Source organism: Antrihabitans auranticaus (assembly GCF_016481275.1).
In the GTDB taxonomy this organism is placed as follows: Bacteria; Actinomycetota; Actinomycetes; order Mycobacteriales; family Mycobacteriaceae; genus Antrihabitans.
Window position 1 is genome coordinate 805,679 of the sequence record NZ_JAEMNW010000001.1, and the last position, 57,215, is coordinate 862,893.

The following is a 57,215-nucleotide window of genomic DNA, read 5'->3' on the forward strand; positions in this document are numbered from 1 at the left end:
CGACGTGGTTCGAATGGTTTCTGTCGGCGCACGCAGTTCCCGGTGTCGAGAGCTGGGCCGACGGGACCTACACGCGCAGCCTCCGGCTACCGCACGGCCACGCCACAGCTTCGATTCGATTGCTGCCGGGGTTCGCGCGTGCCGAACTGTCGCTGAGCGACATGCGCGACCTCGCACCTGCGGTCGCCCGGCTGCGACACCTGCTCGATCTCGACGCGGACCCAGCCGCCGTCGACGAGGCGCTCGCTGCCGACAGTCGACTTGCCGAAGCCGTCTCGAAGACCGCGGGTATTCGCGTTCCCGGCAACGTCGACGGCGCAGAATTGCTGCTGCGCACGATGATCGGCCAGCAGATCTCCCTGGCCGCAGCGTCGACCCATACCGCACGACTCGTGGATGCGCTCGGCGAACCGATCGACCAGTCGACGGTCACGCGCTTGTTCCCGACCGCGGAGGCGATCGCCGTGCGCGGACGTGAGGTCCTCACCGGACCCGCCCGCCGGATCGATTCGATCGTCGGCGCTGCCGAAGCGCTTGCGTCGGGCAGGCTCGACTTGCATTGCGGGAGAGCCGCGCACGAGGTTCGCGCCGACCTGCTCGCTCTTCCCGGTATCGGACCGTGGACCGCCGATTACGTGACGATGCGGCTACTCGCCGATCCCGACATCTTGTTGTCGAAGGACCTCGTCGTGCGCCAGGGCGCTGCGGTCCTCGGTATCGACCTCGCCGAATCCGACCGCTGGAAGCCCTGGCGGTCCTACCTCTCGATGCACCTATGGCGCGTTGCTCTCAACAGAAGGAAAGCAAGATGACGTACTACGCAACACAAGACACACCGATCGGACCCTTCACCACGATCGCGACGGCAGCGGCAACAGTACTCGCCTCCGGCTGGACGGCGGACCCCGAAGACCTGCGGCACCTGATTCATCCGACACTGCGGCCTGCCGACCTCACTGCCCGGAAGGAACTCGGCGAGTTGACCCGCGTTGTCGACGCCTATCACGAGGGCGATCTGAGTGCGATCGATTCCGTTGTAGTCGAACAACATTCGGGCGAGTTCTTGACCCACGCGTGGAAGGTTCTGCGAGCGGTCCCCGCGGGCGAGCCTGTCACCTACACGGGTCTCGCCGAACTCGCGGGTAGGCCGGCAGCAACTCGCGCAGCGGCCAGCGCGTGCGCACGAAATGCCGCGGCCCTCTTCGTGCCGTGTCATCGGGTCGTCCGAATCGGCGGCGCGCTCGGCGGATTCCGCTGGGGGCTACCGGTGAAGCAGTGGCTGCTCGACCACGAAGCCGCGCGTCAGGCGGGCGGCGGAGTCGGCTGAGTCACCGGACGCGGCTGCTTCATCGGCGGGTCGACTATGCCGATCATCGTGCGAGCCGTGCCGAGAGCTTCCATCGGCGACCCCGTCGCGATCGTCTGCGCCTGGGTCGTCGTCGCGGAATTCGCCAAAGCCGCTGTCCCTGCGGCCTGTTGCAGGAGTCGCTTGTCGATCTGACTCGACATCCACTTCGACCCACCAGTGCCGACGAGCACCGCGCCGCAAATCGTACTCATCGTCAGTGCGTAGTCACCGGAGTCCGACACGGATGCACTCGCGACCGGTCCGTACAGGCCCCATGCCAACCACGCACCGACCGCGCCGGTGACTATCAAGCCCACCCAGCCCGGGCGATAGACCGTGCCGGTAGCGCCCACCGCGCGCGTCGGCAGGAGGTAATCCTTGTCCTCCGACAACAGCGCGGCGACCGCACCCCCGAGGCCTCCCGCGCCCAGAACGATCAACGTCATAACCCAGATAGCCACGTTGCGATCGTAGGGCGATTCGCGCCGTTAGGCTGGTATTCGTGACCGACCGAAGCGGGACGACGGACGAGAGTGCACGCGATCGTGGCCAGGTGATCGGCCACGGGGTCCTCTGGCTTGCCAAGTGGTCGCTGTGCATCGTCGCGATTGCAGCCGGCGCCTGGGTGATCGGCTATCTCACCGCCAAGCTGTGGGTGGTCGTGTTGCCGATCCTGCTGGCGATTGTCATCGCAACCGTGCTGTGGCCACCGACGCGCGCGATGACGAAGCGCGGCCTCAAACCGGGCCTGGCCGCAACGATCAGCTTGCTCACCTTTGTAGGGATCGTCGCGGGCATCATCGCGCTGATCGTCCCCTCCGTCGTCGATCAGTCACCGAAACTCGCCGATCAGGCAACCGAAGGTGTCAACAAGGTTCGGGAATGGCTACACGGGCCGCCACTGAACGTCCGTGACGAGCAACTCGATTCAGCAGTTCAAGCAATCGTCGGCCGCCTGCAGTCCAGCGCGGATCAGATCGCGTCCGGCGTCTTCACCGGTGTCAGCGCCGCGACATCGGCGATCGTGACGTTCGTGCTCGTGCTGTTCCTCGCGTTCTTCTTCGTGAAGGACGGCCCACGCTTTCTGCCCTGGCTCCATACGGTTTCGGGGCCACGATCTGGCAGGCACTTCGAGCAGATCCTCGTTCGCATCTGGACCACGCTGGGCGGATTCATCCGAACGCAAGCACTGGTCAGCATGATCGACGCTGTGCTGATCGGACTCGGTCTGATCATTCTCGGCGTCCCGCTTGCTCTTGTGCTGACCGTGATCACCTTCATCGGTGGCTTCATCCCGATTGTCGGCGCGCTGGTGGCCGGCACGCTCGCGGTCCTCGTTGCCCTGGTCGGCAACGGGCTCACCACGGCAATCATCGTGCTGATCATCATCCTCGTGGTCCAGCAGCTCGAAGGAAATGTGCTGCAACCGATTCTGCAGAGCCGCAGCATGAACCTCCATCCCGTGCTGGTTCTGCTCGCTGTCACGGCCGGTGGTTCGCTCTACGGCATCATCGGCGCATTCCTCGCGGTCCCGGCCGCCGCCGTCATGGCCGTCACCATCCGCTACGTCGGCGAGCAAATCGACGCTGCAACCACGGAGCCGTCGAAAGCCGAGGTAAAAGAAGCGGTCGAGGAAGCTACCCCGCCAACTTCACCTCCAGACGAGAGCCCGTCCGCTCCCGAATAACGTGCAGCCGGTTCGGTATTCGCTGCCGGATGTCTTCGACATGGCTTACGATCCCCACGACCCGGCCACCGGCCCGAAGCTCGTCCAGAACGCCCATCACGGAGTCGAGCGTGTCGTTGTCCAGGCCGCCGAAACCTTCGTCGATGAACATGGTGTCGAGCACGAGCCCACCCGATTCCGCGGCGACGACGTCTGCCAATCCGAGGGCAAGAGCCAATGAAGCAGTGAAGGACTCGCCACCCGAGAGAGTTTTTGCGGGCCTGATCGACCCGGTGTAATCGTCACGGATCTCGAGCCCGAGACCACCACGTCTCCCGCGTGGTCCCGATGCATCGCTGTGCACGAATTCGTAACGACCGCCCGACATCCGGCGCAGTTGGCGCGACGCGGCGACGGCGACTTCTTCGAGCCGGGCCGCCAATACGTAGGAGCGCAAAGACATTCGGCGCGAATTCTGTCCGCGCCCGGCGACGATGTCGGCGATGCGGTCCAGCTCCATGTGCGCCGCCTCGGCGGGGGCCAGGCGATCGGTCGCCGCCCACAGCTGGGCGGTGAGGTCCTCGAGTTGTTCCGCGCGGTCCACGGCTTTGGTGTGTCGCGCGATCGCGGTTGCGAGTTCCCGCGCGGTGCTCGCACGCGCACTTTCCAGGGCTGGGAGGTCGACGGGATCGAGGCCGTCGATTGCGCTGATGTCCGGGTCGGCGAGAACAGCGTTCGCGTGCGCCCAGCGTTCACGAGCGGTTGCCAGCTGTAGCTCGATCTGCGTTTTCCTCGCGCGCGGCCGTACTACGGCAAGTCCGTCCGCCACCGTATCGAAACCCGCATCGAGGGAAAGGCTTTCGAGCTTGGTCCTCCTCGCGGAAACCGCTGTCGTTGCCGCCCTGACCGTTGCCCCGGCATCCCGTAATCGCGCGCCGAGGCCGACCAGTTTCTCGATACGAGCGCGGCGCGACTCCACCGAGCGATCGGCACCGATTGCCGTTCGAATCCGCGCCCGCAATTCGTCGGCACGGGCGGTTGTCGCGGCGATTCGCTCGTCGAGGACCGCCCGGGCATGTGCGTTCGTGCGGGAAGATTCGTCGATCACACGCTGTTGCTCGGTCACCGAACCCAGCTGCGCAACCAGTGTTGCGACGCGGTCGGCGGACGTACTCGCGTCGTCGAGTTCCTTCTGTGCCGCTTCGAGATTCGCCGCCAGGACCGCCGGATCGCCGGCACCGCCACGATGGGTCAGGCCCAGGAGATCGGCTTCGAGTACCTTGACCTGCTGGTCTGCACCGTCTCGCAACGAGGCCGACCGTTTCTCGTCCGCCTGTGCGACAGCTTCGTCGGCTTTGGTGACCGCGGAACCTTCGAACTCTGCAGGCGCTGGATGCTCGACGGCGCCGCAAACCTTGCACGGCTCACCGTCGGCGAGTGCGGTCGCCAGTTCGGCCGCCATGCCGGCGAGCCTGCGTTCGCGCAGGTCGAGCACGCGGTCTCGCGCATCCTGATGTTCGTCCCGACGCTGCGCAAGCACCGCCCGCGCCGTCACCAACTCGCGCGTCCTAGCCTGCAAATCCACCGCGGCGGCATACGAATCCGCGGCGGCATCACGCGCGAGAACGAGTGTGGGTAGCCTCGCGGCACTCCGCTCGGCAACGCGCAGGTCCTCCTCGCAGGTTCGGCGGACGGCGGGTAGGTGCGCGACATCACGGGCGAACATAGCTGCTGCACTTGCCAGTTCGTCGCGTTCGTCCGTCATTTGCCGCAGGGAGAGGTCCAGTGTGGCGACCATGTCTGCCGCTGCGGCGAGGTCGCGCATCCGGCCGAGTTCTTCGTTCGATTCCCGCATGGAGGAATCGATCGCGTCCGGGTCCGCGTGCTCGTAGGGCCAATGTTCACGGAGTGCCTCGAATGCAGAAGTCGCGCGGTTCGCCGTCGCTTCTGCCTCGCTCAGTTCTGCACGGGCGGCAGCAAGCGGCTCGGCGCGCGCGGCGTCCGCCAGTTCACGGGTCAGTTCGGCGCGCGCATCGGCGTCTGCGCTGTAATCGGCGAACTGCTTGGCAGCGATAGCCTTTCGGCGCTGCAGGTCCGCGACCCGGCGCCCCTCGGCGAGGTCGCTCGCCGCCTGATCCGCACGCGTCTGCCGTTCCTCGAGTTCCACCGTCGCGGCTGCCTTCGCCGTTCGCGCGTCGGCGAGCAATTCCTGCGCCCATTCCAGCCGGCCCTCGGTGGGGTCGACCGCTCCCGACGCTGTACACACCTGAGCTGCCAATCGGTCGATCGCGTGCCGGTGCCGCTCGAGTTTGCCGGCGCTGCTTCGGCGCCGATCGGCGAGCCATTGCTCGGCAGTGCCGAAGCGATGGGTGTCGAACAGTCTCTCCAGCAAGGCTTCTCGATCTTCGTTTGCCGCGCACAAGAAGCGCGCGAACTCGCCCTGCGGCAGGAGGACCACCTGAAAGAACTGGTCCGCCGACATGCCGAGCAACCGATTGACCTCGTCGCCGATGTCAGTAAGGCGTGTCAGGTGTTGTCCCCGGCCGTCGAGCCAGGTCAGCGTCGCCCGCGGTTGCTCGGTGCGAACACCAGGTCCGCGCCGCTTGGGCCGTTCGTGCTCGGGACTACGCGACAGCCGCAACCTACGGCCCGCGATTGTCGCCTCCAATACGACCTGCGGCGCAATGTCGGCGGCCGCGTGGTCCGAGTGCAGCCGCTTACACTCCCGGCGGGGACCCGGAACGGTGCCGTACAGCGCGAACGCGATCGCGTCGAGCACCGTCGTCTTTCCGGCACCGGTATCGCCGTGCAGGAGAAACAACCCGTCCGTCGCGAGACCGTCGAAGTCCACGACAGCGGTCTGGGCGAACGGCCCGAACGCGGTCAGCTCCAACCGATGCAGCCTCATGCGGGCAACTCCCAAAGTTCTTCCGGCACCGCTGCGTCGCCCTGTTCGTCGCGCGACGCTGCGGCCAGAGCCTTTTCCACCCAGGCAACTTCGCGGTCGGTCGGCTCGGCCGCGACGTCGGCAAGGAACCGCCGGGCAATGTCGGAATCCGTGCGGCCGTGCACCCGCTCGCGATACCGAAGCTCCGGATTACCGCCCGGCCGTTGCCATTCCACGTGAATCGCGTGCGGAAAGCGCGTCTGGATCCGGCGCATCGCATCGACAGGGCGCCCGGCGTCGGTCAGGATTGCCGATACGTAATGCTGCTCGGCAGCGCAATAGCGTGGCTCGGTCAGCAATTCGTCGACCGTCCCGGTGAGTTGGCTCAGCCCGCGGACGACAGGCAGATCCCGGCGCTCGACACGCTCGAGCCCGTTCGCTCCGATATCGACCAGCCACACTGCCTTTCGGTGCGAACTCTCCCCGAACGAATACGGCAGTGGCGAGCCCGAATATCGCACCCCTTCGGCCAGCGTCTGCGGCGAATGCAGATGCCCGAGCGCCACGTAGTCGACGCCGCCGAATGCACTCAGCGAGACCGTCTCGACTCCGCCTACCGCGATCGAACGTTCCGAACCGGTCGCGGTTCCACCCACGACGAACGCGTGCGCCAGCACCACACTTCGCGTATCGGCGCGCGCCGACCGGTCCGCATCGATGCGTGCCATCGCGGCGTGCAGGACATCGGAGTGCGAACGTGCCTGCGGAACACCGAGTTCGGCTCGCGTGGTCTCGGGTTCGAGGTAGGGAATCCCGTAGAAAGCGACGGAACCGTGCTCGTCCGGCAGTACTACCGGGCGGTCGACCGCCGCGACGCTCGTGAACAGGTGCAACCCACCGGCGGCCGCGAAACTGGCTGCGGCGCCCAGGCGAGCGGGTGAGTCGTGGTTCCCCGACGTTGCCACGATGACCGCGCCCGCAGCCCGGATCGCCTCGAAGCCCCTGTTGCACACGACGATGGCGTCGGCACTCGGAATGGAACGGTCGTACACATCCCCCGGTACGACGACGACGTCGACAGCGCACTCGGCCACGAGGTCCGCGATCGCGCCGAGCGCACGCGCCTGATCGGCGAGTAGGTCGACACCGTGAAAGGTGCGGCCTATGTGCCAATCCGACGTGTGCAACAACCTCATGCCGTGACCGTATGGGACGGCACCGACAGAGTCATCGATCGAAGCTGGCGCGTCGTCGATCGATTGGTGCCGGTCGATTGTTGCTGTCGATTGTTGTCGGTCCCTTCGTGCACTATCTGCGCCATGACCGCATTCACGTTCCTCGGGATCACGGCAGCGTTTGCGATCGGCGCTGCGCTGGGCTGGTTGCTGCACGCCGCTCGCTCGTCGGACCGGGCGGCGCGTGCCGAGGCGAGCTTGGCGGCCATGCGCGCCAACGAACAGTTGCTGCGCCAGTCGCTCACTGCTGTCAGCGAGGATTCGGCACGGCGGCACTCGGGTGCGATCGGCGACCAGGTGACGGCGATCGTCGGACCACTCCGCGAAGCGGTCGGTGCACTGAACGAACACGTTGCACATATCGAGAGCACACGGGCACAGGCCTACGCCGGGCTGCGGGAACAGGTGGCGGGAATGCACCGCGCGTCGCAGTTGCTGACGACGCAGACGGGCCAGCTGGTGACGGCGCTGCGCGCTCCCCAGATTCGCGGGCGGTGGGGCGAGATCCAGCTCGAGCGAGTCGTCGAGCTTGCGGGAATGGTTCGGCACTGCGATTTCGATACCCAGGTCACGCGTGCGGGAGCTCGGCCTGACCTGCTGGTGCGCCTGGCGGGCGGCAAACAGATCGTCGTCGACGCCAAGGTTCCGTTTGCCGCCTACCTCGATGCCGCGCAGGAAGAAGACCCGCGGCAACGCGATGCCTACCTCACGAGGCACGCACGCCAGTTGCGGACCCACATCGATCAGCTCGCGGACAAGGCCTACTGGGAACTGTTCGACCCCACTCCGGAGTTCGTCGTTCTGTTTCTCCCGGGCGATCCTTTTCTCGACGCCGCGCTCACCACGGACTCCGATCTGCTCGAGTATGCGTTTTCTCGCAATGTGATCCTTGCAACGCCGACGACCCTTGTTGCGCTGCTGCGGACGATTGCGCACACCTGGCGGCAGGAGGCGCTGTCACGCGATGCAGCAACCATCCAGCAGCTCGGCCGGGAACTGTACGGACGCATCGGCGTGGCAGGCGCGCACCTCGATCGTCTTGGCCGCCAACTCGGTAAGGCGGTCGAGTCGTTCAATCAGACCGTCGCATCGATGGAGACTCGCGTGCTGGTGACGGCCCGCAAACTCAACGATCTCGAGCACTACGAGGGCGAAGTGCCCGAGGTTGCGCAGGTCGACACCTGGCCACGAGCTGTCGGCATGTCCAACATCTCGGCAGTATCCGGACATGCCAACGATGGATTTTGACATCGAGCAGTTAATGTCGTTGTGTGCCTGCTACTCCACGCGCTCGATCCTCTGTGCCCCTTGCACTGCGATCGGCGATCCCGACGGTCCCCGGCGTGTCCGCCGCGGCGGCCGTTTTGATCGGAGTGGGCGGAACGTTCCTCGGTTTCCTGATCGACTCGGCACGTGGCGACGAACTGACTCGCGCGTTTTCGGCGTTCTACCTGCTCAGCTGTCTCGCAGCTGTGGTCTTCGTTCGCCACAAAGGCCTCTTCACGGCAGTTGTACAGCCCCCGCTGATCCTGTTCATCGCCGTGCCCGCTGCGTACTACTCGTTGAAGGACGGTGGTACGACGCTCAAGGACATCGTCCTGAATGCCGCGTTGCCACTCGTCGACCGGTTCCCGTTGATGGCAACCACCGCGGTGCTGGTTCTCCTGATCGGAATGGTCCGGGTGTATCTGGCCCACCAAACCCGCCACGCGCCGAGAGCTCCCCGTGCCCGCAGCCGCACGGCCAAGCCGCGCACCCAGGCACAGCGCACCCCGACGGCCAGGCGCTCACGTCACGGCGAATCCAGTTCCGATACAGGCACACAGCGCCGCGTCCGCGATATGCCCGGTCGCGACATGCCCCGTCGAGATATTCCGAGTCGAGATATTCCCCGTCGTGATATGCCGAGTCGCGACGTACCCCGTCGTGACATGCCGAGTCGCGACGTACCCCGCCGCGACATGCCGCCGCGCGACATTCCGCCGACCACGCTTCCCCCGACCGGCATGCCGCGCTCGTCCAGGAGTCGCACACCGCGCACCAACGGGACGCCGTCGTCACGGCTGATTCCGCCGTACACCGTCGACGACGAGTACACGCCGACACCGAGCACCCGTCGCGTCGCTTCCGAGCGTCGATACCGATCGGACCTGCCGTCCCAGCCGATACCGCAGGTTCGGTACCGGACCCGCGACGAGCGCTAGCGCTTCGCGCGCAATTCGCGTGGTAGCGAGAACACGAGGGTCTCGTTCGCGGTGGTAACCGGTTGCACGTCACCGAAACCGTGTTCGGCGAGTAGCTCGATTACACCCCTGACCAGCACCTCGGGCACCGAGGCGCCGGATGTGAGGCCCACGGTCTCCACGCCCTCGAGCCACTCGGGCTGCACTTCACGGGCATAGTCGACCAGGTACGACGCTCTGGCGCCGGCACCGAGGGCGACCTCGACGAGGCGAACCGAGTTGGACGAGTTCTTCGAGCCGACCACGATCACCAGATCGCATTCGGGAGCCATCGCCTTGACCGCGACCTGGCGGTTCTGTGTCGCGTAGCAAATGTCGTCGCTGGGCGGGTCCTGCAGCGTCGGAAACTTCTCGCGCAGCCGCTTCACGGTCTCCATCGTCTCGTCGACGCTCAGCGTCGTCTGCGACAGCCAGATCACCTTCGACTGATCACGGACCGTCACCGTGTCCACAGCGTCCGGACCGTCGACAAGCTGGACATGATCGGGTGCTTCGCCGGCCGTTCCCTCGACCTCTTCGTGGCCTTCGTGACCGATCAGCAGGATGTCGTAGTCGTCGCGAGCGAACCGCTTGGCTTCCTGGTGCACTTTCGTCACCAGTGGGCAGGTCGCGTCGATGGTGCGCAATTCGCGTTCGGCGGCGGAGGCATGGACCGCCGGCGAGACACCGTGCGCGGAGAAGACGAGCAGCGCGCCGGCCGGCACCTCGTCGGTCTCGTTGACAAAAACCGCGCCGCGTTCCTTGAGGGTCTCCACCACATGCACGTTGTGCACGATCTCTTTGCGCACGTAGACAGGTGCGCCGTGCTTTTCGAGGGCTTTCTCGACCGTCTCGACAGCACGGTCGACGCCTGCGCAGTAACCACGTGGCTCAGCGAGGAGAACCCGCTTGCCACTGGCACCGCCAGCAGGCGATCGCGTTATCCCGAGATTGAGTGGTACACCGGAAGACATGGCTTCAAGGATACGGGCAGCACGCGCCCGGACCGTTCCCGCGACAGGTATCACGCCCCCCAACTACCGGATTATCGACTCGTCAGGCACGCTATGCGTATGATTCGTCCTCCTTACCTGGCCCGCGTTGCCGTCGGGGCCGCGGTCTACGTCCTCGAGGAAACTCGAAAACTCCCGTCGACCGCAGTCACGCTGCCCATGACGGCCTTCAGTCAGATGCTTCAGAACGCGATGCATTTCCAGCAGTTCCTGACCAGTCTTGCCATCAAGGGCGACCGAGTTCTCGGATCGCTCTACGGCGACGTCGAGGAGCAGCCGGAGTGGGCAACGTTCGACGAGGACTCGCTCGAGACCGCCGCCCTCGATACAACCGACCGCCCGACCTCCGCCGGTCGCTTCGCGCTGTACTCGATGCCGCAGGCCGAGACGGCGCCGATCAAGCCGGCTGTGGCCGCCACCCCGGCGAAGCCGCGGCGCAACGGTGCCCCCAAGAAGGTCGCCGAGCCCGAAATTGCGGCATACCTCGACTACGGATCGCTGACACTGGCTCAGCTGCGTGCACGGCTGCGTTCGTTGTCGGTCGAGGAGTTGTCGACGCTGCTCGAGTACGAGGAGAAGACGCTGTCGCGAGCTCCCTTCCAGACAATGCTCGCCAATCGGATTGCTTCCGCGAAGGCAAAGTGACCGGAGCAGCCGAAGGCAAGCTGGAAGGCGTCAAACCGCGGTCATCGAATTCCGCGGAACATCCGTGGCCGGTCCGATCCGTTGCGACGAAGGTCGCGGGCTGGATCGACCGGCTCGGCAGCATTTGGGTCGAGGGGCAGATCACCCAGATCAACATGCGACCCGGGACGCGTACCGCATTCCTCGTGCTGCGCGATCCGGCGGCCGACATGTCGCTGTCGGTGACGTGTTCACCTGACGTGCTGCACGCCGCGCCGGTAGCGCTCACCGAAGGTAGCCGAGTCATCGTCTTCGGCAAGCTCACCTTCTTCGCCGGTCGCGGCACAATCTCGTTGCGAGTCACCGAGATTCGCGCGGTCGGGATCGGCGAGCTGCTGGCCCGCATCGAGCGCCTGCGTGCTCTGCTCGCCGCCGAGGGCCTGTTCGATCCGCGCCTGAAGCGACCGATTCCCTTTCTGCCCAAGACAATCGGGCTCGTCACGGGGCGTGCTAGCGCTGCCGAGCGTGACGTTCTCTCGGTTTCGCAAAGCCGTTGGCCCGCAGTGCAGTTCGAGGTCCGCAACGTGGCGGTGCAAGGACCGACCGCGGTTCCGCAGCTGCTGTCGGCGATCGCTGACCTCGACTCCGATCCCCACATCGACGTGATCATCCTGGCCCGCGGCGGCGGCAGCGTCGAAGATCTACTCCCCTTCTCGGACGAGACACTGTGCCGGGCGATCGTCAAAGCGACCACTCCGATCGTCAGCGCGATCGGGCACGAACCGGACAGCCCGCTCTGCGACCATGTTGCCGACCTCCGCGCCGCGACGCCGACCGATGCGGCCAAGCGCGTGGTCCCCGATGCCGTCGCGGAAGGAAATCTCGTCTCCGAGCTTCGCGAACGATCGGCAGCGGCGCTGCGCGGCTGGGTCCAGCGGGAGACGCGCGCACTCGAACAGATCCGCAGCCGCCCTGTTCTCGCGGACCCCCTTCGGGCCGTCGAGGAGCGCCACGTCGATGTCGAGCGACTGCGCAAAACCACCAATCGCGCGATCGATCAGACGGTCAGCGCAGAGTCCACAAAGAGTCAGCATCTTCGCGAACGACTCACCGCACTCGGCCCGGCCGCGACACTCGCCCGAGGATATGCCGTCGTCCAGCGCGTTTCCGCGGGCAGCGACAACCACGTGCTACGTTCTGTTGCCGATGCTCCGCCAGGTGCGCAGCTTCGAATTCGAGTCGCTGACGGAGCGGTCAGCGCAGCCTCCCTCGGCGCGGCCCTGCCCGCCTCGCGATAGTTCACGAAAGCGGTTTGTACATTGCCCGAGAATGACGACACCATGACCGATGTTTCGGAGTTGGGGTACGAGGCTGCTCGCGAAGAGCTGGTCGACGTTGTCAGGATCCTGGAACAGGGCGGCCTCGACCTCGACGCCTCCCTGGCGTTGTGGGAGCGTGGCGAAGCTCTCGCGAACCGCTGCGAAGAGCACCTCGCCGGCGCTCGCAGCCGAATCGAAGCCGCGCTCGCGGCTGCCGAGGCGCACACCCGCTGAGTGCGGGTGCGCCCGGTTCACGTCGTCGGCAACGGTTGCGCGACCAGTACGGCGTGCGCGAGGTCCGCGAACTCATCCTGCGGTCCCTTGCCGGTGATCATGATCCGCACCTTGCCGAGATCTGTCACCCACACGGTCTCGCCCTCTTCGCGGGCGTAGACGACCCACGTTCGCCCGTCGACTTGTTCGTCGGTCAGCTCGACGTCGTCACCGGGCTTGACGGAGACGAGTTGCTCCTCGGTCGCGTCCGACTGTGCGAGCTCGATGAACCGTGCGGACGGCGTGACGTACCCGACTTTGTTCACCATCGCAGAGCCGGCGCCGGGCACAGCCTCGACGATGCCCGAGTTCGGCCGCCAGTCCTCGGGCAGCTGCGGAAGCCGGATCGGAAAGCCGAGCCGTTTTGCGTCGCGCGGCAATTCCTTCGACGGATCGAAGGCCGGCGGATTGCCCGGTTTCGGCGCACCGGGACTGAAGCTGCACTGGCCCGCGATACCAGCGATCAGCAGACACAACACCACGAGTGGAATCAGCGACCACAGCATGTCGCGGGAGTTCTGCAGGATCCGGGGTTTGTCAGACACACGTCAAGTATCCCAGTGCCGCGGTCGGCACCCCGAACCGGCGGCGTGCACCAGGCCAGACGCCGACGACCGAACCGACTCTGAGAGAATTGCCGGAGAAAACGAGCTCGCGCCAACGCGACGACAGGAACCCAGGAGGCATCGCAAATGACGCCAGGTAGTGCAACCAGTCGACGCGAGAAGCCGGACCGCAACCTCGCCCTCGAATTGGTGCGAGTGACCGAGGCCGGCGCGATGGCGGCAGGACGCTGGGTCGGGCGCGGCGACAAAGAAGGCGGCGACGGCGCAGCTGTCGACGCGATGCGCCAGCTCGTCAGCACCGTGTCGATGCGGGGCGTCGTCGTGATCGGCGAAGGCGAAAAGGACGAAGCGCCGATGCTCTACAACGGCGAGCTCGTCGGCAACGGCGATGGTCCAGACTGCGACTTCGCCGTCGACCCCGTCGATGGCACCACCCTGATGTCGAAGGGCATGCCGAACGCGATCTCGGTTCTCGCCGTGTCCGAGCGCGGCTCGATGTTCGACCCGTCCGCGGTGTTCTACATGGAGAAGATCGCCGTCGGGCCCGATGCCGCGGATGCGATCGACATCTCCGCACCCGTCGCGGAGAACATCCGCCGGGTCGCCAAGGCGAAGAAGTCGACGGTCTCCGACATCACGGTGTGCATCCTCGATCGCCCCCGCCACTCGCAGCTCATCCAGGACGTCCGCGACACCGGAGCACGGATTCGGTTGATCTCCGACGGCGACGTCGCAGGTGCGATCGCGGCAGCCCGTCCGGAGTCCGGCACCGACATCCTCGTCGGCATCGGCGGCACGCCCGAGGGCATCATCGCCGCGGCGGCGATGCGCTGTATGGGCGGTGTGCTGCAGGGCAAGCTCGCACCCAAGGACGACGAGGAGCGCCAGAAGGCGATCGACGCCGGCCACGATCTGGACCGCATCCTCACCACCGAAGACCTCGTCTCCGGCGAGAACGTCTTCTTCTGCGCCACCGGTGTCACGGACGGCGATCTGCTGCGCGGTGTCCGCTACAGCGGCGGCGGCGCGACGACCCAGTCGATCGTGATGCGGTCGAAGTCGGGGACGGTCCGGATGATCGACGCCTACCACCGCCTCACCAAGCTGCGCGAATATTCGGCCGTGGATTTCCATGGCGACGACGATTCCTTCCCGCCGATGCCCTGATTCGAAGTTGATTCACCAGCCCTGAATCAACCTTCTTTCCCACCTTTAGGACGCACGATGCCCGAATTCGCCTTCACCGACCTCCTGCCCACCGGTCCGGACGAAACTCCGTACCGATTGGTGACCGCGGAGGGTGTCAGCACCGTCGAGGCCGCAGGCCGGACCTTCCTGAAGGTCGAACCGGAGGCTCTGCGCACTCTGGCGGCCGAGGCGATCCACGACATCTCGCACTATTTGCGCCCGGCGCACCTGGAGCAGTTGAAGCGGATCCTGGACGACCCGGAGGCGTCGGCGAACGACAAGTTCGTCGCGTTGGACCTCCTGAAGAACGCGAACATCGCAGCCGCGGGCGTGCTGCCGATGTGCCAGGACACCGGCACCGCGATCGTGATGGGCAAGCGCGGGCAGAACGTCCTCACCGAAGGCGGAGACGACGAGGCGCTGTCGCAGGGCGTCTTCGACGCTTACACCAAGCTGAACCTGCGCTATTCGCAGCTTGCCCCGATCACGATGTGGGAAGAGAAGAACACCGGCTCGAACCTGCCGGCGCAGATCGAGCTGTACGCGACGGACGGCGACGCCTACAAGTTTCTCTTCATGGCGAAGGGCGGCGGCTCGGCGAACAAGTCGTTCCTCTTCCAGAAGACGAAAGCGGTCCTCAACGAGAAAGCGATGCTGCGCTTCCTCGAGACGGAGATCCGTGGACTCGGTACGTCGGCCTGCCCGCCGTATCACCTCGCGATCGTCGTCGGCGGCACCAGCGCCGAGTTCGCTCTGAAGACGGCCAAGTACGCATCGGCGCACTACCTCGACGAGATGCCGACCGAAGGTTCGCCGACCGGGCACGGGTTCCGCGACCTCGAGTTGGAGACGAAAGTCTTCGAGTTGACGCAGAAGATCGGCATCGGCGCACAGTTCGGCGGAAAGTACTTCTGCCACGACGTCCGCGTCATCCGGCTGCCCCGCCACGGCGCATCCTGCCCGGTGGCGATTGCGGTGTCGTGTTCTGCGGATCGGCAGGCGCGCGCGAAGATCACCGCCGAGGGTGTCTTCCTCGAGCAACTCGAGAAGGATCCCGCGCGGTTCCTGCCCGAGACGACCGACGAGCACCTCGACGACAATGTCGTGCGGATCGACCTCAACCGCCCGATGGCCGAGATCCGCGGCGAGCTGACCAAATATCCCGTCAAGACGCGACTTTCGCTGACAGGCACGCTCGTCGTCGCGCGCGACATCGCACACGCGAAGATCAAGGACCTGCTCGATTCCGGGCAGGCGATGCCCGAGTACCTGCGCAATCACCCCGTCTACTACGCAGGTCCGGCGAAGACGCCCGAGGGTTACGCATCCGGTTCCTTCGGACCGACGACTGCGGGCCGCATGGATTCCTATGTCGACCAGTTCCAGGAGGCCGGTGGCTCGTTGATCATGCTGGCGAAGGGAAACCGATCGCAGCAGGTCACCGACGCGTGCGCGAAGTACGGCGGCTTCTACCTCGGCTCGATCGGCGGTCCCGCGGCGCGCTTGGCGCTGGACTGCATCCGGAAGGTCGAGGTTCTCGAATACCCCGAACTGGGTATGGAAGCCGTGTGGCGCATCGAGGTAGAGGACTTCCCGGCATTCATCGTCGTGGACGACAAGGGCAACGATTTCTTCGCGAACCCGAAGGAAGAGTCGGTCGTATTCCGCGGGATCCCGGTTCGGTCAGGCGGGTAACCCCCAATTCCGGCCGCCGGTTCACTACATTTCTTGTATGACCGATGACCAGCAGTACCGCATCGAACATGACACCATGGGCGAGGTCCGCGTGCCCATCGACGCGCTCTGGCGGGCGCAAACACAAAGAGCCGTAGAGAATTTCCCGATCAGCTTCCGGCCGCTCGAGCGCACACAGATTCGCGCGATGGGCCTGTTGAAAGCCGCGTGTGCCAAGGTCAACAGGGATCTGGGCCTACTCGACCCGCAGAAGGCCGATGCAATCGTCGCTGCGGCGACCGAGATTGCCGACGGCAAACACGACGACCAGTTCCCTATCGATGTGTTCCAGACCGGCTCCGGTACGAGTTCGAACATGAACACCAACGAGGTCATTGCCTCGATCGCGAAGGCGAACGGTGTCGATGTTCATCCCAACGACGACGTCAACATGTCGCAATCGTCGAACGACACCTTTCCGACCGCGACGCACCTCGCCGCGACCGAAGCCGCCGTCACGGACTTGATTCCCGCGCTGCAGCATTTGCACGACGCGCTCGCGACGAAGTCCGCCGAGTGGAGGACGGTCGTGAAGTCCGGACGTACGCACCTCATGGACGCTGTTCCGGTCACTCTCGGGCAGGAATTCGGCGGTTACGCACGGCAGATCGAGGCAGGGATCGAGCGCGTGCAGGCCACTCTCCCCCGGCTCGGTGAACTGCCGATCGGCGGCACAGCGGTCGGTACCGGACTGAACGCTCCGGACGGGTTCGGCGCCAAAGTCGTTGCGGAGCTGGTTGTCTCGACAGGCATCGATGCTCTCACGCCGGCGAAGAACAGCTTCGAAGCGCAGGCTGCCCGCGACGGTCTCGTCGAGGCGTCGGGTGCGCTGCGGACAATTGCGGTGTCGCTGACCAAGATTGCGAACGATATTCGCTGGATGGGCTCGGGCCCGCTGACCGGTCTCGGGGAGCTCCGGCTGCCCGACCTGCAGCCGGGCAGCTCGATCATGCCCGGCAAGGTGAATCCCGTTCTGCCCGAGGCAGTTACGCAGGTTGCCGCACAGGTCGTCGGCAACGACGCCGCAGTTGCATGGGGTGGAGCCGCGGGCGCTTTCGAGCTGAATGTGTACATCCCGATGATGGCGCGCAACCTCTTGGAGTCGTTCAAGCTGCTGGCAAACGTGTCCCGGCTCTTCGCCGACCGCTGCATCACCGGCCTCGTCGCCAACGCCGACCGCTTGAAGGAACTCGCCGAGTCGTCACCATCGATCGTGACCCCACTGAACTCCGCGATCGGCTACGAAGAGGCCGCGGCCGTCGCCAAGCAGGCGCTGAAGGAGAAGAAGACGATCCGCCAGACCGTCATCGATCGCGGTCTGATCGGCGACAAACTGTCGGAAGAAGAGCTCGACAAGCGCCTCGACGTCCTCGCGATGGCGAAGGTGAAGGACTAGCCGGCCTTGCGTGCCTTGCGCGCTGCGGCAGCGCAGCGCAGCAGGTACAGGGGCGTCGGGGGCACCCAGCCGAGTTGCATGGCCATGCCCATGTCGTCGCGATTGGCCCAATGCTCGATGACCTGACCGTCTTTCACCCGCAGCCAATGGGTCTGCGTGACCGCGAAGGTTTTGCCCGTCGGCGCGAATGCTCGTTCGACGGCACCTTCCTCGGTGTAGACGACGAACGGGCCGACGTGCCGACCGCTCATCGTCGCGTGGATCGCGACAAGATCGCCGTCTGCTGCGACGTCGTGAATTTCATGGTGCAGGTCGGCGTATGCCGTGCGCAGCCACAGCGCCGTTGCGTAGTACGCGTCCGGACCGGTGCCCCGCGCAGCGGGAGGTTCGACTTTGCCTTCCCGGTTGACTGCGTCCGGGTGCACGACCGCTTCGAACTCGGCGCGCGTGCCTGCGCCCATCATCTCGATGCAGCGCACTGCCAGCGACTTCACATCAGCCACAGAGATGGTCATTTCACCCTCCAGGTTTTTCGATACAGTACGACTGTATTTAAATAAGATTGTGAGACCAGCATTGAACGAAGTCAAGGGATCGCGGCGGTACGACAGCAGCGGGCGCCAGGAGCAGGCCAGGGCGCTACGCCGATCTGTCGTGGTTGCCGCACGAGATCTCTTCGAGGAGAAAGGCTTTCAATCGACGACGATCACCGCGGTCGCGAAGCACGCGGGTGTCTCCCCCGAATCGATCTACAAGGGTTTCGGAACCAAGGCCGCACTCGTGAAAGCAGTGTTCGACTTCGTCATCGCCGGCGACGACGAGCCGGTCCCGGTGGCGGCGCGCACAGAAGCGCAGGCCATCCAAGCCGAGCCGGACGTCCGCCGGAAGCTCATGATGTACGCCGCGGGGATGTCGGTGCGCCAGCAACGGTCGGCGAAGGTGCAGATCCTCATTCGCGACGGTGGCGCCAGCGACGCAACCCTTGCCGAACTCTGGGATCGAATGCTCACCGAACGGCTCACGGGAATGACGATGCTCGGCCGACATCTCCTCGAAACCGGACAACTCCGCGCAGGCATCGAACTAGACGAGGTAAGCGACGTCCTCTGGACCTACATAGCGGTCGAGCTGTACGAATTGCTGGTTCTCGGTCGCGGCTGGGCGCTGGATCGGTACGCGACCTGGATAGGCAAGGCGATTGCCGACGGGTTGACGTAGCAGCCGCTCGACGCACCGACTACGGTCGGCACCATGACCGAACTCAGCGACCTCCACCAGGACGCGATCACCACCGTGCGCGAGTTCTTTGCGGCGCTCGAAATCGACGCCGTCGACGAAGTGGTCGATCTCGTGACCGACGACATCGAGTGGATCAACGTTTCGCTCCCGGCAGTCCGCGGCAAGAAGAGATTCCGCGCCGCGCTCGAAATGGGCCCGAAATACCACGTCGGATTCGCCGCCCACATTCACCACATCGCCGGCGAAGGCGAGACAGTGCTGACCGAGCGCACAGATGTTCTGCGCTTCGGCCGCGTGCGGGTGGCGTTCTGGGTGTGCGGCACTTTCGAACTGCGCGACGGCAAAATCGCAGTCTGGCGCGATTACTTCAGCTACCTCGACATCCTTCGCGGCACGGTTGTCGGCGTGGTGCAGGCTGTTCTGCCGAGTCGGATGCTCGGTTCGCCGGACGCGTGACGGTGCCCGCGGTCAGCTGACGCGCAGCGCCGTCAACTCCTGTTGCGCCTGCTGGCCCTGCTCGCCGAGGTCCGTGCGATCGAAGATGTTCCAGTGCTCGAGGAGCGGAGCAAAAACGAGCTCCGCCTCTCGAGTCGGGTCGTAGATCCCGGCTGCGGCAAGTTCGGCCGTGCTGTCGCGGTTGTTCGGCAGCGGGATGAGCGGGATGCGGAAACCCTTCACTGCATCTGCAACTGCGCGGACGACCTGATCCGGCACAACTTCGAGCGCGGCGGTCAGGATGTTGGCGTAGAACGTGCGCTGCAACTCGTCATCGAGCGCGATGCGGTTGCAGATGCTCGCTGCCAACGGCTCGCCGACAACGCCGGCGGAGTTGCGGTGCCGGATGCTCGACGCCGTCTCGTCGAAAGCCGCGTTCGCGAGGACCTGAAGCAAGCCCATCGAGGGATAGCGGAAGTTCGCTGTCATATGTGCCATGCGGACCCGCTCGAGCTCGACGGGATCGACCGCGCGCGTCACGACCAGGTAGTTGCGCAACACGATCGCGTGCCGGTTCTCCTCGGCGGTCCAGCGGCCGACCCAGCGCCACCACGGACCGGTCCGCAGCTGGTAGGCGAGCTCCCGGTGAAAGGACGGCATGTTGTCGGCAGCGAGCAAGCTCACGCTCAGTGCGAGCTTGCCGACGTCGCTCAGTGTCGACTGTTCCGGCGACCAGTCGTCGCCACCCATGAACGCGTAGTTGCGGCCTTCGTCGAACGGCACGAAGTCATGGGGTTCCCACACCACTGATTCGGCGACGTGGCGGCGGAGGTTGTCGTCTACTACGGGAGCGAGCGCACTGAGCAGCGCACCGTCGTTCATCTCTTCTGGCACCACCCAACCCTAACGGGTGGCCTGCGGTGCCGTGAGTCAACTCCTGCAAACGCAGTGCGGCCGGACACTGATCGCCCGGCCACCCTGCGTTGACTCCCGCTCAGTTGTTGTGAATCTCGGTCTGTCCATCGAGCCAGGTGATGTACCCGTTCTGGAAGTCGCTCTGCTTGCCCCCGGGGATGTCCTTCTCGTCACTGGTCGGGTAGCCGAGCGAACCTTCGGGGCCGCCCGCGCCTTCCCAGGCCACACGGATATCGCCCCAGACGACGTTGGCGCCCGTCGCCTCGTTGAAGTAAATGATGCCGCCGTCGAACTCCTGATACTTGCCGCCACCCGGCGCCGATTCCGTATTGCCCTGCGGCTTGCCGAGCGGGCTGGAGGCACCACCCACTGCCTCGTACTTCGCGAAGAGCTCGCCCTCGATCGTGTATTCCGTACCGTCCGCGCCTGCGACCGCGGTGCTCGAACCGGCGCCCGCACTCGGCGCACCCGAACCTTCCGCGCCGGACTCCTCCGCACCTGCGGAGGCAGTCGCCGAAGCGATCGACGACTTCATGGCATCGGTGGCATTCCCCATCTGGGACGTTGCGGCACCGACCGCGTCCTTGGCCTTGTCCTTGTCATCGTCACTACACCCGGCCCCGACCAGAGTGACGGCGGCTATTGCAACTACGAATCCTGCGGTTCCCCGACGAATCTTTCCCATCTCAGATCCTCTCGCATTGCCGTACCGCTATTACGCGGCAAATCGAACAGAGCGGCCGATCGACTCGCTACCACCAGCAAGGCCGGCACCGAATCATTCTGCGTAACAACAACTAACGATCGTTACGCCGACATGACGACACACGACCGACGGGCGGCCATGGGTCGTATCTTTCGATACCCATGGCCGCCCGCAGCCAAACATCAAACTTTTCCGATCATTCAGGAATTCGGCCCGAACTCCTCCAGCATCTCGGTGACGAGAGCAGCAATCGGCGAGCGCTCACTGCGCGTCAGGGTGATATGCGCGAACAGCGGATGACCCTTCAGCTTCTCGACCACAGCGGCGACGCCATCGTGGCGGCCGACCCGCAGATTGTCACGCTGGGCGACATCGTGCGTCAGCACGACCCGTGATCCGCTACCGAGGCGACTGAGCACCGTGAGCAGGACGTTGCGTTCGAGCGACTGCGCCTCGTCGACGATGACGAAAGAATCGTGCAACGACCGACCGCGGATGTGGGTCAGCGGTAGCACCTCGAGCATGCCGCGACTGATGACCTCCTCCATCACCTCAGGACTGGCGAGACCGTCGAGCGTGTCGAACACCGCCTGCGCCCATGGCCCCATCTTGTCGGCCTCACTGCCCGGCAAGTAGCCCAGTTCCTGTCCGCCGACCGCATACAGCGGCCGGAACACGACCACCTTGCGCTGCGTCCGGCGTTCGAGCACGGCCTCGAGACCCGCCGTCAGCGCCAGGGCAGATTTACCGGTGCCGGCCTTGCCGCCGAGCGAGACGATCCCGATCGTCTCGTCGAGCAGCAGTTCCAGCGCGATGCGCTGTTCGGCCGAACGGCCGTGCAAACCGAAGGCCTCGCGTTCGCCGCGAACCAGTTGCACACGCTTGTCTGCGGTGACCCGGCCCAGTGCGCTCGAACTGCCGCCGAGGAGCCTGATCCCCGTGTGGCAGGGCAGCTCACGGGCCTCGTCGAGTTCGATCGAGCCCTCCGAGAAGAGCTGGTCGATCGTCGTCGACGCGACGTCCAACTCGGTCATTCCCGTCCAGCCCGACGGCACGACGTCATGTGCGTGGTACTCGTCGGCAGGAAGACCGACCGCGCCCGCCTTGACGCGCAATGGGATGTCCTTGCTGACGAGCGTCACGTCCCGGCCCTCTGCCGCGAGGTTCAGCGCGCAGGCAAGGATGCGGGCGTCGTTCGTGTCTGTTCGGAATCCGACTGGCAGGACGGCGGGATCGGTGTGGTTCAGCTCCACCTGCAGGTGGCCGCCGTTGGTCCCGATCGGGACCGGGCGGTCGAGCCTTCCGTACTGAAGCCGCAGGTCATCGAGCATCCGTAACGATTCCCGCGCGAACCAGCCGAGTTCGTGGTGATGCCGCTTACCTTCCAGTTCGCTGATCACGACGAGCGGAAGGATGACGTCGTGCTCGGCAAAGCGAGTAACCGCCCAGGGATCCGACAGCAGAACCGACGTATCGAGCACGTAGGTGCGAATGCCGACGGCTGTACGGTCACCGTTCTTCTTGGTAGGCCCAGTGGCGGAAACGGCGCGTGGTGCAGTCACGTGAGGCTCCTCGGCTCGAGCGGGGCACCCCCACTCGAACTCACACTCGCTGGACCGGAGCGATCCTGTGTGTCAGTTGACACGAGGACCGGGTGCCGGTCCCCTCGAGCTGAATATCTCAGTCACGATCAGAACCTCCCGCACGGGCCGCTTCCCCGCTGCCCGTACTGCCGACGCTACTGCCATTCGTGTAATCCGGTCGGGGGGCAGGCGGGCGTGTCGGTGAACAACTTATTAACGCAAGTCACGGCCGCATCACGTGTAGCTGCGGGCATCAGCCGAGCAGGCGCCAGTCCTCGAGACCCTCGTAGAGCGGACGCGCATGCGCGAGCGCGGTCACGCGCGCACGCTGGGCTTCGACGTCACCGCCGGCGAGCGTCGTGGCGATGATGTCGGCAACCTCGGTGAACTCGGAGTCGCCGAAGCCGCGGGTCGCGAGCGCTGCCGTTCCGATGCGCAGACCCGACGTGACCATGGGCGGTCGCGGGTCGAACGGAATGGCGTTCCGGTTGACTGTAATGCCGACCTCATGGAGCAGGTCCTCGCCCTGCTGACCGTCGAGAGCGGAGTTTCGCAGGTCCACCAGAACCAGATGCACGTCGGTGCCGCCGGTCAGAACGCTGACGCCCTTACCTGCGACATCGGCGCCGGTGAGGCGCTCGGCCAGAAACTTCGCACCGGACAGCGTGCGCTCCTGCCGGTCCTTGAACTCCGCGGTGCCTGCGATCTTCAGCGAGACGGCCTTGGCTGCGATCGCGTGCATGAGGGGTCCACCCTGCTGGCCCGGGAAGACCGCGGAGTTCAGTTTCTTGGCCCACTCCTGCTTGGCGAGGATCAGACCCGAACGTGGACCGCCGAGCGTCTTGTGGACGGTCGTCGATACGACGTCCGCGTAAGGCACAGGGGACGGATGCAGACCGGCCGCGACGAGACCCGCGAAGTGCGCCATGTCGACCCAGAGGTAGGCGCCGACCTCGTCGGCGATCGATCTGAACGCCTCGAAATCCTGGTGACGCGGGTACGCGGACCAGCCGGCCACGATGACCTTCGGCTTGCCCGCGACGGCGATCTTGCGGACCTCGTCCATGTCGACGCGGTGGTCTTCCTTGCTGACCCCGTACGACTCGACCTCGTACAGCTTGCCGGAGAAGTTCAGGCGCATGCCGTGCGTCAGGTGGCCGCCGTGTGCGAGGTCGAGACCGAGGAGCTTCTCCCCCGGGTTCATCAATGCCATCAGCACGGCCGCGTTGGCCTGGGCACCCGAGTGCGGCTGAACGTTGGCGAAATCGGCTCCGAAGAGCGCTTTAGCGCGATCACGTGCCAGAGTTTCGACGACGTCGACGTGCTCGCAACCGCCGTAGTAGCGGCGGCCGGGGTAGCCCTCGGCGTACTTGTTGGTGAGAACGCTGCCCTGCGCCTGCAGCACCGCGCGCGGCACGAAGTTCTCGGAGGCAATCATCTCGAGGGTGTCGCGTTCGCGGGCAAGCTCACCTGCCATAGCGGCGGCGACCTCGGGATCCAGTTCACCGAGGGAAGCAGTATTTACCGACGCAGCAGTCTCAGTCACGCAAAACAGTCTAGGAGAGCGCGGTTGCAGCTCTTCAGTCGAGGCTGCGCGCGACCGCGACGGCCGACTCGATCAGCGCGCGCTCGTCGTCGTCGATGTCGATCGACCGCAGCGGTGCCTCGTCGGCCGCGATGAACCGCGTCGACAGGTAGTAGCGCTCGTCGACGTAGGTCCGCGTGGTCAGCCCGTTGTAGTCGTCGTAACTGTAGGTCACCGTTTCCGGCGCGATCGGTGGCGCGACGACCGGAAACTTCGGCCCCGAATCGGTGTTGTTCCGGATGTCGGCACCGACGACGGATCGCGCGTCGGTCGGCGTGATCAGGATCTCCAGCACACCATGCCCACCCGCGTAAGCGCAGGTCGTGGCTCGTTCAGTACGAGCGCCCCGTGCTCGCTCGACAGATCCGACGACGGCCTCGATGCCGCGCAAGCCCGCGCATTCCGCGGGCAGGTCCACCGGTGCCGGTTCGATCGACACCGGTAGCCGCGGGAGGACCGCAGCGGCGAGGTCGACCATCGCGCGTGCGTCGAGGTCCTTGCCCAGCGTTCCGCCCAGCGAATTCGATTCGAGCAGGAGCTGAATGGGGCCCGAGTCGATGGCGAGGTAGCGCCCGAAATTCGTTTCCGAGGCGTAGGCGGCACGACCGTCGACCTCGGTGTGCGCACCGTTGTCGCGCGCAAACGAGGGAACCACCTGTGCGACTTCGGGATACTGCTCGCCGACGACGACCGCGATTCGCAGCACGCCGAGCTGGCCGCCGACCGCGCAGGTGTCGAGCCTGCCCGTCGTCACGTCGAGGCTGCGCGTGAGGTAGGCGAACTGTGCCGGAACAGTGCCGTCGGCGACGAGAGCCTGCAGGTCGAGGACCCCGCACGGATCGAAAGTCTGCGCTGCGCCCGGATCTCCGTCGATATGACGCGCGCAGCCGGTCGGGCCGACGCCCAGGACGACGAGCGCCGCCAGAACGCGCGCAGTCCGCCCCCACGCCCCCACGCTCATAGCTGCCGACTCTAGCCCGAACGGGACCCGCCGAGCCGATGCCGGTTGGCCACTAGCACAATTCGACTATGGAGCAGGAGGTGCGCGGATGGCACGGCTGAGCGAACCCAGCCCGTACGTCGAATTCGACCGTATCCAATGGCGCACTCTTCGCAGGTCGACGCCCTTGGTCCTGACCGAAGAAGAGCTGATCGGGCTGCGTGGCCTCGGCGAGCAGATCGACATGGAAGAAGTGGCGGAGGTCTACCTGCCGCTCGCGCGCTTGATCCACCTGCAGGTCGCCGCGCGCCAGCGCTTGTTCGCCGCGACCGCAACGTTCCTCGGCGAGAAGCACCCGGACCAGCAGGTTCCGTTCGTGATCGGAGTGGCCGGCAGCGTAGCGGTCGGCAAATCGACGACAGCTCGTGTGCTGCAGGCACTTCTGGCGCGCTGGGAGCACCACCCTCGCGTCGATCTGGTCACCACGGACGGATTTCTCTACCCGACGGCCGAGCTCACGCGCCGAGGGATTATGCACCGCAAGGGTTTTCCCGAAAGCTACGACCGGCGCAAGCTGTTGCGCTTCGTCACCGAGGTGAAGTCGGGTTCACCCGAAGTCGCCGCACCCGTCTATTCGCACACGTCGTACGACATCGTGCGCGGGCAGTATCACCTGGTTCACCAGCCCGACATCCTGATCATCGAGGGTTTGAACGTCCTGCAGACCGGTCCGCGACTGATGGTCTCGGACCTCTTCGACTTCTCGATCTACGTCGACGCGCGGATCGAAGACATCGAAACCTGGTATGTCCGAAGGTTTCTCGCGCTACGGACGAAATTCGCTGAGCCGGAGTCGCATTTCCACCATTACTCGGGACTCAACGACAAAGACGCCACGGCAGCGGCCATGGAGATCTGGAACTCGATCAACCGCCCGAACCTCGTGGAGAACATCCTGCCGACCCGCCCACGGGCGACTCTCGTCCTACGCAAGGACGCCGACCACTCGATCAAGCGACTTCGGCTACGGAAACTCTAGGTCCCGTAGCGACGGTGCCGCGCCGCGTAATCACGCAGCGCGCGGAGGAAGTCCACCCGGCGAAATTCGGGCCAGTACGCCTCTGTGAACCAAATCTCGGAGTATGCGCTTTGCCACAGTAGAAATCCCGAAAGGCGTTGCTCGCCCGAAGTTCGGATGACGAGATCGGGGTCAGGCTGGCCGGACGTGTATAAGTGCTCGCCGATGCCCTCGACGGTGATGGAGTCGATGAGCCCCGCACCGTCGAGCCCGTCTTTCTGTCGCTCACTGACGAGAGACTTGACCGCGTCCGCGATCTCCTGCCGACCGCCGTAGCCGACCGCGACGTTGACGTGCGGCCCGACGCGCCCCTTCGTGCGCGCCGCGGCTTCGCGAAGACGTCGCGACGAATCCTCCGGCAGCAGGTCGAGGGAACCGACGATGCGAACACTCGCGTTCCGGTCCGGACCCGAAATCTCTTCCACCACATCGGTGATGATCTCGATCAGCGACTGCAACTCGTCTGGATCGCGTTGCAGGTTCTCCGTCGAGAGCAGGTAGATCGTCGCCATTTCGATGCCTGCGGCGTCACACCAACTGACCAACTCTGCGATGCGCAGGGCCCCGACCCGATAGCCGTGGCTGACGTCGGCGAAACCGTTTTCTCGCGCCCAGCGCCGGTTCCCGTCGCAGAGCACTGCCACGTGCCGGGGGTGCTGTTTGCCCGCGAGCTGCCGCAGAAGTCGATCTTCGTACAGCCTATAAATGAGTCCCCGAGGCTTCACAGAACGGTCGCTTCAGCCGCGCGTGGGGAACATCGAATGCATGTGGCGAAAGCCACGCGACCGGAGATGCTCACAAAGAGACAGGGTACGCGTGCACAATTCGAGGGCCACGGACGCGCTCGATGTCGCGGCAACGACTGCCGGACCGGTAGAGTAGACGTAACTTACGGAACCGTAGGTTACCGACCAGTAGCGAGGGATCATGACCGCTTTCGGACTCGACGAACTTCCGGTCAAACCCCGGATGCGCGGTTGGATCCACCTGTACGCGTTCTTCGTGTCGATCGTGTCGGGCGCCGCGCTCGTCACGCTGGCCGCGACCCTGGAGGGCGCCAAAGCAGGATTCGCTACCGCGCTCTACAGCGTGACGGTATGCGGAATCTTCGGCGTCAGCGCGACCTACCATCGCATTCACTGGAAGACAGTCGCAGGCCGAATCTGGATGAAGCGCGCCGACCATTCGATGATCTTCATCTTCATCGCCGGCAGCTACACGCCATTCGCCCTGCTGGGCCTACCGCCGTCGTCGGGCCGCACGATCCTGATCGTCGTCTGGACCGGCGCAATCGCAGGCGTCGCCCTGAAGATGCTGTGGCCCACCGCGCCGAAGTGGGTCGGTGTCCCGCTGTATCTGCTGCTCGGCTGGGCGATCGTGCCGGTCGTGGGGCAATTGACGCATCATGTCGGCGTAGCGCCGATGATCTTGCTTCTGATCGGCGGACTGCTCTACAGCGCAGGTGCGATCCTCTACGCAACGAAGTGGCCGAACCCGTGGCCGACCACGTTCGGACACCATGAGTTCTTCCACGCGGCGACTGTGATCGCCGCGATCTGCCACTACATCGCGGTGTGGCTCGTCGTATTCGGCTGATCTTCCGGCTCTTCCAGCGCACCGAACTGCGCCTCGATCCCCAGGACGATCAGGTCGATCGCACGCTCCAGCACCGCTCGCAGCGGCACGTCGAAATCGGCGCGGGCCCAGTGCTCGATGGCGGAGTGAAAGCCCCACGACGCCGAGGCCGACACGATCCGAAGAACGAGATCGTTGACGTCGCGGTTCGTGCGACCAGCGATCACGGACCGGATCGCCACCTCCATCTCTTCGGTCTGCCGAGTCATTCCGGCCTTCACGTCGGGTTCGGTCGCAACGTATTTCATGCGCTGCTTGATGACGTTCTCGTCGCCCGCGGTCAGCAGCGTGTCCAGCATGACGGGGATCGCAAGGCGAGCCATCCTGGCAAGTGCGACCGGCGACGTGACCGCTCCGCCGCCGACGTCCCGAATGAGGTCGATCATCTGCGGATTGAGGTCGTCGTAGAGGACGAGCATTTCCTTCGTACCGAAGTATCGATAGATCGAACTGGGCGAAACGCCCGCTTTCGCCGCAACTCGCTCCACAGTGACGGCGCGGTAGCCATACTCATCGAACAGCTCCAGCGCGACGTTTTGAATGTGCCGCATGGCCTGCAGCTTGCGCTGCTCCCACAAGCCCACCTGACGGGCGTTTTCGACATCCGACACCCCTTCGACGATACGCCGGAATGCGACAACCTGAAAGTCACTTGCAGGTAGCGGTTCGGGTCCGTAGAGTGACAGCCAGCACCACTTTCCGCCGGGAGCATGCGATGGACGATCTCTTCGAGTCGACGTTCGATCGCTGCCGTGAGTGGGTCCTTGGATCGCGGTACGGCTTGGCTTCGGTCACCGCACTGAGCGGCATCGCCGGGCTTACCGTCGTCCTCGTCGAATTGTGGCTGACCGGTATCTTCACACGGTTGGGCGACGCGACTCTCAAGATCGTTCTCATCACGGGCGCGTATGCAGTCTTCGCAACCGCAATCGGGTCGGTCGCGGCCCGGGCGATGCAACGCCGCACGCTGAGCTGGTTCTGGGAGCAACGCGCGCCGACCGAGCAAGAGGGCCGCGCGGTCATTCGGCTGCCACTCGACGTGACGTATGTCGACGGTGCGCTGTGGATCCCCGGCATCGTGCTCGAGGCCGCGCTGTTCTCGATCTTCCTGCCCGGTCGCGATCTCGCCATCGGCGCGGCCCTGGTCACCCTCGGTGGCTTGTCGGCCGCAGGCTTCACCTATCTGGTCGTGGACCGGATTCTGCGGCCCGCGATTCCCTTTGTCTCCCGAGTCATCCGGCCGGTCAGCCACCCGAGCTCGACCGTTCTCGTCCGGGTGCTGATCACGTGGGCGTTGGCGAGCGGATTGCCACTTGCGAGTGTTGCTCTCGTCCTCTGCGACACCTCCTCCGCGGCAAACGAACGCATTCGAACCGCCCTCTGGATCGCGATGTTCGGCATCGCCAGCGGCTACGTCGCGACCGCATTTCTCGCGCGCAGCGTCGCCCTTCCGATGGGGAAGCTGCGTGACGCGTTGCAGGCGATCGAGCGCGGCGAACTGGACGTCTACGTTCCGGTTCGCACGACCTCCGAGATCGGCCTGCTCGAGACATCGGTCAACGACATGGTCCACAGCCTGCGCGAACGGAACCGACTGCGCGAGGTGTTCGGCCGCCACGTCGGCGCCAATGTCGCGGACCGCGCGCTCGAAGCCGGTGTCGACCTGACCGGCGATATGCGCGAAGTGTCCGCCCTGTTCGTCGACGTCGTCGGGTCGACAGCGCTTGCCCACCAACTCGAACCGCGTGAGTTCGTCGACAAGCTGAACCGCCTGCTCAGCAGTGTCGTCGATGCGACGACGGCGAACGGCGGACTGGTCAACAAGTTCGAGGGCGACGCCGCGCTGTGCATCTTCGGCGCACCGATCGAATTGGACGACGACGCCAGTGCTGCATTGCGTGCGGCGCGCCGAATCCGCGACGAAGTCGCCGCTACGGGCGAGCTCGACATCGGTGTCGGGGTCGCCCGCGGCCTCGTCTTCGCCGGCGATGTCGGTTCGGCAACTCGGCTCGAGTACACCGTCATCGGCGACGCCGTCAACGAGGCGGCGCGGCTCACCGAAGCGGCTAAGAACGTTCCGCAACGCATTCTCGTGAGCCAGCAGGTGGTCGAGGCGTCGACGTCACACGAGCGGGACCTGTGGACCTCGCACGGTGTGCTCAAACTCCGCGGCCGCGAAGATGAAACGAAGAGCTGGACCGACAACCGCGGCCGACCTCACCGGGCAAGCAGACCGGCCAGCTCGTCGACGGTGGAAACCGGTGTATCACAGACGAATCCGCGGCAGACGTACGCCACCGACCTCCCCTGAGACAGCGGCCGGTCCGCGAGCAGCGGGACAGATTCAGGCGCTCCACCCAGTACGACGGCGCCGCCGGGCGCATGCGCCCGTGCATAGGTCACCAGATCCGAAGCTGTTTCCTGCGCGACCGCGATCTGCATCGGCCCGCGCAGCGACGCCTCGGCGACTGCGAGCCACTGCCCCGCCGATCTCGGTGCGCGCGCAAGGATTACCGTCGCGCGGCGCAGTGTCGATGCCGCGATTTCCCCGTACCGCGCAGACCGTTCCGGATCGCTCAACGCGGCAGCTGTCAGCAGCGCCTCCGCCATGCTCGACGCTCCGGACGGCGTTGCTCCGTCGATCGGGTCGCGCGGGCGGGCAACGAGAGTTTCCGCGTCGTCGGCGGTATCGAACCAGCTCCCGGACTCGTCCGGCACAGTGAAATGCGCAATCGCGACATCGAGGATTTCTTGCGCGCGCGTCAGCCAATCGAGTTCACCGGTGGCCTGATGAAGTGCGAGGAGTCCGGTCGCGAGCCAGGCGTGGTCTTCGAGGACAGCTGCCGCCGACCCGACGACTCCACCGAGCGAAGCGCGCCGCAACCGCCCATCGACGACATGCAGGTCGAGCAGCTTCCGCGCGCACTCCGCGGCAGCATCGATCCAACCCGGTTCGCCGAGTCCTGCACCGGCTTCCGCAAGCGCGGTGATCGCCATTCCGTTCCAGGCGGTAACGACTTTGTCGTCGCGCCCAGGCTGCGGGCGAGTCGCACGCGCTGCTGCGAGAACCGTTCGGACGTTGCGTAGGCGCTCGACGTCGCCGGTGTCGGCGAGAAGCTGCAGGACCGATGTGCCGTGCTCGAACGTGCCCGTGGTCGTGACGTTGAACAGCTGAGCAGCCCAGGCGCCGTCGTCGGGTCCGAGAACCTCGACGAGCTGCGCGGGCGTCCACACGTAGGTCGAGCCCTCGACACCCTCGGTATCGGCGTCGAGCGCAGAAGCGAATCCACCTGTCACGGCGAGGTCGGCGAGTAGAAACTCCACAGTCTCGTCCGCAACTCGGCGCGCGAGATCGGACCCGGTTCGTCGGGCCAGGTGAGCATACGAGCGCAGGAGCAACGCGTTGTCGTAGAGCATCTTCTCGAAATGCGGAATCACCCAGTCGGCGTCCACCGAGTAGCGCGCGAATCCACCGGCGACCTGGTCGTAGATGCCACCGCGGGCCATCGCCTGCGCCGTTCGGTCGACGGCGTCGAGAGCCTTCGTGTCCTTGGTGCGCTCGTAGCTGCGGAGCAAGCCTTCGAGCAGCGCCGACGGCGGAAACTTGGGTGCCCTGCCGAATCCGCCCCGCTGTCGGTCTTCGTCGCGCAGCACCGCGCTGACCGCATGATCGAGCAACTCGGGAATGACGTCTATGTTCGCATCGGGCAACGTCGAGGATTGCCGCAGTTGCGCAACGATCTCTGCTGACGCCTTCTGGACGTCGTCGCGACGGTTGCGCCAGGTTTCGTCGATCGCTTCGAGAAGTTCGGTGAACGACGGCATGCCGCCGTGTCGCGACTTCGGGAAATACGTGCCGCAATAGAAGGGTTCGGCCTCCGGCGTGAGGAAGCAGGTCATCGGCCAGCCGCCCTGACCGGTCATGGCGACAGTCGCGTTCATGTAGACGGCGTCGATGTCCGGGCGTTCTTCGCGGTCGACCTTGATGCACACGAAATTCTCGTTCATCAGGTTCGCCGTCGCACGATCCTCGAACGACTCGTGCGCCATGACATGGCACCAATGGCAGGCCGCATAGCCGATCGACAGCAGAATCGGAACGTCGCGTTCGACCGCCCAGGCGAGCGACTCGGCGTTCCACTCCTGCCAATGCACCGGATTGTCGGCATGCTGCCGCAGGTAGGGACTGGTAGCACTGCCGAGCCGATTCATTCTGGCTATCTGCCTTCTATAGCGCCGGGGTCGGTGCCTTCATCGACGGCCTGGTCAGGTTCGGGATGGCTGGGTTCGAACGTCGCGGGCAGGTTCTTGATGCGCTTGTTCATGTTGCGGATCAACAGAATCGTCGCGATCAGCAGCAGCACGAGCAAAGCGAGCCCGATCGGCGATGCCTTGCCGAACTCGGGTCCGGTAGGTTCGGCCTCCGCAAGAATGACGGTCAGGAAAGTCACTTGTGCACAATCCCGTCACGAACGACGCCGGCGAACAGATCGGATTCCGGAATACCGGTCCGGACCCGCGTCTTCGCAAGTTCGAACTCTTCCGTCGGCCAGATGCGCTGCTGCGTTTCGAGCGGAATGGCGAAGAACGCACCGTTCGGATCGATCTGCGTGGCGTGTGCCCGCAGTGCGTCGTCCCTGTTGGTGAAGTACTTGCCGCACTGGATCTGCGTGGTCACGCGGGCCATGATGTCGCCCTGTTCGGGCCGCCAGCGGTCCAGCCATTCCTGGAGCGGAAACTCCTCGCCACGTTCGTCGAAATCCTCTTTGAACAGCTCCAGCCGGCGCCGGATGAAGCCGTGCGTGTAGTAGATCTTCTGCGGCGTCCACGGGTCACCGGCATCCGGGAATCGCTCCGGATCACCGGCGGCTTCGTAAGCGGCCATGGAGACCTGGTGCGTGCGGATGTGGTCCGGATGCGGGTAGCCACCGTTCTCGTCGTACGTGATCATGACGTGCGGCCGGAATTCGCGAACCACCTTCACCAGGGCTTCGGTCGACTCCTCGAGCGGGACGAGCGCGAACGAACCCTCCGGCAGCGGCGGCAACGGATCGCCCTGCGGCAACCCCGAGTCGATGAAGCCGAGCCAGCGCTGCTTGACGCCCAGGATCCGGGCGGCCTCCGCCATTTCGTCGCGCCGAATCTCGTCCATTCGCTCGACGACACCGGGGACGTCCATTGCCGGATTCAGCACGTCACCGCGTTCTCCGCCTGTCAGCGTCACCACGAGAACGTCGTGCCCCTCGTCGGCATAGCGCGCCATCGTGGCCGCACCCTTGCTCGACTCGTCGTCGGGGTGGGCATGCACTGCCATGAGCCGAAGTCCGCTCACCTGTCGGTTCACCTCTCGCCTGCGTCGTGCTGCATCTTGGAGAACACGACCGAAACGCTCGCCGCGCTATCTCTCCCCTATAGTTCCACCCGATGGTTGCAACTTCAGCTACACCCCCGTCGAGGGCCGCATGACCGGGCCTGTCGTAGCCGCGCGACCCGCTGCCCGCTATGGCGTATCGCGCCGGCCTTCGCGAACGATCGCGCTCGTGATCGGCGCTTTGGTCGTGCTCGCCGGAATCGGTGTCGCATATATGGGGTACGAGCGTTTCGGCCCGAAAGAGATCGAAGGCGAACAGATCTCGTACGCCATCGTCAACGATTCGACCATCTCGATTCGCTTCACGGTCACGCGGCAGCAACCCGATCGGGCGGCCGTCTGCATCCTCCGCGCACGTTCGAAGGACGCGTCCGAGACAGGTCGGCGCGAGGTCTACATCGAGCCTTCCGGCAGCGGAACTGTCGAGGTCAACTCCGAATTGCGCACGTCGCAACCGCCTGCGGTCGGCGAAGTCTACGGGTGCAGCTTCGAAATTCCGCCCTACCTGAAAACGGAATGACAACCAACGGATCGTGACAAGTCCGCTACCAGCATTCGAACGGCTCGAACCTTTCGCGTGCTAAACTCGTCACACACACGGTTCCGGGCCTTCGGAGCCGTGTTTGCTGCATTGGCGGCACGGCGTATCGGCCTTGAGAAAATAGGGCCAGTCGGGGTTTCGACGACTTCCACACTCGCTTAGCCGCTAGTTTCTGCCGACCACATGGTGGTAGGTGCAAGAACAAAGGGATCCCGCCCCGGCGGGACCAACCGAAGAGGGAGTGAATCGAGATGAGCGAGACCACCGTGACCTGGCTGACGCAGGAATCACACGACAGGCTCAAGAACGAACTCGACCATCTCATCGCGTACCGTCCGGTCATCGCTGCGGAGATCAACGAGCGTCGCGAAGAGGGCGATCTCAAGGAGAACGGCGGCTACCACGCCGCGCGCGAAGAGCAGGGCCAGCAGGAAGCGCGCATTCGCCAGTTGCAGGAATTGCTGAACAACGCGAAGGTCGGCGAAGCGCCGACCCAGTCCGGTGTCGCCCTGCCCGGTTCCGTTGTGAAGGTCTACTACGACGGCGACGAGTCCGACAGCGAGACGTTCCTCATCGCGACCCGCGAAGAGGGTGTCCGCGAGTCGAAGCTCGAGGTCTACTCCCCCAACTCTCCACTCGGTGCCGCGCTCATCAACGCGAAGGTCGGCGATACGCGGCAGTACAACCTGCCCAACGGTGGCACGATGAAGGTCACCCTCGTCAGCGCAGAGCCGTACCACAGCTGAGCTGACATTTTCGCTGAGGCCGCCGGGGCTACTCGGCGGCCTTTCGCGTTTCCGAGGCACGCATGACGGCGGCCGGGATACGACCCTTGTCCGGACCCTTCATCCCGGCGCCGTCGTGCAAGGAGCTCCAGTTCGGTTGTGGTGCTTACTATTTGCGAGCGAGGTTGCGCCCACTGGTCGACTCATACGGGATCGTCTTCGCGGAACACCGCCATCGCGGCCGCGGCCGTGGGTCCGCCCATTCGGTCAGGGATCTCGACCCCCAGTGACCATGCCTGGGCGCGCCATTCTGGCCCGTCACCGTGGTGGTGACGGGCTGAGCGGGCTTGGGTTTGCTAGAAGGGTGGCGGTTCGTAGTCGCCTTCGTTGAGGGCGCGTTCGCTGCGGGTGCGGGCGTCGTGTTGCTGGATTCTGGTGCGCCGCTTCGGGTCCGGTGCACCGCTGGGGACCGGTCGGTCGGGTTCGGTCCCACCCAGCAGCGGGATCGGACCGGTTTCCGCGACCGGATAGGTCTTCCCGTGCGGGGAGGTGATCGACAGTGTCCCGTCCTCGCCTTTGGTGAGGTCCCACCCGCCGAAGGTCTTACCCCGGTGGTGTTTGCGGCAGAACGGTCCCAAATTCTCGGCTGTCGTTCGACCACCCGCGGTGGGGTTGTCATGGTTGTACGGGTCGCGATGATCCAGATCGCACTCCCACGCCGGCACATCGCAGTTCGGGAACATGCACGACCCCCACAACGCGCGGACATAGTCCTGCACCTGCTCGGACGGTGTGTAGGAGTCCGTGGCCTCCTCCTCGTCGGGGTCGACGAGTGGCCGCACGATCGCATCGGTGGCGATGTCACGAACCTGGTCGGCGTCGACGATGCCGAACCCGTCCAACCAGCCCGGCTGGTCACTGCTACCGGTCACGGTGGCGTGGGTGGCGATCACATGCACCAACGCCTTCCGCCCGACTTTCGACACACCGCCGATCGGGCACACCTCACGCCCGCATTCGCACGCCAGCTGCGACTGTCCACGGGTCAACGCGATCAACGCATCCGCCTTCCGCGCCGCGAAGGTCCGCGGGTCCTGCGCGCAGACCGCTTTCGCCATCTCCCCGATCCGACCCGACACGAACATCGCGTCCGCCGCGGGTAGGGACCCGGCCAGTTCGGCCATCCCGTCTTGCCCGGGACCGATCCACACATGACGCCCCTTGGTGGCGGCTTCGCGGCGGGAGCGGAGCCCGGCGAGATCGATCTGTGCGATGACTCTGTCGACCACCCCGCGTAACCGGCGCCCGGTCAACGCGGCCCGACCGTCCACCGCCGCAGCCAGGATGCGGCGTTCGACCTCTTTGAGGTGCTCCTCGGCAACATTGCGGGTCGCGTTGACGATGATCTTCACCCGGTACAGATCCAGATCACCCCGCGCGAACGCGGCCCACACGTTCGGTAGCCGGGTGATCAGGTTGTGCCCGACGTCGATCAACGCGGACGCTCCGAACCCGGTGATGGTCAACGCGGCGGACAGTTCGGCTTCGGCGGTGTCCCACGGATCGATCCTCGACGTGTCGTTCGCGTCGTCCGGTGGTGCGTCGTCCACGCATCGCTGATACACTGCGGCGGCGAGTGCGTGTTTGCGGGCGCAGACGGCGGCTTCGAACCGGTGCAGGTCCGACACCGCGTCGACCATGTCCGGGGTCGGCGCCACTGCGGGGTCGGGTATCCCGGCTCCAGTGAGTGACTGCAGCAACTGCTCGAACATGTATTCGAGTCTACCCGAAACCTGTTGGTATAGCTAGGAATACACCTGCTGGAAGGTGTGCGAAGTTAAGTGTGACCGCCGACGGATTGACCGCAGTTGTTGAGGCCCTTCCACGAATTGACCGACCGGTAGTGGTCATCACGAAAGGGCAATGAGTCCAAGCCGTGCCGCGACGGACTGAACTGAAGCCTGCGCGCAGACGATCCACGCGGCACGCAATCGCTACGCGCTGCGTACCGCCCTAGCCCTGCTCCACGACCACGTAGCCGGCGTCGGCGAGTGAAGCCAGAACCGCCGCACGGTGGGTAGGACCCCGAGTTTCGACGGTCAGCAGCACCTCGACCTCGTCGAGTCCGAGTTTGTCGCCCGTCCTCGAGTGGACCACGTCGACCACGCTTGCGCCCGTCCCGCTGACGACGTTGAGCAGTGTGCTCAGTCCGCCCGGCCGGTCCGCGATGGTGATCTTGACGGCAAGGAACCGCCCCGCCGCACGTAGGCCGTGCGCAATGACGTGGGTGAGCACCAGCGGATCGATATTGCCGCCCGAGAGCACAACGCAGACCTTGCCGCGCAGGTCCAGGTCCTCCGCCGCGCACGTCATCAACGCGGCGACGCCGGCCGCGCCCGCCGGCTCGACGATGAGCTTCGCCCGTTCCATGCAGAGCAGTAGCGCTCGCGACAGCGCGTCCTCGGAGACCGTGAGGATTGTGTCGACGAGCTCGGCCACGTGGTCGAACGGCACCCGACCGGGCAGCCCGACCGCGATTCCGTCAGCCATCGTCGCCATCGACTCGGCGCGCACCGGCTTCCCGGCCGTCAGCGAGTCCGGCCACGCCGCCGCACTTGCCGCCTGCACTCCGATGACGCGAACATGCGGCGCCAGCAGGTGAACCGCGACCGCTATGCCTGCGAGCAGTCCGCCACCACCGGTGGGCACGACGATCGTTTCGACGTCCGGCGACTGGCGCAGGATCTCCAACGCCACAGTTGCCTGGCCGGCGACGATGTCGATGTGATCGAAGGGGTGGATCAGGACCGCTCCGGTCCGGGTCGCGAATTCGTTCGCGAAGACGAGCGCGTCGTCGATCGTGTCGCCACCGAGGTGCACGTCGGCGCCGTATGCCTTGGTGGCGACCACTTTCGGCAACGCGGCGGCACCGGGCATGAACACGGTCGACGGGATACCGAGCTTCGTCGCCGACCACGCCACGCCCTGTGCGTGGTTTCCAGCACTGGCCGCGACGACTCCGTTCGCCCGCTCGTCCGCCGACAGGTTAGCGATTCGGTTGTACGCACCTCGCGGCTTGAAAGACCCTGTGCGCTGTAGGTTTTCACACTTCAACAAGACGTCGTGGCCGGTTCGTTCGGACAGCGCGCGTGCGGCGACCATCGGCGTCTCGCGCATGACGGGCGCGAGAAGTGCTGCGGCTGCCTCGATCTGGTCGAGTGTGAGCACGACTACGCCAGCGCTTGTTCGACGTCGCCCAACAGATCGGACGCATCCTCGATGCCGACCGACAAGCGCACGAGGTTGGCAGGAACCTCGAGCTCGGACCCTTCGGTCGACGCGTGCGTCATCGCAGCCGGGTGTTCGATCAGCGACTCGACACCGCCAAGCGACTCCGCCAGAGTGAATACCTCTGTGCGCGAGCAGAAGTCGTGCGCACCCTCGGTACCACCGCGGACAAGTACCGAAATCATGCCGCCGAACCGGCGCATCTGCCGCGCAGCGACCTCGTGGCCGGGATGATCGGCTAGGCCCGGGTAGATCACCTTCTCGATCTTCGGGTGACTCACGAGCAGTTCGACCAATTTCTCGGCATTCTCGCTGTGCCGATCCATTCGCAGCGCAAGGGTTTTGATGCCGCGCAGCGTGAGGTAGGCGTCGAAGGGTCCGGGAACCGCGCCCGCACCGTTCTGCAGGAAGGCGAAGGCCGTGTCGAGTTCTTCGTCGTCGGTGATCAACGCTCCGCCGACCACGTCGGAATGCCCCCCGATGTATTTGGTCGTCGAATGCAGCACCACGTCGGCACCCAGCAACAACGGTTGCTGCAGGTAAGGCGAGGCGAAGGTGTTGTCCACCACCAGCTTCGCGCCCGCCGCCCGCGAGACCTCCCCCAGCGCCTCGATGTCGCCGATATTCAGCAGCGGGTTGGTCGGCGTCTCGACCCAGACCAGTTTCGTGTTCGGCTGGATGGCGGCGCGCACAGCGTCGACGTCGGAAATCGCCGCGACGGTGTGTTCGATTCCCCAATGGCGAAAGACCTTGTCGATCAGCCGGAAGGTGCCGCCGTACGCGTCGTTCGGGATCACGAGGTGATCCCCCGGACGCAGCGTCGCGCGCAGGAGGCAGTCGGTCGCAGCCATTCCCGACGCGAACGCCCGGCCGAATGCTCCCGACTCGATCGCGGCGAGGTTCGCCTCGAGCGCCGCGCGTGTCGGGTTGCCGGTCCGGGCGTATTCGTAGCCGCCGCGCAGACCGCCGACCCCGTCCTGCGCAAACGTCGAACTGGCATAGATCGGCACGTTCACCGCACCCGTTTGCGGGTCGGGATCGAACCCGGCATGAACGGCTCGCGTCGTGAAGCCCTGCCACGATGTGCTGTCCACCTTGCTCCGCTGTTCACTCATGTCATCGAGGTTAATGCCCTGCCCCGAGGCACCCACCAGGGGCGTAGTTTGGCGGCATGGCCGATACCAAGACGTTGTCCGTCGAGGAACTGTTCGCGATCGATTCGCTGCTCCTCCCGGAAGAGCGAGAGATCCAGCAGACGGTTCGAAAGTTTGCCGCCGAGCGGATTCGCCCGGCCGTCGCAGACTGGTTCGAGTCCGGCACGTTCCCGGTCAAAGAACTGGCACCGGAGTTCGGCAAGCTCGGACTGTTCGGCATGCACCTCGAGGGATACGGCTGCGCAGGAACCTCGGCGACCGCCTACGGCATCGCATGCCTCGAAATAGAGGCTGCGGATTCCGGCGCCCGCAGCATGGTCTCCGTACAGGGCTCGCTCGCCATGTCTGCCATCTACAAGTACGGCTCCGAAGAGCAGAAGCAGCAGTACCTACCGAGCATGGCCACCGGTGAAACCATTGGCTGTTTCGGGCTGACCGAACCGGACTTCGGCTCCAACCCCGGTGGCATGCGCACCCGTGCTCGCAGGGACGGCGACGACTGGATTCTCAACGGATCCAAGATGTGGATTACCAACGGCACCGTCGCTGATATCGCGATCGTGTGGGCGCAGACCGACGACAAGATCCGCGGCTTCATCGTCCCGACCGACTCCCCCGGCTTCGCGGCGAACGAGATGCACAAGAAGCTTTCGCTTCGGGCTTCGGTCACGGCCGAGTTGAGTTTCGACGACGTTCGTCTGCCCGCCGACGCACTGTTACCCGGCGCGCGCGGGCTTGCCGGACCGCTCGGGTGCCTGAGCGAGGCGCGCTTCGGCATCATCTTCGGTTCGATGGGCGCCGCTCGCGACTGCCTCGAAGCCGCGATCGACTACGCGCAGACGCGCGAGGTGTTCGAGAAGCCGCTCGCTGGTTACCAACTCACGCAAGCCAAGCTTGCGGACATGGCCCTCGAACTCGGCAAGGGTCAGTTGCTTGCCCTGCACCTCGGGCGCCTGAAAGACCGGGGTGAAATCACCGCCGAGCAGGTCAGCGTCGGCAAACTCAACAACACCCGGGAAGCGATCAAGATCGCTCGCGAATGTCGGACCATTCTGGGCGCCAACGGCATTACGCTCGAATATCCCGTTCTCCGGCACGCGAACAACCTCGAATCCGTACTCACCTACGAGGGCACAGCAGAGGTCCATCAGCTCGTCATCGGACAGGTTCTTACGGGTTCCAGCGCATTTCGCTGATCAGGGCCCGTACATCGGGACGGTCAGCAGGTAGCTGTAGAAACCGATTCCGGCGCCGACAGCGGCACCGATAATCGCGCCGGGGATCGCGCCGACGATGAGGAACGGGAGCCCGATCAGGCCGCCCACGAGCATCCCTATAAGAGCGCCACCACCCGTGCGGCCCTCGGCGGTGTCTCCCGGCGGCCGGGCGACGTCGGTCACGACGCTGCTCGCATCGGAGACCACAGGTTCGATGATCGCCGGGTCCGGAACAACCGGCTCAGCCGTCGCAGTGGCTGAGCCGACCACGAGGCACACAGCCGCGAGCACAGCGACGAGGAACGCTTTGATCATCTGGGTCCTTCTTGCTGATTCGAAAGGGCCCGAGTCCCCGTACCCGGTAAGCAGATTCTATGCGCCGCTGCTCAGGAATCCCAGCAAATCGTGGCGTGTGATCACACCGATAGGTTTGCCGTCGTCGACGACCATCAGCGCGTCGCTGTCACCGAGTGCTTTCGTTGCCGCACTGACGACTTCGCCCGCACCGATCAGCGGGAACGCCGGGCTCATGTGCTTCGAGACGGGGTCGGCAAGAGCCGCGCGGCCCTCGAACACAGCAGACAGCAAATCCCGCTCGGTGACGCTGCCCTGCACCTCACCGGCCATCACCGGCGGCTCGGCACCGACGACCGGCATCTGTGAAACGGCGTACTCGCGCAGGATCTCGATCGCGTCGCGCACAGTCTCCGACGGGTGCGTATGGACGAGATCGGGCAGCGCGCCGGACTTGCCGCGCAGCACATCGCCCACAGTCGGCTCGTGCGTGTCGCCGTCGAGTCGCGTGCGCAGGAAGCCGTACGAACGCATCCACTTGTCGTTGAAAATCTTTGCGAGATAGCCGCGTCCGCCGTCGGGTAGCAAAACGACGATGAGGGCGTCCGGTTCGCGCTGGGCGACCTCGATAGCAGCGACGACCGCCATGCCGCACGAGCCGCCGACCAGCAGGCCCTCTTCGCGCGCAAGCCGCCGCGTCATGTCGAACGAGTCCGCGTCGGAGACGGCGATGATCTCGTCGGGAATCGAGGGGTCGTATGCCGACGGCCAGAAGTCTTCACCCACGCCCTCAACGAGGTACGGCCTGCCAGTGCCACCCGAGTACACGGATCCCTCCGGATCCGCGCCGATGACCTTGACCTTTCCGCCGGAGACTTCCTTCAGATACCGGCCCGCGCCGGTGATGGTGCCGCCAGTTCCGACGCCGGCGACGAAGTGGGTCACCTTGCCGTCGGTATCGCGCCAGATCTCGGGACCGGTTGTCTCGTAATGACTTTCCGGACCGCCAGGGTTGGAGTACTGATCCGGCTTCCAGGCGCCGTCGATCTCCTTCACAAGGCGGTCGGAGACGTTGTAGTAGCTGTCCGGGTGATCCGGCGGCACTGCGGTCGGGCAGACGACGACCTGCGCCCCGTAGGCGCGCAGCACGTTCCGCTTGTCCTCGCCGACTTTGTCGGGGCAGACGAACACGCATTTGTACCCGCGCTTCTGCGCCACCAGTGCCAAACCGATCCCGGTGTTACCCGACGTCGGCTCCACGATGGTGCCGCCCGGTTTCAACAGTCCCGCTGCTTCCGCGGCGTCGACCATCTTCACGGCAATCCGGTCCTTCGAACTGCCGCCCGGATTCATGTACTCGATCTTCGCCGCGACGACACCGGCACCTGGACCGATGACCGACGACAGCTTGACGAGCGGAGTGTTGCCGATGAGGTCGACGACGTGTTCTGCGATGCGCATACGCCCATGTTTCCAGAGCCACGAACACGCGCGGGCGCAGGCAGGCCAATCCGGCTAAATTTGATGCCTATGAGGGGATGGCGGACAGCCGCCGCCACAGGAGCGGCAACCGTTGTAGCCGGGTCCGGCGCAGGCACCGCGTCTTGGGCGGCCTACAAACACTTGATGTCGCAGGCGTCGCAAGCTCGCGGGGTGATCGGGCGCAACACCGACAAACCGCCCGAGGCCGACGGGATCTACACACCCGGTTGCGGCCCACCGCAGCCGTGGCGAATCGGCGCAACGGCAGACCTGACTCTCATGATTTTCGGTGATTCGACGGCGGCCGGGCTCGGCTGCACAGTCGCCAACGAGGTACCCGGCGTGCTGCTGGCCCGCGGGCTGGCCGAGGAAACCGGTAAGCGAATCAGACTGAGCACGAAGGCAATCTGCGGTGCCACGTCGAAAGGCCTCAAAGGGCAGGTCGACGCGATGTTCATCGCGGGCCCCCCGCCGGACGCCGCAGTTATCCTCGTCGGTGCCAACGACGTGACGAAGAAGCACTCGATCCGGCTGTCAGCACATCGGCTCGGTGAAGCAGTGCGTCGGCTGCGCGAAAGCGGCAGCGTCGTGGTCGTCGGGACGTGCCCTGACCTGGGAATCGTCACCGCAATCCCGCAGCCCCTGCGGACGGTCGTCCGCGAGTGGGGGCTGTTGCTCGCCCGGGCGCAGACGGCGACAACCCTTTCCGAGGGCGGTCACCCAGTCGCCATGGCCGACTTGCTGTCTCCGGAGTTTCTCGCCGCACCCGACCGCATGTTCTCGGCCGACGGGTTCCATCCCTCTGCGGCTGGCTACGAACTTGCCGCGAAACAGATCCTGCCGGTGCTGGCCAGTGCACTGGGTGAATGGCACGGCGGACCGCTCCCGACACTGCCGAATTTGTCCGAAGCAGCCGAAGGGCGGCGGGCAATAAGCCGTGCGACGGACTCTGTGAATCGCTTCCTCTGGCGCCGTGAGGAGCGAGTTTCGGCGCAACGTAATGTACGAAGCTGACTAGAACAATCCATTGGAAAACAACAGAGGAGCCGTCATGCCCGAGGCTGTGATCGTCTCGTATGCCCGTTCACCGATCGGCCGCGCCGGCAAAGGATCGTTGGTCTCGATGCGACCCGACGACCTCGCCGCGCAGATGGTGAAGGCCGCGATCGACAAGGTGCCCGCGCTCGACCCGTCCGACATCAACGATCTGCTGCTCGGCTGCGGTCTGCCCGGCGGCGAGTCCGGCAACAACCTCGCCCGCATCATCGCCATCCAGCTCGGCTACGACACCGTCCCCGGCGCGACCATCACCCGCTACTGTTCGTCGTCGTTGCAGACCACCCGCATGGCCCTGCACGCGATCAAGGCCGGCGAAGGCGACGTCTTCATCTCCGCCGGAGTCGAAACCGTCTCGCGCTTCGCGAAGGGCACCTCGGACTCCTGGCCCGACACCCACAACCCGCTGTTCGCCGACGCCGGCGAGCGCACCGCTCAAGCCGCCCTTGGCGGCACCACCTGGTCGGATCCCCGCGATGCCGGCCTGCTGCCCGACGCCTACATCGCCATGGGCCAGACCGCGGAGAACGTCGCCCAGCTGACCGGTATCTCGCGCGAGGACCAGGACCACTGGGGTGTGCGCTCGCAGAACCGTGCCGAAGAAGCCATCAAGAGCGGCCACTTCGCCAAGGAGATCACCCCGGTCACCCTCGCCGACGGCACCGTCGTCTCCACCGACGACGGCCCCCGCGCGGGCACGACCTACGAGAAGATCAGCCAGCTCAAGCCGGTGTTCCGCCCGGACGGCACCATCACCGCCGGCAACGCGTGCCCGCTCAACGACGGCGCCGCCGCGCTGGTCATCATGAGCGACACCAAGGCCAAGGAACTCGGTCTCACCCCGTTGGCGCGGATCGTGTCGACCGGTGTGTCAGGTCTCTCGCCCGAGATCATGGGTCTGGGCCCGATCGAAGCATCCAAGCGTGCCCTCGCCATCGCCGGCAAAACGATCGACGACATCGACCTCGTCGAGATCAACGAAGCGTTCGCCGTCCAGGTCATCGGTTCGGCACGAGAGTTGAAGATCGACGAAGACAAGCTCAACGTCTCCGGCGGTGCGATCGCGCTGGGTCACCCGTTCGGCATGACCGGTGCCCGGATCACCGCGACCCTGCTCAACAACTTGCAGGCCCACGACAAGCAGTTCGGTCTCGAGACCATGTGCGTCGGCGGCGGCCAGGGCATGGCAATGGTGCTCGAGCGCCTCTCCTAACCCGACCACGACACGAAACAGCCCCCGAGGGATCCCTCGGGGGCTGTCTTCGTTTACTGCTAGTCGCTGTTGAAGTAGCTCAGCAGGCGCAGGATCTCGATGTAGAGCCAGACCAGGGTGATGGTCAGGCCGAACGCCACGCCCCAGGCCGCCTTGTCGGGCGCACCCTGCCGGATCATCTGGTCGGCAGCGTCGAAGTCGAGCAGGAAGCTGAACGCGGCGATGCCGATGCAGACGAGGCTGAAGACGATCGCAAGCGGCCCGCCGTCACGGAGGCCGAAGCCGCCGTCGGTGAAGAAGCTGGCGATCAGATTGCCCAGCATCAGGACGAGGACACCGATCATGGCGCCGATGATCATCCGCGTGAAGCGCGGAGTGACGCGAATCGCACCCGTCTTGTAGACGACGAGCATGCCCGCGAACACACCGAACGTGCCGAGCACGGCCTGCCCGATGAGTGCGCTGCCGCCCGCGCCGCCGAACTCGACGCCGGTGAAGAGCCTCGATATCGCACCCAGGAACACACCCTCGGCGACCGCATAGCTCAGAACGATTGCCGGGTTGTCCATCTTGCGGCCGAATGTGCCGACCAGCACGAGAACGAAACCGATCAGACCGCCGCCGATGACGAACGGCACAGCCAGACCGGAGTTACCGCTGACCAGGAGGTACGAGACGATCGCCGCGATCGACAACACACCGAGTGTGATGCCCGTCTTGGTGACGACATCGTCGATGGTCATGGCCCGCGAGGTCTGCGGGCGAGCCCACGGGTCGACCTGTGGTGGCTGCTGACCGTACTGGTTGGCGAACTGCCCGGCGCCAGCCGCAGCAGATCCGAAATTGGCGTAACCGCCGCCCTGCTGCTGTGGCAGGTTGCGGAACACCGGGTTGCTGGTGGTGCGCACCGTAGACATCCCCTCTCGTGGCGTGAATGCTGTCTAACTCGTTTATCTGTCTGTACAACGTTCGAATTCCAAGACAAGTTCCAGACCTGTCGGACAATTCGGACTCTACCGGGTACGCGGTATACACGGCAGACTACAGCGGCCCTATCTGTCCGGCTTTGCTTCGATCCTCCTGGTCGAGCGCGCAACGGTGAACTTCTGGTTGCGTCCGACGTTTTCCGTTGCGCCGACGAACCTCGCAAGAAGTCCGCGGTAGTTCAGGTGCGTGTTGAACACCGTCCACATTTCGCCACCCGGCCGCAGGACCCGACCCGCGTCGCGAAACATCTTCTCCGCGCCACCCGTGTGCACAGAAGCACCGATGTGGAACGGCGGATTGCACACGATCAGGTCGGCACTCGCGTCGGCAAACGAACCGAGCGCGTCGTCGCGGACCACGACAACCCGGTCTGCGACGCCGTTCGCAGCGGCGGTCGCCGCGGCGGACGCAACTGCGGCTACCGACTCGTCGGTGGCGACCACACGCAGATCGGGACGCTGCCTAGCCAGTTCGACGGCGAGAATGCCCGTGCCACAGCCGAGGTCGATCGCATCGGCGGCGGCACGCATTCTGGGCAGGAAGGTAAGGAGAAACCTGGTGCCCAGGTCGAGTTTCGCGCCGGCGAAGACGGCGCCGTGCGCGACGACCTGCAGGTTCAGTTCCGGAATCGAAGCCTGGACCGGATACGCCGACGGACCGACTTCGCGCGGCCCGCTGACGACCAGCACCCTTGACTTCTGCCGACCGCGACTCGGCGTCACGACCTCGAAGGAACGGCCGAGGACGTCGTTCATCGCAGGCGTGATGTGTTTGTCGCGGCCACCGGCGAAGACCCGCACCTGCGGTGCCGCATGCCGCGCGATCGCGTCCGCGGTTTCGGCCAACTCGGCAAGCCCACGCGGCAGGCGCATCAAGACGACATCGGCACCTGCCAGCAGCTCCGCGGTGGATACTGCGCGCGTGTATCGCTCGGCGAGACCGGCCTCGCGAGCATTCTCGTCGAGCGCGCGCTCGCCCGTCAGGTGATCCTGCAACACTCGAATTTCGGACGTTTCGGACAGCACTGCCGCGCCGAGCGTGAGCGCACCGTAGTTGTCGTCGACCACGGCAATCTTGGGCGAAGGCGGCGAGGCCAGCGCATCGGCAGCAACATCCAGGATCAATCGATCGGCTGCGTCGACGGCGAAAAGGTTCGCTGCTTCGATATCCGGTCGGCGCCGCATTCGGCCGAAAACTTCCTCGAGATTCTGCACCGGCCAAGTGTGCGTGACGAAACCGTGATTCGAACAATCGGAACGCCGTCTGGACACGAACTGATTTCGAGAGACTAGGTCGTGTGACCAAAACGATCGTGATGTGTCACACTGGCGACAACCCCGAGTCAACGGCGACTCGGGGGGCGTTCACAACGAGGTGGAGCCATTGTCTAGCAAACCGAAGTTCGCCAATTCGCAGCCCGGTCTACCGCTGGGAGTGCAAGGGACCGCTGATCCCCGGTTCAGCGCGGCGACCAGAGCGTTCGGCCGACTCTTTGCGCGTTTGCGGGGCGGCGGCGCGCTCGCCGTCTACCTGCATGGTGAGCCCGTTGTCGATATCTGGGCCGGCACGTCGGACCGGGCAGGAACCATCGCGTGGGACGCCGATACCGGCGCCATGCCGTATTCCGCCACCAAGGGCATAGCGTCGACCGTCATTCACCGGCTCGCTGACCGCGGTCTCCTCGATTACGACGCACCGGTTGCCGAATACTGGCCCGAGTTCGCAGCCCAGGGCAAAGGTGCGATCACCGTGCGAACGATGCTCACGCACCGTGCCGGGCTGTCCAGCATGGCCGGTGTCGCGCGCAATGTCGACGAGATCCTCGACCACAGTCTGATGGAGGACCGGCTTGCGGCCGCGAAACCCGGTCCCTTCCTGGGGATTCCGGCCTATCACTCGCTTACCTACGGTTGGCTGCTCGCCGGTCTCGCGCGCTCGATCACCGGCAAGGGCATGGCCGAGTTGTTCCGCACCGAGGTCGCAAACCCGCTCGGGGTCGACGGCATCTACCTGGGCAACCCGCCGGCGGGAGCGCAGACCCGCGCGGCCGGCTTCTCCGGGTCGATCGACGTACTCGCCCACCCGATCACGATGCGGATCGCGCCGTGGTCGACGCACGTCCCGGGACCGATCGGCAGCTTCCTCAAGACCGTTTATGCGAGCCGAGTCGAATCGATGCTTACCGGTGACGAACCGACGATTCTGACGACGCAGATGCCCGCCGCGAACGGTATCGTCACCGCCCGCGGCCTCGGTGCGATCTATAGCGCGCTCGCCAACGACGGCGATACGCCGCACGGACGGTTGTTGTCGGCGAGCACCACCCGGGAGTTGCGGAAGGTACAGACACGACAGTTGGACCGACGTTGTACCTGCCGATGTCGTGGCGGCTCGGCTACCACTCGTTCCCGTCAGCCAACGCGCCGCGCGCATTCGGGCATATCGGCCTCGCGGGCTCCGGCGGCATCGCCGACCCAGCGACCGGCTTGGCCATGGCGTTCGTCCACAACCGGGTCCCCAACCCGCGATTCCTACCACTCGATCAGACGATCCTCGCCTGGCTCGCCCCGCTCGTGTTCCGCGGACTCCGGCCAGTGGCCGACGACCGCGTGACACCGATCCGGCGGGCGCGGACCGCGAGTTAAGACGGTCCGAGGCGGGCCGCCTGCAGTGCAAGGTATCGCTGCTCGGGCAGGCTCGCTGTTCTTCGGGCCGCAAGTTGGTAGGACTCACGTGCCGCCGTCAGGTCGCCCGCGAGTTCGAGCAGATGTCCCCTGACCGCGTCGACGCGATGTGTCTGACTCATCCGGTCGTCGCCTTCGAGCGTGCCGAGGATGGCGAGCCCCGCGCGCGGACCGTTGACCATGGCTACCGCGACGGCACGATTCAGGGTCACGACCGGACTCGGCGCGATCTGCTCCAGCACGTTGTAGAGCGCGACGATCTGCGGCCAGTCGGTGTCGGCAGCGTTCGGAGCTTCGTCGTGCACCGCCGCGATAGCGGCCTGCAACTGATACGGGCCGGTGGGCGTTCTGCCGAGGGTTCGTGTGATGAGCTGGATACCCTCCGCGATCTGCGCCGCATCCCACAGGTGCCGGCGCTGCTCGGCAAGTGGCACAAGGGAACCGTCGGGTTCGGTGCGTGCGTCCCTGCGCGCGTCCGTCAACAGCATCAGTGCCAGCAGGCCGCCGACCTCACCCTCGTCCGGCAGCAGCCGAACGAGCATGCGCGCCAACCGGATTGCTTCACCAGTGAGATCGCTGCGCTGTGCCATCGGGCCCGAGCTCGTCGCGTAGCCTTCGTTGAAAAGCAAGTACAGCACGTGCAACACCACCCGAAGCCGTTCTGCACGTTCACTTTCCGGTGGCAACGCGAACGTTGCTCCTGCCGATTTGATGGATTTCTTTGCGCGGCTGATCCGTTGGCCCATCGTCGTTTCGGGCACCAGGAATGCGCTGGCAATCTCGCCGGTCGTCAGACCGCCGACGGCGCGCAACGTGAGCGCGAGCTGCGACGGAATAGACAGTGCCGGATGGCAGCACAGGAACAGCAACGTCAACGTGTCGTCTTCGTGCTGGGTCTCCGCGGGGACCGCGAGTTCGAGCGTGCCCGCGCTCTCCTCCCGTCTGCGCCGCGCACTTTCGCTGCGCCACTCATCGACGAGGCGCCGGTTCGCAACGGCGGTCAACCAGGACCGCGGGCTGTCCGGAACACCTTCGTCCGGCCATTGCTGCGCGGCCGCGAGCAACGCCTCTTGCACGGCGTCCTCACACGCGTCGAACTGCCCGTGCCTGCGAATGAGGGTGCCGAGCACCTGCGGCGCCAGTTCGCGCAGCAGGGGCTCGATGTCGGACGGCATACTCAGATCTCGGGAGGCCCGTCGGCGACCCGCCGGATCTCGAGCGGTTCCTTGGTGAAATCTACTATCTCCTTGCCGATTTCGATGGCGCGCGCCTCGGATTCGACGTCGACGATCCAGTAGCCGATCAGCGATTCCTTCGCCTCGGCGAACGGTCCGTCGGTCGCGATCGAAATGCCGTCGACGACGTGAATCTTCTTGGCCTGCGTGGAATCGACGAGGCCTTCTCCCCCCGCCAGTTCACCCGACGCAGTCAGGTCTTCGCCGATCTTCTGCATGAAGGCGATCATGCCGCGAATCCACTCCGGAGACTTCTGCTCCAGCATCGGCGCAGCATCGCCGAACATCATGATCATGTACTTCATCTCGTCACTCCCTCGCTAGGGCGCCCACGGTGGGCGCTCGAGAATGGGTCGGAGCACAGGGAACGTTCTCGACATCCCTTCTGGAACCCTAGCGATCTCGGTCCGGCAAGGGCCATGCACGTGCAACGATACGTTTGCTCGAGATACCTCGGAGGTGTGGATGGCCGACAAGTTGTCGCCGATGGATCGATCGTCGCTGGTCGGCGAAACCGGACCCGTCAACATGACGATCGGCAGCCTGATATTCGTCGAGCCCGGCCCGGGCGTCACCTACGACGCGCTCTGCGCCCGCATCACCGAACGCATTCACCTGGTACCGCGCTGCAAGCAGCGCCTCGACGAGGGCCGGACAGGTCTGTCCAATGCAGTCTGGGTCGAAGACGAATACTTCGACGTCGGTTGGCATATCCGTCTGGCGACGCTCCCCGCGCCCGGCGGAAAGGAAGAACTGCTCCGGCACGTCGGCAACGAGATGTCACGACGCCTCGACCGCTCGCGGCCGCTGTGGGAGATGCACCTCATCGACGGTCTCGCCGACGGCCGGACCGCCTTGCTGATCAAAATGCACCACGCGCTGGTCGACGGGTCGTCGGCGGTCGGTATCGGCCTGGCTGTCCTGGACATCGAAGCCGAGGCCGAACCGGTCGAGCCGCCGCCGACGTCCGAGGACGAACGCCCCGGCCTGTTGTTGCGGCAGATGCGACGCGCAATCAAGCCGCTGTCGAAGGCGCAGGACCTCATCTTCGACACCACGTCGCGGATTCTCGAAACATCGCCGACCACCGCCGCATCCGATCTCCGTGAAGCCGCAGAGGTACTGCGCGAGCTGCTGCGGTCGCGCGAACCTGCCGTGAGCACACCGTTCAACAAGCAGATCTCGGCGAACCGGTCGTGGGACTACTCCTCAGCGCCGCTGCGCCAGCTCCGGGCCATCAGCCTCGCGACGAACCGCACTGTGAACGACGTTCTCCTGGCAATTGTTTCGGGCATGCTCGCCACGTATCTGACGGAGGCGGGAGTCGATCCGGCCGCTCTCGAGCGCGAGCCGAGCACGCTGGTGCCGGTGAGCATTCGCCGCGAGGGCGAGGTCGGCGGCAACAGGATCTCGGTTGTGATCGTGGAACTGCCTGTCGGGGAACGAGATCCGCTGCGCCGCGTGGAATTGGTCGGCGAGCGGATGGACGAACTGAAGCGGGCGAGCGGGGTGATGGCCGGCGCGATCTTCGTGGTGGTCGGCGGGCTCGCACCGCCCCTGCTCTCACCAGCGCTGACGACAGTGCTCGGTACCGGTATCGATTTCCCGTCCCACAATCTCGTCGTGTCGAACGTGCCCGGTCCGCCGGCACCGGTGTTTCTCAACGGTTCCCGAGTCCTCGAGATGTATCCGGTGGTCCCGCTCAATCCGGCCGACCAAGGGCTGAACGTCGGAGCATTCTCCTATGCGGGCACCGTCCATTTCGGGTTCACCGGCGACCGCGCACTGGATCCACCGATCGATCGCGCACGTGCCGCATTCGAATCTGCCCTCGCCGAACTCTCGGCGGCCGCAGGCGTATTCGTCGAGCCGGGAGCTCGCAGAGACTAGACGCGCAGAGATTCCGAGTGGCGCATCCATTCACGGGTTCCGAGCCAGCGACACGACACAGACGCGACCGCCGCCGCACTGCCGAGCGCGCCGGCGAAATCGCCGCTCGCGGTGAAGTAGTGACAGAACGCACCGTGCAGGATGTCCCCTGCGCCGAGCGTGTCTACGGCGTGCACGGGCTCGACGTCGACCTCGCCGCGGCCGTCCGGTCCCGAGTACCGGATCGGCTCCGCTCCGCGCGTGATCGCGACGTGCGTGGGACCCATGGCGTGGACGGCGTCGAACAGCTTCGAACTGTCGTTGTACTCGGTGAGCGGTGGCCGGAACACCGCCGAACAGATCGCGATGTCGACGAGGGGCAACAAGTCGCGGTGGCTGTCTTTCCAGCGGCCCGCGTCCAGCACAACCGGAATGCCCGCATCCCTTGCCCGAGTGGCGATCCCCATGGCCAGATCACGGAAATGACCATCCATCAACACAATTCCGGCGTGACCGACTGCAGCTCCGAAAGCTTCGTCGAACGGCGCCTCGATCCGCTGTGCATCGAGCGATACAACGGTCCGGGTATGTGTCTGGCGCGCAACCACGATCGACGAGAGTGGCGGCTGCAGTGCACTGTCGGGGATCGCGTCGAGAACACCTACGCCGTGCTCGACGAGATCGGATCCGACGATTTCAGCGAGCGGGTGCCGCCCGACCGCGGTCAGCAGGGTCGGCGAGGAGCGAGACAGGTAGGCGTAGGTCACCGCTGCGTTCGCAGCAGGACCGCCGGCGCCCAGAAACTGGTCGAGCGCTTGGGTTTTCGTATCCTCGGCGGGATAGGCGTCGACGAGGTAGGCGATGTCGAGCGTGGTAAGCCCGACGAACATGGCAGTCAATGGTCGAGCCTCTCGGTGACGCGAAGCTCGTCCGCGATGGCGATCAGCGCGGCCGCCGGCTGCGGTCGCGCGTAGAAGAAGCCTTGCGCGTATTGGAATCCCAGCGCCGCTACTGCGGCAGCCTGATACTCGTCTTCGACGCCCTCGGCAGTCACAGGAAGGCCCAGTGCAACACCGATAGCCGCGACAGCCGACAGCAGACGCGGCGCCGCCGACGTTGCGGTCACCCCGGCGATGAAATCGGCGTCGAGCTTCAACATGTCCGTCGGCAGTTCGGTGAGCCGGCCCAGCGAGGAGAAGCCGGTACCGAAGTCATCGATGGCGATCCGGATTCCGCGCTCACGCAAGGCCCGCAGATTGGCTACGGCGGTCTCGGTGTCGGCTTCGAGTGCCGTCTCGGTTACTTCGAGAATCAACTGGGCGGCAGGCCAACCTGTGTCGGCGAGTACGTCGAGGACCGAGTCGACGTACCCGCAAGCTGCGAGTTCGAGACCCGAAACGTTGACGTTCAGCGACATGTCCGCACCCAGCGCGCCGCGCAGCAACTTCGCATCCCGGCACGCGCGCGACAGCACACAGTTGTCGAGCACCGCGATGAGATCGTTGTCCTCGGCAATGCGGATGATTTCGTCCGCCTTCACGTCGGGACGCGTGACGGATTGCCACCGGAGCAACGCCTCGACGCCGACCACCGAGCGATCCGAAGTTCGGACGATCGGCTGGTAATGAACGTCGAGGGAGTCCTGCTCGATCGCATCCCGCAACTCCTGGGCCAGCGGAGGCCACTTTCCCGACTCGAGCTTGGTGCGGTTTCGTCCGGCGCGTTTCGCTTGATAGAGGGCGATGTCTGCCCGACTGACCAGGTAGGACGCCGATTCCCCCTTTTGCCACGACGTGACACCGGCCGAGCATCCGGTCGGTATCGCTTCACGAATCTGCTCGGACAGTGCGATCGCATCGTGCTCCGTCATCGTCGTCGACAGCACTGCGAACTCGTCGCCGCCGTAACGCGCAAAGACATCGGTCCGTGCGATAAGTTTGCGCGCCGCCTTCGCGATGTCGCGCAGTGCGTCGTCACCGCCGGCGTGCCCGCGGGCTTCGTTTATCGCCTGGAATCGATCGATATCGAACAGCAGTAGGACCGGACTGCCACCATGCCGGACGGCCGCACCGAGCGCCTGCTCCAGCTTCCTGTCGAATCCTCTGCGATTGAAGAGCCCCGTAAGACTGTCTATTTCCGCTGCCGAAGCGAGCCTGCCCATGACGAGGACGGTGACGCCGGTCATCACCGAAACGCTCGCACCGCACAGCCCGATCCACCACGGCAGTTCGGGACGTACGGCGAGAACGACGACGCAGCAGAAAGCGATGACAACGATCTGCAACATCGCGCGAAAGAACTCGAAGAAGAATCCGGCGAGCGCGGCCACCAGCGCGTAGTCGCACGCCGTCGCGATCGCGCCGATCGGGCTCGACCCGGCGCGGTCACCGAACGTCACAAGCACAATCGCGACCCACACCATCACCTCGTAGTGCCCACGCGACAGGCGGTCTCCCCAGACCAGCATGAAAACACCGATGGCGAACGCAGCAACGACGGCGATGTAGGAGTACGGCGTCGTCGGGGCCAGGGGCATCGTCAGCGCAAGGACGAGACCGAGCGCACTGGCGATGATCGCGAGCACTCCGGTCGTCCGGCCCATGACGTGCGGGGTGGCAAAAACCGACGGACGCACCAACCACCGATAGCGGTCAATGGTGCTCGCGTCGAAAAGCATTGTCGTAGGCGTCCGTTCGTCGATTACCGGCCGAAAGCCACAGCAGGAGTGCATTCACCGAAATACGAACCTTGTGCAAATCGGTAGCCCCGCTCTGTGAGCGCCTCGGCTTGCCCTACGTTCTCCACCCCCCTGGCGATCACTGGCAGGTCCATTGCGTCACCGAGTGCGGCGATGGCACCGAGGAGCGGCGACGGTGCCTTCTCCGGGGTGATCGATCCGACGAACTTGCGGTGTACCTTCGCGAAATCTATCGGCAGCGTCTCGAGCTTGCTGAGCGACGAAGAACCGCTCCCGAAGTCGTCGAGCGCAATTCGCACCCCGCATTCGCGCAGTGCCTGCATGTTCCTGATGACCGCGGGGGTGTCGTAATCGAGCACCGATTCCTGAACCTCGATGACAAGTCGCCCTGCGGGCCAACCCGTGCGTGCCAGCACGTCCTGCACCGACGCCACGTAGGAGGTCTCCGCGAGTTCCCGTCCCGAAACGTTCACGTGCAGGTTGAGCGGCCCGGCCACACCCTCGAGCGCCGCGACCTCCGCGCAGGCGCGCTCGAGGACCAACCTGTCGAGCGCGGCAATCAGGTCGTTGCCCTCGGCTATCCGAATCGTTTCCATCGGCGTGATTGCGGGGTCGATCCGGGACCGCCAGCGGACCAGCGCTTCGACACCGACGACGTCTCGCGCTACCGCCGAAGTGTCACCGTCCAGCCGAACGATCGCGGCATATTTCACGCCGACTTCGTTGTGCGCGATAGCTTCTCGCAACTCGGCCGCCAGCGCGGACGGCCGCATCGATTCGAGCATCGTGACGCTGCCGCCGGCCTGTTTCGCCCGGTACAGCGCGAGGTCGGCGCGCCGGACCAGCAACGACCCTGACTCGCCGGGCAGCCACGACGTCACGCCCGCCGAGCACGACATCGAGATGCTGCGGCGCATCCGCTTGCTCAGCGCTACTGCGTCGTCCTCGGTCGACTCAGGCAGGAGCAACGCAAACTCGTCACCGCCGTACCGCGCGAGAATGTGCGTTTCGTCGACGACGTCACGCCACGCATCGCCGACCTGCCGGAGCAGTGCATCGCCCGCGTGGTGCCCGTGTGCGTCGTTGAGCCACTTGAACCGGTCCAGGTCGAACAGCACCACCACCGGTCGCCGCTTGGTCCGCCCCGCCTCGGCGAGGAAATAGCCCAGTTGGCGGTCGAACCCACGGCGGTTGAGCAGACCCGTGAGGCTGTCCTTGTTCGCGTCGGATGCGAACCGGCTGAGCACGCCGACCGAGCACCCGATCATGATCGTGGCAGCAGCCGGCGTGACACCGGCCCACCAATACAATCCGGGACGCGCGCCGAGCGCCACCAAGCAGCACGTCGCCGCGAACGCCATCTGCAGAACGTTGCGAGTCCACGGCAAAAACAGCGCCGCGGCGCAGCCGATGTATAGAAAGAAGGTGGATCCCGCGACAGCCGCAGTGTCGTCGGCCAGCAGATAAACTCCCATTACGAGGGTCAACGTGCCGAATGCAACCAGAATCTCGTAGTGCCCCATCGACATTCGGTAGCCCCACAGGAAAAGCGCACAGCCGAGGACAACCGCGAAACTCGTTGCGCCGTACAGCACCGGTGTCCACCGGTCGACCTCGGCCATCGTCACCAAGAACACTCCGTGGACGCCTGCGACGACAAACATCATGCCCGTGATCCGCCCCATGAGCGATGGCGTCGCAAGCGCCGACGGTGCCTGTAACCAGGCGTTCCGCAGCCCCCCCATCCCCCGCATGTGCATGCGGTCACATTACCGCCGCTGAGCATGCCTTATGCGGAAAGAGGGCCGTCCGATCAGTTCTCGCGAACCAGCGCCGCCGTGATCGTCATCGTGATGTCGTGACCGATGAGGATCCGTGGCGCACGCACGCCGAGTTCCCGCCGATCGAAGACGCACGTGCCGTGAAATACATTGCCCTCCCGGACTACGTTGAACACGACCTTCGCACTGGCACCGCGAGCGTCCAGTCGGCCGGATACGCGCAAACCGTCTTCGGTCGGCCAGACCGTCTTGGCTTCGAAGCACGCCGCCGGATGAGCGTCGAGATCCAGCAGATTTTTCTTCCGCAGATCGATATCGCGGCGCTTGTTGCCGGTGTCGATTGCACTCAGGTCGGCAACTCCACTGATGGCGATGATCGCGCCGCTCTCATCGAGTTCCACCCGTCCGTCGCGGATCGGTACGGTGCCCTTGACCGTGAAGCCGAGCTTCTTCACGGCAAAGCTCGCGGTGCTCTGGGTGGTGTCGACGCGCATGGTCGTTACTGCGTTCTGAGACAGGGTCATTTCGATTCCTTCGGTGTGGGTTCGATCGTTCGGTGTGGATCAGGATTGGGCGCGAGCGCCGAAGCGGTCGATGACGGGGAACAACTCGATACGGTCCGGACCGGGCAGTAGTGCCACGTCTTCGCCCGGCAGCAAGTTCGTTGCCATGATTGCCTTTTGGCCGTCGAGCAGGTGCTGCTCGGAGTCCGCTATGACAACGACGACCTCCGAACCGTCGGCGCGGCGTAGGACGTAGCCGTCGACGAAGCCCGCGAGATGGGCTGTGGCAGGCTTGATTCGTTCCTGGTTGGCAAAATCTGCGGCAGCAAGCTGCGCCGCCGTCCGTGGACCGTCGAAGAACATCAACTGGGCGTGCATCCTGGACTCTTTTCTGTGTCGGATTGGTTCGCTGCATCAAGAATCTCGGCTACAGCCGCCGCGGAGATCAGTGCGATCACGTAATCGAGTACTGAATCACCACGTACTTCGGAATACTCGAGACATGGAGGCACCCCTTGTCGGCCGCAATCGGGAGTTGGCGCAGTTACGCGCCGCGGTCGTCTCGGCGGCCGCAGGGTCCGGTCGGCTTGTCCTGGTCATCGGTCCCGCGGGGATCGGCAAGACTCGGTTGACGTCGGCCCTGGCCGACATCGCTGCCGACTACGGAGTTCCGGTCGCCCACGGCCATGCCGTCGACGATCCCGGCATGCCTGCGCTGTGGCCGTGGCGCCGGCTCGCCCGCCGTGTCCCCCAACTGGCCGAACCTCTCGCCACTGACATGTCGACATCGCGCGATTCTTTTTCGGAACGGTTCCGGATGTTCGCGGAGGCCTCCGACGCACTCGCCGACGCCTCGGCCGAGTCGGGCTTGCTCGTCGTCCTCGAAGATCTGCACTGGGCCGACCGGACCTCACTGCTGCTGTTGCGCCACGTTGCGACGGAGCTGGCACGGACCGGTCCAATGATCGTCGTGACGATGCGCGACGAATCCGAAGGCCCGCTCGCCGAACAACTTCCCGAATTGTTGCGCGTCCCCGAAGTTCTCACTCTCCGGCTCGGCGGACTGTCGACCGCAGACATCCGGTTCTGGCTCGATCGCGCGCTGCCGGACGCAGGGCCGATGGCAGACGAATTGCGCACGCGGACAGACGGCAATCCCCTGTTCGTCAGGCTGCTGGTCGACGCGATGGCAGGCGGCGCAGCGGTCCTGGCCGACCCCGCCGCACATCCCGAGATACGCCGGCTTGCACTCGCGCAGGCCGGCAGACTGGACGAACCGGTCCGCTCGGTTGTGGAGGCCGCCAGCGTGATCGGCGAACAAATCGACTTCGGAGTGTTGAAGGGCGTACTCGAGATGTCGGGCACCGACGTCGCCCGCGCGCTCGACGCGGCCGTCGCCGCTGGCGTCCTGAAACTGACCGACAACCGGGTTGCGTTCGCGCACGCGCTGATTCGTGATGCTGTCTACGCCGACCTGCCGCCGTCACAACGGATGATGTTGCACCGCAAGGTTGCCGAAACGCTGGCCGC

At 65.1% G+C, this 57,215-nt stretch carries 54 protein-coding genes and 1 pseudogene (2 of these 55 running past the window's edge); 25 read left to right on the top strand and 30 right to left on the bottom strand.

The window, feature by feature from the left end; all coding sequences use genetic code 11:
* Positions 1–812 carry the 3' portion of an AlkA N-terminal domain-containing protein gene (locus JGU72_RS03560; protein WP_199683182.1) on the top strand. The gene continues 631 nt to the left of window position 1, outside the view, so only the last 812 of its 1,443 coding nucleotides appear in the window; the start codon falls outside the window, past its left edge; the stop codon is at positions 810–812.
* Positions 809–1,327, top strand: a complete 519-nt coding sequence (locus tag JGU72_RS03565; RefSeq protein ID WP_199682341.1) for a methylated-DNA--[protein]-cysteine S-methyltransferase — start codon at positions 809–811, stop codon at positions 1,325–1,327. Before JGU72_RS03560 ends, JGU72_RS03565 begins: the two co-directional genes overlap by 4 nt.
* Here the strand turns inward: JGU72_RS03565 and JGU72_RS03570 are convergent.
* Complete coding sequence (locus tag JGU72_RS03570; RefSeq protein WP_199682342.1) at positions 1,303–1,809, bottom strand: hypothetical protein; 507 nt, start codon at positions 1,807–1,809, stop codon at positions 1,303–1,305. The two genes, JGU72_RS03565 and JGU72_RS03570, sit on opposite strands and share 25 nt — an antisense overlap.
* Positions 1,810–1,850: 41 nt before the next feature.
* Between JGU72_RS03570 and JGU72_RS03575 the strand changes: the two genes are divergently transcribed.
* Positions 1,851–3,035 carry an AI-2E family transporter gene (locus JGU72_RS03575; RefSeq protein WP_199682343.1) on the top strand — a complete coding sequence of 395 codons (1,185 nt, stop codon included), beginning with the start codon at positions 1,851–1,853 and terminating at the stop codon, positions 3,033–3,035.
* Here the strand turns inward: JGU72_RS03575 and JGU72_RS03580 are convergent.
* Both JGU72_RS03580 and JGU72_RS03585 read right to left on the bottom strand, forming a co-directional pair.
* Positions 2,986–5,922 carry an AAA family ATPase gene (locus JGU72_RS03580; protein ID WP_199682344.1) on the bottom strand — a complete coding sequence of 979 codons (2,937 nt, stop codon included), beginning with the start codon at positions 5,920–5,922 and terminating at the stop codon, positions 2,986–2,988. The two genes, JGU72_RS03575 and JGU72_RS03580, sit on opposite strands and share 50 nt — an antisense overlap.
* Positions 5,919–7,097: an exonuclease SbcCD subunit D gene (locus tag JGU72_RS03585; protein WP_199682345.1), complete on the bottom strand. Its 1,179-nt coding sequence runs from the start codon at positions 7,095–7,097 to the stop codon at positions 5,919–5,921. Before JGU72_RS03585 ends, JGU72_RS03580 begins: the two co-directional genes overlap by 4 nt.
* Before the next feature lie 123 nt (positions 7,098–7,220).
* Here JGU72_RS03585 and JGU72_RS03590 point away from each other — a divergent pair, with 123 nt between their 5' ends.
* Together JGU72_RS03590 and JGU72_RS03595 are read left to right on the top strand one after the other, a co-directional pair.
* The gene (locus JGU72_RS03590) at positions 7,221–8,384 is read left to right on the top strand and encodes a DNA recombination protein RmuC (RefSeq protein ID WP_199682346.1); all 1,164 of its coding nucleotides are present in this window, start codon (positions 7,221–7,223) and stop codon (positions 8,382–8,384) included.
* Between the two features lie 95 nt (positions 8,385–8,479).
* On the top strand, positions 8,480–9,340 hold the full coding sequence (locus JGU72_RS03595; protein WP_199682347.1) for a DUF6542 domain-containing protein: 861 nt from the start codon (positions 8,480–8,482) through the stop codon (positions 9,338–9,340).
* On the opposite strand, the gene JGU72_RS03600 is transcribed toward JGU72_RS03595, so the two are convergent.
* Positions 9,337–10,332 carry a 4-hydroxy-3-methylbut-2-enyl diphosphate reductase gene (locus JGU72_RS03600; protein WP_199682348.1) on the bottom strand — a complete coding sequence of 332 codons (996 nt, stop codon included), beginning with the start codon at positions 10,330–10,332 and terminating at the stop codon, positions 9,337–9,339. The two genes, JGU72_RS03595 and JGU72_RS03600, sit on opposite strands and share 4 nt — an antisense overlap.
* A 99-nt stretch (positions 10,333–10,431) precedes the next feature.
* On the opposite strand from JGU72_RS03600, the gene JGU72_RS03605 reads away from it, so the two are divergent.
* From JGU72_RS03605 to JGU72_RS03615, 3 genes are read left to right on the top strand one after another with little or no spacing between them, the layout of a single operon-like run.
* Complete coding sequence (locus JGU72_RS03605; RefSeq protein WP_199682349.1) at positions 10,432–11,016, top strand: lipid droplet-associated protein; 585 nt, start codon at positions 10,432–10,434, stop codon at positions 11,014–11,016.
* Positions 11,013–12,293 carry an exodeoxyribonuclease VII large subunit gene (gene xseA, locus JGU72_RS03610; RefSeq protein ID WP_374101073.1) on the top strand — a complete coding sequence of 427 codons (1,281 nt, stop codon included), beginning with the start codon at positions 11,013–11,015 and terminating at the stop codon, positions 12,291–12,293. Before JGU72_RS03605 ends, xseA begins: the two co-directional genes overlap by 4 nt.
* A 42-nt stretch (positions 12,294–12,335) precedes the next feature.
* A complete protein-coding gene (locus JGU72_RS03615) occupies positions 12,336–12,548 on the top strand; it encodes an exodeoxyribonuclease VII small subunit (RefSeq protein ID WP_199682350.1) in 213 nt (70 codons plus the stop codon).
* Positions 12,549–12,565: 17 nt separating this feature from the next.
* Here the strand turns inward: JGU72_RS03615 and JGU72_RS03620 are convergent, their stop codons facing one another.
* Complete coding sequence (locus tag JGU72_RS03620) at positions 12,566–13,132, bottom strand: DUF4245 domain-containing protein (protein ID WP_307828282.1); 567 nt, start codon at positions 13,130–13,132, stop codon at positions 12,566–12,568.
* Between the two features lie 147 nt (positions 13,133–13,279).
* On the opposite strand from JGU72_RS03620, the gene glpX reads away from it, so the two are divergent.
* The 3 genes from glpX to JGU72_RS03635 are packed head-to-tail and all read left to right on the top strand — an operon-like array spanning position 13,280 to position 17,471.
* On the top strand, positions 13,280–14,320 hold the full coding sequence (gene glpX / locus JGU72_RS03625; RefSeq protein WP_199682351.1) for a class II fructose-bisphosphatase: 1,041 nt from the start codon (positions 13,280–13,282) through the stop codon (positions 14,318–14,320).
* A gap of 57 nt (positions 14,321–14,377) precedes the next feature.
* Positions 14,378–16,036 carry a fumarate hydratase gene (locus tag JGU72_RS03630; protein ID WP_199682352.1) on the top strand — a complete coding sequence of 553 codons (1,659 nt, stop codon included), beginning with the start codon at positions 14,378–14,380 and terminating at the stop codon, positions 16,034–16,036.
* Positions 16,037–16,073: 37 nt separating this feature from the next.
* Positions 16,074–17,471, top strand: a complete 1,398-nt coding sequence (locus JGU72_RS03635; protein WP_199682353.1) for a class II fumarate hydratase — start codon at positions 16,074–16,076, stop codon at positions 17,469–17,471.
* Here JGU72_RS03635 and JGU72_RS03640 read toward each other — a convergent pair.
* Positions 17,468–17,986 carry an ester cyclase gene (locus tag JGU72_RS03640; RefSeq protein ID WP_199682354.1) on the bottom strand — a complete coding sequence of 173 codons (519 nt, stop codon included), beginning with the start codon at positions 17,984–17,986 and terminating at the stop codon, positions 17,468–17,470. The two genes, JGU72_RS03635 and JGU72_RS03640, sit on opposite strands and share 4 nt — an antisense overlap.
* 49 nt (positions 17,987–18,035) lie before the next feature.
* On the opposite strand from JGU72_RS03640, the gene JGU72_RS03645 reads away from it, so the two are divergent.
* Entirely contained in the window at positions 18,036–18,689 is a 654-nt protein-coding gene (locus JGU72_RS03645) for a TetR/AcrR family transcriptional regulator (protein ID WP_307828283.1), read from the top strand.
* A gap of 33 nt (positions 18,690–18,722) precedes the next feature.
* Complete coding sequence (locus JGU72_RS03650; protein WP_199682355.1) at positions 18,723–19,166, top strand: limonene-1,2-epoxide hydrolase family protein; 444 nt, start codon at positions 18,723–18,725, stop codon at positions 19,164–19,166.
* Positions 19,167–19,178: 12 nt separating this feature from the next.
* Here JGU72_RS03650 and JGU72_RS03655 read toward each other — a convergent pair whose 3' ends face one another.
* From JGU72_RS03655 to JGU72_RS03675, 5 genes are all read right to left on the bottom strand, one after another.
* Positions 19,179–20,039 carry an acyl-ACP desaturase gene (locus JGU72_RS03655; RefSeq protein ID WP_374101074.1) on the bottom strand — a complete coding sequence of 287 codons (861 nt, stop codon included), beginning with the start codon at positions 20,037–20,039 and terminating at the stop codon, positions 19,179–19,181.
* Between the two features lie 100 nt (positions 20,040–20,139).
* A complete protein-coding gene (locus JGU72_RS03660; protein WP_199682356.1) occupies positions 20,140–20,745 on the bottom strand; it encodes an LGFP repeat-containing protein in 606 nt (201 codons plus the stop codon).
* Positions 20,746–20,966: 221 nt separating this feature from the next.
* The gene (locus JGU72_RS03665) at positions 20,967–22,328 is read right to left on the bottom strand and encodes a PhoH family protein (RefSeq protein ID WP_374101075.1); all 1,362 of its coding nucleotides are present in this window, start codon (positions 22,326–22,328) and stop codon (positions 20,967–20,969) included.
* A 274-nt stretch (positions 22,329–22,602) separates the two neighbouring features.
* Positions 22,603–23,895, bottom strand: coding sequence for a serine hydroxymethyltransferase (glyA, locus tag JGU72_RS03670; RefSeq protein WP_199682357.1), 1,293 nt, complete (start codon positions 23,893–23,895; stop codon positions 22,603–22,605).
* Positions 23,896–23,929: 34 nt separating this feature from the next.
* Positions 23,930–24,895: a hypothetical protein gene (locus tag JGU72_RS03675; protein WP_199682358.1), complete on the bottom strand. Its 966-nt coding sequence runs from the start codon at positions 24,893–24,895 to the stop codon at positions 23,930–23,932.
* Between the two features lie 88 nt (positions 24,896–24,983).
* Between JGU72_RS03675 and coaA the strand changes: the two genes are divergently transcribed.
* A complete protein-coding gene (coaA, locus tag JGU72_RS03680; protein ID WP_199682359.1) occupies positions 24,984–25,913 on the top strand; it encodes a type I pantothenate kinase in 930 nt (309 codons plus the stop codon).
* Here the strand turns inward: coaA and JGU72_RS03685 are convergent.
* Complete coding sequence (locus JGU72_RS03685; protein WP_199682360.1) at positions 25,910–26,677, bottom strand: isoprenyl transferase; 768 nt, start codon at positions 26,675–26,677, stop codon at positions 25,910–25,912. The two genes, coaA and JGU72_RS03685, sit on opposite strands and share 4 nt — an antisense overlap.
* Positions 26,678–26,879: 202 nt before the next feature.
* Between JGU72_RS03685 and trhA the strand changes: the two genes are divergently transcribed.
* Positions 26,880–27,548 (top strand): PAQR family membrane homeostasis protein TrhA, encoded by a 669-nt coding sequence (gene trhA, locus JGU72_RS03690; protein ID WP_199682361.1) that lies wholly within the window; start codon positions 26,880–26,882, stop codon positions 27,546–27,548.
* Here trhA and JGU72_RS03695 read toward each other — a convergent pair.
* A complete protein-coding gene (locus tag JGU72_RS03695) occupies positions 27,515–28,198 on the bottom strand; it encodes a TetR/AcrR family transcriptional regulator (RefSeq protein WP_199682362.1) in 684 nt (227 codons plus the stop codon). The genes trhA and JGU72_RS03695 overlap by 34 nt on opposite strands.
* 104 nt (positions 28,199–28,302) lie before the next feature.
* On the opposite strand from JGU72_RS03695, the gene JGU72_RS03700 reads away from it, so the two are divergent.
* Positions 28,303–29,898, top strand: a complete 1,596-nt coding sequence (locus JGU72_RS03700; protein ID WP_199682363.1) for an adenylate/guanylate cyclase domain-containing protein — start codon at positions 28,303–28,305, stop codon at positions 29,896–29,898.
* On the opposite strand, the gene JGU72_RS03705 is transcribed toward JGU72_RS03700, so the two are convergent.
* From JGU72_RS03705 to mca, 3 genes are read right to left on the bottom strand one after another with little or no spacing between them, the layout of a single operon-like run.
* Positions 29,805–31,799 carry a thioredoxin domain-containing protein gene (locus JGU72_RS03705; RefSeq protein WP_199682364.1) on the bottom strand — a complete coding sequence of 665 codons (1,995 nt, stop codon included), beginning with the start codon at positions 31,797–31,799 and terminating at the stop codon, positions 29,805–29,807. The genes JGU72_RS03700 and JGU72_RS03705 overlap by 94 nt on opposite strands.
* 5 nt (positions 31,800–31,804) lie before the next feature.
* Positions 31,805–32,029 (bottom strand): hypothetical protein, encoded by a 225-nt coding sequence (locus JGU72_RS03710; protein ID WP_199683188.1) that lies wholly within the window; start codon positions 32,027–32,029, stop codon positions 31,805–31,807.
* Positions 32,030–32,034: 5 nt separating this feature from the next.
* Positions 32,035–32,919, bottom strand: a complete 885-nt coding sequence (mca, locus tag JGU72_RS03715; RefSeq protein WP_199682365.1) for a mycothiol conjugate amidase Mca — start codon at positions 32,917–32,919, stop codon at positions 32,035–32,037.
* A 130-nt stretch (positions 32,920–33,049) separates the two neighbouring features.
* Between mca and JGU72_RS03720 the strand changes: the two genes are divergently transcribed.
* Together JGU72_RS03720 and greA are read left to right on the top strand one after the other, a co-directional pair.
* Positions 33,050–33,478: a DUF4307 domain-containing protein gene (locus JGU72_RS03720; RefSeq protein WP_199682366.1), complete on the top strand. Its 429-nt coding sequence runs from the start codon at positions 33,050–33,052 to the stop codon at positions 33,476–33,478.
* 272 nt (positions 33,479–33,750) lie between these two features.
* Positions 33,751–34,245, top strand: a complete 495-nt coding sequence (greA, locus tag JGU72_RS03725) for a transcription elongation factor GreA (protein WP_199682367.1) — start codon at positions 33,751–33,753, stop codon at positions 34,243–34,245.
* Between the two features lie 335 nt (positions 34,246–34,580).
* On the opposite strand, the gene JGU72_RS03730 is transcribed toward greA, so the two are convergent.
* From JGU72_RS03730 to JGU72_RS03740, 3 genes are all read right to left on the bottom strand, one after another.
* Positions 34,581–35,996: an HNH endonuclease signature motif containing protein gene (locus JGU72_RS03730; RefSeq protein WP_199682368.1), complete on the bottom strand. Its 1,416-nt coding sequence runs from the start codon at positions 35,994–35,996 to the stop codon at positions 34,581–34,583.
* Positions 35,997–36,237: 241 nt separating this feature from the next.
* Positions 36,238–37,401 carry a threonine ammonia-lyase gene (ilvA, locus tag JGU72_RS03735; RefSeq protein WP_233531522.1) on the bottom strand — a complete coding sequence of 388 codons (1,164 nt, stop codon included), beginning with the start codon at positions 37,399–37,401 and terminating at the stop codon, positions 36,238–36,240.
* A 53-nt stretch (positions 37,402–37,454) separates the two neighbouring features.
* On the bottom strand, positions 37,455–38,627 hold the full coding sequence (locus tag JGU72_RS03740) for a cystathionine gamma-synthase (protein ID WP_199682370.1): 1,173 nt from the start codon (positions 38,625–38,627) through the stop codon (positions 37,455–37,457).
* Positions 38,628–38,683: 56 nt separating this feature from the next.
* On the opposite strand from JGU72_RS03740, the gene JGU72_RS03745 reads away from it, so the two are divergent.
* Entirely contained in the window at positions 38,684–39,862 is a 1,179-nt protein-coding gene (locus JGU72_RS03745) for an acyl-CoA dehydrogenase family protein (protein WP_199682371.1), read from the top strand.
* Here JGU72_RS03745 and JGU72_RS03750 read toward each other — a convergent pair whose 3' ends face one another.
* Both JGU72_RS03750 and JGU72_RS03755 read right to left on the bottom strand, forming a co-directional pair.
* Positions 39,863–40,198 (bottom strand): hypothetical protein, encoded by a 336-nt coding sequence (locus JGU72_RS03750; protein ID WP_199682372.1) that lies wholly within the window; start codon positions 40,196–40,198, stop codon positions 39,863–39,865.
* 57 nt (positions 40,199–40,255) lie between these two features.
* Complete coding sequence (locus JGU72_RS03755) at positions 40,256–41,638, bottom strand: cystathionine beta-synthase (RefSeq protein WP_199682373.1); 1,383 nt, start codon at positions 41,636–41,638, stop codon at positions 40,256–40,258.
* Between the two features lie 63 nt (positions 41,639–41,701).
* On the opposite strand from JGU72_RS03755, the gene JGU72_RS03760 reads away from it, so the two are divergent.
* Positions 41,702–42,673: an SGNH/GDSL hydrolase family protein gene (locus JGU72_RS03760; protein WP_199682374.1), complete on the top strand. Its 972-nt coding sequence runs from the start codon at positions 41,702–41,704 to the stop codon at positions 42,671–42,673.
* Positions 42,674–42,710: 37 nt separating this feature from the next.
* The gene (locus JGU72_RS03765) at positions 42,711–43,928 is read left to right on the top strand and encodes an acetyl-CoA C-acetyltransferase (protein ID WP_199682375.1); all 1,218 of its coding nucleotides are present in this window, start codon (positions 42,711–42,713) and stop codon (positions 43,926–43,928) included.
* Positions 43,929–43,987: 59 nt separating this feature from the next.
* On the opposite strand, the gene JGU72_RS03770 is transcribed toward JGU72_RS03765, so the two are convergent.
* Together JGU72_RS03770 and JGU72_RS03775 are read right to left on the bottom strand one after the other, a co-directional pair.
* Positions 43,988–44,836 (bottom strand): Bax inhibitor-1/YccA family protein, encoded by an 849-nt coding sequence (locus JGU72_RS03770; protein WP_199682376.1) that lies wholly within the window; start codon positions 44,834–44,836, stop codon positions 43,988–43,990.
* A gap of 144 nt (positions 44,837–44,980) precedes the next feature.
* Entirely contained in the window at positions 44,981–46,099 is a 1,119-nt protein-coding gene (locus tag JGU72_RS03775) for a class I SAM-dependent methyltransferase (RefSeq protein WP_199683189.1), read from the bottom strand.
* A gap of 250 nt (positions 46,100–46,349) precedes the next feature.
* Between JGU72_RS03775 and JGU72_RS03780 the strand changes: the two are divergent.
* Positions 46,350–47,186, top strand: a pseudogene (locus JGU72_RS03780) (serine hydrolase domain-containing protein); the annotation flags it as partial.
* Positions 47,187–47,293: 107 nt separating this feature from the next.
* Entirely contained in the window at positions 47,294–47,560 is a 267-nt protein-coding gene (locus tag JGU72_RS30975; RefSeq protein WP_267909137.1) for a serine hydrolase, read from the top strand.
* On the opposite strand, the gene JGU72_RS03785 is transcribed toward JGU72_RS30975, so the two are convergent.
* Together JGU72_RS03785 and JGU72_RS03790 are read right to left on the bottom strand one after the other, a co-directional pair.
* Complete coding sequence (locus tag JGU72_RS03785) at positions 47,557–48,774, bottom strand: RNA polymerase sigma factor (protein WP_199682377.1); 1,218 nt, start codon at positions 48,772–48,774, stop codon at positions 47,557–47,559. The two genes, JGU72_RS30975 and JGU72_RS03785, sit on opposite strands and share 4 nt — an antisense overlap.
* Before the next feature lie 2 nt (positions 48,775–48,776).
* On the bottom strand, positions 48,777–49,139 hold the full coding sequence (locus JGU72_RS03790; protein ID WP_199682378.1) for a YciI family protein: 363 nt from the start codon (positions 49,137–49,139) through the stop codon (positions 48,777–48,779).
* Positions 49,140–49,299: 160 nt separating this feature from the next.
* Here JGU72_RS03790 and JGU72_RS03795 point away from each other — a divergent pair, with 160 nt between their 5' ends.
* Entirely contained in the window at positions 49,300–50,724 is a 1,425-nt protein-coding gene (locus JGU72_RS03795) for a wax ester/triacylglycerol synthase family O-acyltransferase (protein ID WP_199682379.1), read from the top strand.
* On the opposite strand, the gene JGU72_RS03800 is transcribed toward JGU72_RS03795, so the two are convergent.
* The 5 genes from JGU72_RS03800 to JGU72_RS03820 form a co-directional block, all read right to left on the bottom strand.
* Positions 50,721–51,593: a PfkB family carbohydrate kinase gene (locus JGU72_RS03800; RefSeq protein WP_199683190.1), complete on the bottom strand. Its 873-nt coding sequence runs from the start codon at positions 51,591–51,593 to the stop codon at positions 50,721–50,723. The two genes, JGU72_RS03795 and JGU72_RS03800, sit on opposite strands and share 4 nt — an antisense overlap.
* A gap of 5 nt (positions 51,594–51,598) precedes the next feature.
* Complete coding sequence (locus JGU72_RS03805; protein ID WP_199682380.1) at positions 51,599–53,338, bottom strand: putative bifunctional diguanylate cyclase/phosphodiesterase; 1,740 nt, start codon at positions 53,336–53,338, stop codon at positions 51,599–51,601.
* Between the two features lie 65 nt (positions 53,339–53,403).
* Positions 53,404–55,161 (bottom strand): putative bifunctional diguanylate cyclase/phosphodiesterase, encoded by a 1,758-nt coding sequence (locus JGU72_RS03810; RefSeq protein WP_199682381.1) that lies wholly within the window; start codon positions 55,159–55,161, stop codon positions 53,404–53,406.
* Positions 55,162–55,214: 53 nt separating this feature from the next.
* On the bottom strand, positions 55,215–55,706 hold the full coding sequence (locus JGU72_RS03815; RefSeq protein WP_199682382.1) for a YceI family protein: 492 nt from the start codon (positions 55,704–55,706) through the stop codon (positions 55,215–55,217).
* 39 nt (positions 55,707–55,745) lie between these two features.
* The gene (locus tag JGU72_RS03820) at positions 55,746–56,063 is read right to left on the bottom strand and encodes a hypothetical protein (protein ID WP_199682383.1); all 318 of its coding nucleotides are present in this window, start codon (positions 56,061–56,063) and stop codon (positions 55,746–55,748) included.
* A 124-nt stretch (positions 56,064–56,187) separates the two neighbouring features.
* Here JGU72_RS03820 and JGU72_RS03825 point away from each other — a divergent pair, with 124 nt between their 5' ends.
* Positions 56,188–57,215: the start of an ATP-binding protein gene (locus JGU72_RS03825; protein ID WP_199682384.1), read on the top strand. Its footprint extends 1,756 nt past the window's final position; the window shows 1,028 of its 2,784 coding nt (coding positions 1–1,028); the start codon lies at positions 56,188–56,190; the stop codon falls past the right edge of the window.

Coding starts and splice junctions, on each gene's coding strand:
- JGU72_RS03705 (WP_199682364.1), bottom strand. CDS start 31,799: ATGAATCGGCTCGGCAGTGCTACCAGTCCCTACCTGCGGCAGCATGCC.
- ilvA (WP_233531522.1), bottom strand. CDS start 37,401: ATGCGCGAGACGCCGATGGTCGCCGCACGCGCGCTGTCCGAACGAACC.
- JGU72_RS03615 (WP_199682350.1), top strand. CDS start 12,336: ATGACCGATGTTTCGGAGTTGGGGTACGAGGCTGCTCGCGAAGAGCTG.
- JGU72_RS03700 (WP_199682363.1), top strand. CDS start 28,303: ATGGACGATCTCTTCGAGTCGACGTTCGATCGCTGCCGTGAGTGGGTC.
- JGU72_RS03675 (WP_199682358.1), bottom strand. CDS start 24,895: ATGAGCGTGGGGGCGTGGGGGCGGACTGCGCGCGTTCTGGCGGCGCTC.
- JGU72_RS03580 (WP_199682344.1), bottom strand. CDS start 5,922: ATGAGGCTGCATCGGTTGGAGCTGACCGCGTTCGGGCCGTTCGCCCAG.
- JGU72_RS03765 (WP_199682375.1), top strand. CDS start 42,711: ATGCCCGAGGCTGTGATCGTCTCGTATGCCCGTTCACCGATCGGCCGC.
- JGU72_RS03605 (WP_199682349.1), top strand. CDS start 10,432: ATGATTCGTCCTCCTTACCTGGCCCGCGTTGCCGTCGGGGCCGCGGTC.
- JGU72_RS03775 (WP_199683189.1), bottom strand. CDS start 46,099: ATGCGGCGCCGACCGGATATCGAAGCAGCGAACCTTTTCGCCGTCGAC.
- coaA (WP_199682359.1), top strand. CDS start 24,984: ATGGCACGGCTGAGCGAACCCAGCCCGTACGTCGAATTCGACCGTATC.
- JGU72_RS03720 (WP_199682366.1), top strand. CDS start 33,050: ATGACCGGGCCTGTCGTAGCCGCGCGACCCGCTGCCCGCTATGGCGTA.
- JGU72_RS03755 (WP_199682373.1), bottom strand. CDS start 41,638: ATGCGCATCGCAGAACACGTCGTCGACCTCATCGGCAACACTCCGCTC.
- JGU72_RS03650 (WP_199682355.1), top strand. CDS start 18,723: ATGACCGAACTCAGCGACCTCCACCAGGACGCGATCACCACCGTGCGC.
- JGU72_RS03745 (WP_199682371.1), top strand. CDS start 38,684: ATGGCCGATACCAAGACGTTGTCCGTCGAGGAACTGTTCGCGATCGAT.
- glpX (WP_199682351.1), top strand. CDS start 13,280: ATGACGCCAGGTAGTGCAACCAGTCGACGCGAGAAGCCGGACCGCAAC.
- JGU72_RS03660 (WP_199682356.1), bottom strand. CDS start 20,745: ATGGGAAAGATTCGTCGGGGAACCGCAGGATTCGTAGTTGCAATAGCC.
- JGU72_RS03590 (WP_199682346.1), top strand. CDS start 7,221: ATGACCGCATTCACGTTCCTCGGGATCACGGCAGCGTTTGCGATCGGC.
- JGU72_RS03740 (WP_199682370.1), bottom strand. CDS start 38,627: ATGAGTGAACAGCGGAGCAAGGTGGACAGCACATCGTGGCAGGGCTTC.
- JGU72_RS03585 (WP_199682345.1), bottom strand. CDS start 7,097: ATGAGGTTGTTGCACACGTCGGATTGGCACATAGGCCGCACCTTTCAC.
- JGU72_RS03820 (WP_199682383.1), bottom strand. CDS start 56,063: ATGCACGCCCAGTTGATGTTCTTCGACGGTCCACGGACGGCGGCGCAG.
- JGU72_RS03760 (WP_199682374.1), top strand. CDS start 41,702: ATGCCTATGAGGGGATGGCGGACAGCCGCCGCCACAGGAGCGGCAACC.
- JGU72_RS03640 (WP_199682354.1), bottom strand. CDS start 17,986: ATGACCATCTCTGTGGCTGATGTGAAGTCGCTGGCAGTGCGCTGCATC.
- JGU72_RS30975 (WP_267909137.1), top strand. CDS start 47,294: ATGTCGTGGCGGCTCGGCTACCACTCGTTCCCGTCAGCCAACGCGCCG.
- JGU72_RS03635 (WP_199682353.1), top strand. CDS start 16,074: ATGACCGATGACCAGCAGTACCGCATCGAACATGACACCATGGGCGAG.
- JGU72_RS03565 (WP_199682341.1), top strand. CDS start 809: ATGACGTACTACGCAACACAAGACACACCGATCGGACCCTTCACCACG.
- JGU72_RS03815 (WP_199682382.1), bottom strand. CDS start 55,706: ATGACCCTGTCTCAGAACGCAGTAACGACCATGCGCGTCGACACCACC.
- JGU72_RS03785 (WP_199682377.1), bottom strand. CDS start 48,774: ATGCCGTCCGACATCGAGCCCCTGCTGCGCGAACTGGCGCCGCAGGTG.
- JGU72_RS03800 (WP_199683190.1), bottom strand. CDS start 51,593: ATGTTCGTCGGGCTTACCACGCTCGACATCGCCTACCTCGTCGACGCC.
- JGU72_RS03600 (WP_199682348.1), bottom strand. CDS start 10,332: ATGTCTTCCGGTGTACCACTCAATCTCGGGATAACGCGATCGCCTGCT.
- greA (WP_199682367.1), top strand. CDS start 33,751: ATGAGCGAGACCACCGTGACCTGGCTGACGCAGGAATCACACGACAGG.
- JGU72_RS03730 (WP_199682368.1), bottom strand. CDS start 35,996: ATGTTCGAGCAGTTGCTGCAGTCACTCACTGGAGCCGGGATACCCGAC.
- JGU72_RS03790 (WP_199682378.1), bottom strand. CDS start 49,139: ATGAAGTACATGATCATGATGTTCGGCGATGCTGCGCCGATGCTGGAG.
- JGU72_RS03630 (WP_199682352.1), top strand. CDS start 14,378: ATGCCCGAATTCGCCTTCACCGACCTCCTGCCCACCGGTCCGGACGAA.
- trhA (WP_199682361.1), top strand. CDS start 26,880: ATGACCGCTTTCGGACTCGACGAACTTCCGGTCAAACCCCGGATGCGC.
- JGU72_RS03750 (WP_199682372.1), bottom strand. CDS start 40,198: ATGATCAAAGCGTTCCTCGTCGCTGTGCTCGCGGCTGTGTGCCTCGTG.
- JGU72_RS03795 (WP_199682379.1), top strand. CDS start 49,300: ATGGCCGACAAGTTGTCGCCGATGGATCGATCGTCGCTGGTCGGCGAA.
- JGU72_RS03810 (WP_199682381.1), bottom strand. CDS start 55,161: ATGCACATGCGGGGGATGGGGGGGCTGCGGAACGCCTGGTTACAGGCA.